This window comes from Salinimonas profundi (genome assembly GCF_014750655.1).
GTDB classification, from domain to species: Bacteria; Pseudomonadota; Gammaproteobacteria; order Enterobacterales; family Alteromonadaceae; genus Alteromonas; species Alteromonas profundi_A.
Genome location: NZ_JABBXD010000011.1, coordinates 55,468 through 109,971, shown reverse-complemented (window position 1 = coordinate 109,971; position 54,504 = coordinate 55,468). Strand labels below are relative to the sequence as shown.

Below are 54,504 nucleotides of genomic sequence, written 5' to 3'. Positions count from 1 at the left end.
AAGTTTCAACGGTTGAAAATGTGCTTAAAGTGAAGTTTCAATCGTTGAAAAAAGTATAAGCTTGCAGATTTGAAGTGCTGAGGCAGAAATTTCAACGGTTGAAAATGTGTTTTATGTGAAGTTTCAACTGGTGAAAAAAGATAAGCTTGCAGATTTGAAATGTTAAGACAGAAGTTTCAACGGTTGAAAATGTGCTTAAAGTGAAGTTTCAATCGTTGAAAAAAGTATAAGCTTGCAGATTTGAAGTGTTGAGGCAGAAATTTCAACGGTTGAAAATGTGTTTCATGTGAAGTTTCAACTGGTGAAAAATGAAACGTTCAAGGTGTTACAGGCCTGCGGCTTACAAGGTCATATCTTTTAAAATGTCATTGTTGCTTGTGAACGGCTTCACAATCATCAAGTCAGAAGCCAATCCCTTAGTGCGATAAAGGTTCTTTCAAATTAAGCTGTATCGTTTAGATACTGCGCAACATCGGTTGAGTATTCCCAGTCCGGGTCAGCAAATACAGTCTCCAGGATAAATTGGGTATCCGGTGGGTGCTTTATAAAAACTGCTAGGTCAAATAATGATGTTAGATTGTGTGTATCGCTGCACTGGCCTATAAGTTGTTGGACTCCACTAATATTGAATTGTTTATTAGGTGAATTCAGTGCCTGATAAGTAAGAAGGTCAAGCATACATCTATCTTCAATTTTCTGCTGAATGTGATTGGCAATACGGACATGGTGACCCATTATCTATCCGCAAAAAGTTTGTTCAGATAGTTCATTCAAAGGTTTTTTAAAACAAGTCATTAAGAAGGTCCATGATTTAGCTGGTGGTACTAATGTGCATTTAGCGTGATTTTTACTCATGAGGCTGAAGCGTTAGCGAGTCAACGGTACCTTTCATTTTTTAAACTTAATATACTTGTAGCCAAATTCTCTCGCTCTCCTGAATGCTGGCCTCAACAAGTCCGGTACACCAGAATGATTTTTAGCCATGCTGACAATAAGCTCATAAATATGACCCATATCATTGTTTAAATTTGCATAGCTTGATACTTGACTTATAAAACGCCACTCTTCGAAAGCTTCAGTTTCGTTGTGTATACCGAGAATATGCTGCATATCGATAGTTAAGATCTCGCCATATGTAGCTCCCGGCAACACGCTATCCATTTTACAATTCATGAAGGTTCTCCTTTCTGAGTATGAGACAAACTAAGTCAATACTTTACTGACGTGTAACCTTAACGACTTTAATGACTTTTGGTATTTCGCCATTTGTTATTATATAAAAAGTTTCAATCGAGCACTTCACCTTGAGTTTTGTTGAGCGAGACTTTATTTGACTAGAAAATTTTTTAATCGATTGACGGTAGCTACCGTCGTCGTCAGCTACTGGTAAAAAAACCCCATAGTTGCCCGGTTCGCCCCTTAATACCTCAAGCAAAGATTTTGATTCAAAAGAAATATGTTTTAGCGTTGACTGTTTCATTCGTACTCTCAGTTTGTTGGATTCTAGGTCAACGTATTGAGTTAAAGGCTTAAGTCGAATTTGAGGGAACCGCCCGTTTGAAGGAGAGAAGAGAGTCTTCTAACTCATGGATAAAGCTAAATTTAGCGTTTACTGCCGTATATTTTCAACGGTTGAAAAAGTAGGGAGTGTTGTAAAGCTGGGACATCTAAAGTGGAGTAGGGCAAACAGGTTTGCCCCGCTATTAGCAGCGTATCTCAAAGCGACCGTTAGCTACTTCTAAAAGAGGAACCGTTATACCTGATGCTAATATTGAAGCATTTTTGACGGGTACACAATTTACCATATCACCATTAGGTTCATTACATATCCTTTGCTTACACTCACAATGTGATTGAGCCCACATAAGAACCTCTTGAGGGTCATTAAATAAACACTTAATCAACGTAGCCACCTTGATAATATCGTCTGTCAGTTCTATCCCCAAAAATGTTCCGTTGATGTGATAAAGATAGTTTTTGCTTTCTACAACAAAATAAAGGCTGCTTATTTGATCACTAAAACCAGAATTCCTGATTCTGATTGGACCGCAGTTTAGTTTCACATCTAATTTTTGTTTGGAAACCTGGAATCTCATAGGGCCTTTTAAAAACATGACTTAACTCTTACCAATTAACCTCCATCAAGAATAAGCGGTCGATAACGCTAGTTATATAGACTGTATAGACTTTTGCATCATCTACGCTGCAAAGAAGTGCAATATCAGACCTTTGCGCTGCTAACAGGAAGAATTATTCTTCATACTTTTATTAGATTCAGACTAACAGTGTGTTGCCACATTATTTTGATGACCCAATTTTCAACCGTTGAAAAAAGCCAGTTATGAATTGGTTCTCCTGAATTGGACACAACGTTAGTCTCGGTCACAGTTCAACTGAAGTTATAACCCTTGAATGAAAAGAATATATAGGTGAGCTATGAAAAAAATTATTGAGTTAGTGATTGTATTAGGTATGTACTTGTACGCTAGCGGGGTGAAGGCATCTGAAAATGAGTTATTAGATTTCGGCTTTTACCAAATGGAATACAGTTGTGAACATAAGGGGTTCAATTGGATTCAGTATGAAACTGTCCCTGATAATGGCGAATTAAAGCGTTATAAAGGATTCCATCGTGAGGATAAGCTACCTGAACACTGCAGGAAGAAAAGTACCTCAACATTCAAGCGCCCGGCCGGAACCACGCAGTATCACCGCGGTCACGGTGTGCATAGTAATCTTTGGGATCATAGCGTAAAAATGATGCGCGCAACCAATACCATGGCAAATGTTGTCCCTCATGAAGCGTATCAAAATGTTCATGGACTTTGGCGTTATACTGAGAAACTTACTGAGTGTTATAGAAATTTAGGAACTGTAAATGTTTGGCTGGGTAACGTATGGGGAAATGATGAGACAAACGATCATTTCGTATTAAGCCATGGAGTCACTACGCCTGATTTCATGTGGAAAGTATTAGTTAGAAGTGATGGAGAGATTAATGCCTGGATTATTCCTAACAATAGACAAGCAACTCAATACAATGCAGCCAGATATGAGGTTTCTGTGCAGAAAATACTAGATACAGTTAACTATCAAGTGCCTGGTCTTGAGGGTCTAGCAAGTCACAAAATCTCTAAAACGTGGTGGCTTCCAAAAGGATGCTCGCTAAGATAATTTTCAACGGTTGAAAAAGTCATAGTCATGATTCCGATATGCTGTGACTTTATCACCACAAGAGGCCAATAGATTGAGCTGTAAGTTTTAATCAAAAGCGCGATCGAATGCTTGGAAATTTCCTTATAAAATTTTACGAACTAATCAGCAGTTAAATTAAACGTATCAACAAAACCCGGTTCTATCCGGTAAGGTGAAGACTCGACTACTTCGCCATTTAGCAACTTTTCTAAATCAGACTCACTAAGTTCGAAATGTCGGGTTGCTCTTATTCTAAGCTCTTGTTCAGTAATCTGTTGCTCACCGCTATGTGAGTGTAAATCACTAACACGATAGTAATCGGGTACAAGTCTCAAAATTTCACTAGCCATAATGGCTCCTCGCTATTCAGTGACCCAGATAGTACCAGAGTAAATTACAATTGCAAAAACTGCGTAACCTTTCTCTAGGCCTTGCCAGTAAAGCCAGCATGATTTTTGTGGCAATATTACGATAAATTGAATAATATTGTTGCAAGTGATTTATTTCGGATAATTATTCGATAGGTTTACGCTCAGGCAAACTTTTAAGGAATAGCAGATGTCAGACATCATTGGGGAATTGAGAGTACTTGGGGCAAAGCTCCAGGAGGATAGTGAAACACGGTTAAAAACTATTCAGGAAGAAAACATAGATCAAGATATTGATACCGTTGTTAAGAATCATAGTCTGTCATTAAGTGAATTAAGTAGGGCACTTGGCCTGCAGACCAATGTACTTAAATCATTTGTGAACGATGCTATTGAAAAAGGACTTATACCTCCCGTCCTGCAAGCAGCAAATAAACGTCATTTATTTACGTTAGAGCACTGCCATATGATTACAGATCTATTGCACAGTTCCGGCGAAATCAAAATGAAGAAAAAGCTATGGCGAGATGAGCATGAAGGTTTAGCTTCAATCATGGTTGCCTCTTTAAAAGGAGGAACCGGAAAAACGCAGACTGCAACATCACTCGCTGTAGGGTTGGCACTTAATGTATCCGAAGCAAAGAGAGTATTGCTTGTAGACCTAGATCCGCAAGGTTCTCAGCGGAATATCATGCAAATCGATGAAAACGATGAATTGATGCTCACAGCTGTAGACTTAATGCTTGGTGATAAGGAGCCTGATAGTGATTATCAAAGTCTGATCAGTGCCGGGCATAGTCATGAAGAAATAGTTAAAGCTTCACTTTTTGATACGCATATTCCAAATTTAAAACTGCTGCCTGCTCACCCTTCAGACGAACGCTTCAACGCATTTGCTTGGCAGGAAATTATAGATGGTTCCAAGCAGGGTGGGGCGGATGTTACTGAGTTACTTAAACAAAAAGTTATTGATGTTGTTAAAGATGACTTTGATATTGTAATTTTTGATTCAGCTCCAAGCATTAACCCGTTAGTTTGGTCTGGTTATGAGGCTTGTAACTTTGTTATTGTGCCCTGTGCTACACGAAGCTTAGATTGGTCTGCTGTTAAAGAGTATTTAATAGACCTCCCTGATAAGTTCGAACAACTTCCAGCTGAAGGCAAGCAGATAAAAGGTGTTCACGTTGTAGCTACAATGTTTGAAGACGATAAACCGGCCAGTGATGATGTGCTTATGAGAATGAAGCGTCACGTTGGCGATAAGATGTTTAACACCACTATTCCCAAATCTAACGCTTTTGAAGTGGCTGTTAGCATTCACCGAACCCCCCTCGATATAAGAAAATCAGAAAAGCTGGTTTCAACACGGCAGTTGGATAAATCTACAATGGCAATTAATAGCTTTGTTCGAGAGGTAAAGCTACGACTGACCAGCCATTTTGCAAGAACTAAGTAAGGTACAGGTATGAAAAGTCCATCACAGATGTATGGCGGTTCAAAGAACAAGTCAAAATTGGGGGCGATGCTCAATCAACAACCGAAGGTTAAAGCCCCTTCTGTAGTTCCCCAGCAAGCGCCTATTGAATTCGAGTATAAAGAATTATCTAAAGAAGAAGCTAAAGAATTATGCTTGCCCCATGAAGACAATCAACGCTGTTGGAATATGTTAACTATGGGGGCTGTGGCTGATATATATCCATCTATCTCTAAAGCTGGGTTTAACTCTGAGGTGGCCGAGGCTGTTGAGATTGATAGTAAGCTGCACATTATAAAAGGCTTGCGCAGGCTATATTGTGTCACACATACGCCTGGAGATTGTGTTTTCAGAGTTCTCGTTTCTAAAAACATGACCAAACAGGATCAGTTTGAACGAGCACGGACAGGAGATATTTACGATAGCCCGAATATATTAGATATCGGTTTTCGCTTAGCTGAAAGGTACCAGGGAAGAGGTGAGGGAGTCAGAATGGGCGAATTAGCTGAGCAAGAGGGGATTGCTCTCGGCAAAGTGTCCGAGGCAATAGCATTTACGAAATTCCCTCCATACATATATGGGGCTTTCCCGGGACTTCGATATATTCGCTATAAATGGCTGCGTTACCTTAAAAAAGAAGAAGATAAACTTTCAAAGCTGGAAGGTCATTTGCCCCAAGTCCAAGAAGAGGAGGCATTTGATTCTGTTCAAGATGCTGAGAAGTCTGCTGAGGTAGCGTTCTTACATATCAAGTCATTGCTTCAAGAACCTAAGGTCGAGGCCGAAAAAAATAAAGCTTGGGATAAGCTTACACCCTTAAAAGGGTTTAAAGTTGATGTGAAAGGGAATGATATATCCATCAAGTTTAATACAGAAAACGTAGACCAAGACTTGCTAGAGAAGTTAGAGGAGCTCATCAAGCGATAAAAATTTATTGGTGCTCCCAAACGTATTTTCTGGGCAAATATCAATCGCGACGACTCATAATCATACTATCTACCTGACCTTAATCCGGGAAAAGGTAGATATCGTTGTTTAATGGCTTAACATCAGAACCAAATTGGAAATGAAGTTAAGTAATGCAAAAGATCAAGAGTTTAGTCGATGATATTGGATCCCAAGTGTACCAACCACAACTTGATGATTCTCTAGGCGACCCAAAAACTAAGACGGTGGTTCATCAATATGCTACTGAAGTAACAAAAAACAGAATCGTTGTGAATTATATAGTCGTAGCACTGTTGCAAGGCAGTATTAATAATAAGGATGCGATGGCTTTAGTGGAGAGAGCCTCTACCTATGAAGGTCTGAATGATGTGTATAGTAGCTTAATTGAAAAAGTATCCCAGATAATACTTAAGCCTGATGAATGTCGCCAATTCAAGGTCACGACAATTCAATCTCATTAAAACCACAAAAGTGAAAGATTAAATTTCGATTTAATAGCACTGAAAGCTTGAAGTTTTCGAACTGAGTAAGAAAACAGCTTTTAGCAGGGTTAAATAATACTTAGGTATAGATGTTAATACCTTGATTGGCGTAATAATCTCAATTTGGTCGCCAGTTGACCTTTTTTCCCCCAAATTTTGCATATACGATCCTTCCAACGCATTCAGGTCAGAAAAAGATCATTCTTATATTGGAATATTTTCTGCCTAATTAACGGATGCTTATGCGCCAATCAGTGCGGAATTCTATAAGTAATACGTTTTCATACGTTCAATAAAGCTTTGGATGAACTTTTCAAATCACCAGTTTAGATTTCTAAGAGTTTGACTGCGGCGAGTATTGAGTCCAAAGAAATAGTATGAGTATTAAAGTTTTTGATGTCAGCTACCGACATATGTACGTCAAAAACGAAGTAATTTGAAGACTGGGGAAAATCATGGTTGATACCACAAAGAAAAATAAAGGGAATGTGCTCTGTATCGATGGGATACATATTCCTTTGCCAGACGATGCTAAATTCGTGATGCAGGAGCCAAACGGTGTATGGTACTGGACAACCCGGCGCCCCCGCTTCATTTTTGATGAATATGAAAAGACTAAAGAAATTGGCTGGATGCACAAAAAGAACCCAGTTTTTGTCGAAAGTGAATACAAACATCAAAAACCGCTTATCACTGAATTAACTGCACCCAGTTGGATGGAAACACTACAAAGAGTGGTTACTGCAGAACTGATGCCTGCACAAAGGTTCTTGGTCGGCTCAGCAAGTTAATAAGAGGAAACAGCACATATGTGCTGGTTTTTTTATTGGGTAAGTGCCCAATCCTTGTGTTTATCCCAGTTTTTGTAAAACCACGCGCTTATATTCTTGATTGGTTCCCCAACCAGCTCCTCATACATCGGTCTTGCTAAATTTAGCTCAACCTTTGTCATCTCTGGTAGCTCTTGTGTGTAGTCCCCGAGTTTTGACTTGGCCGAGCTGGCGGTTCTTAAGTGATTTATCCAAGGATTAACCCTATCAGCTTGCCTAAGAGTACTTTCAAATGTTGTAAGTGCACTGAATAGTTCCTCGTCTTTTGGGGCCCCCTCAAAAACCAAAGTGTTATACAGCATTACTGGAGAGTAATAGTGTACGGCTTCTTTTATCCGATTTTTCATTGTAGGAAGTTCTTTGGCTCTGAAAAAGGGTGGGCACAGAACCATATTCTCAGGCGCGTTTGGGAACATCGCATTAACACCGTTCATGCAGTAGATATCCCATACGTACGGCAGATTTTCTGAAGCGGGCTTTGCAGTTCTATCTTTCGTTTTTAGTAGTTTCGACAATTTGTGCAGCATAAGTCCTATCCCCCAACAATTCTCTGTTTCTTTGGCCTGATATAGACACATCAGTTTTATCTACTGATTACCTTTTGAGGTGTCTTCAAAATCACCAAAACGAATATCATCGAGAAACTGCTTTTTTGCAGGGTGGGGGAGCATGATAACGAAAATAATAGCCGCACCTAGCAAAGCCTGGAACATTGAAAATTGAAGAACTGCCAAAAAAATGAATATCGCAACATAGATAGCACCATGCCGCTCTATAGTGCCAAGTTTGTTCAGTAGTGAAGTCAGTTTGCTCATAGTCGGTCCTTTTTGATTTACCCCATGCATACTATCAATCATCAATATTCACTGATTGTTATTTCCCGATTTATCAGGCTTTTTGCGGACAATTAATAAGCTTGTTCATTCATGTTCCATCTATTTTGACGTTATAGGAAAAGCATGCACGTTGTCTTTAAATCTTAATTTTATTGGATATATAGATGACCGACAGAACTTCGAAAGACAGTATCGTGCAGCTTCAACACACGCTTTTGGACGCTAGCGCCGGAACGGGGAAAACAAGTGAGTTGGTTAAGCGCACATTGCAAGCTTATCTGGCAGTATCGACGCCTGACCAGGTACTTGATTTAACCTTTACAAACAAAGCAGCGTCAGAAATGCGTCAAAGGATTATTAGCGAACTTAAGAACGCTGATTTGGAAACCTTTGTTGAGTCGACACACGAAAAGGAAATGCGCAGCCTGGCAACAAAGGTGTTGGCTCGTGACAAGGCTTTAGGTTGGGACATCCTCAAAAACCCCAATCAGCTTGAGATCAAAACATTCGACTCACTGTGTTCCAGTATCGTGTCACAGGTCCCATTGACTTCGAAAGTTGGTGGCGCTGCAGTAGTTGCTGATAACCCTACCTCTATATATAAACTAGCCGCTGATGAATTACTTCGAGATTATAAAAAAGATTGCGCATGGAGCAGTAATGTTCGAAGGCTGTTACAGCACGTAAACCATAATTTTGAGACCGCAAGTTCTATGCTCGTAGAGCTATTAGGTTCCAGGGATCAATGGTTGCCTATAATTCTGGAAGCTAAAAACACTGCAGAACGAAGAGCTGCATTAGAAAAGAATAATCTGAAATTGCTAAATGTTATTTTCACCCCATTCATTCGAGCCTGTAAGGAAATTGAGAGTGAGATAATTCAAGTAATTGAATATGCCTATTCAAATGCAGTTGAGCCGCTTAGAGAAGCTCTCAAGCCGCTAGTTGGAGTATCAATACTGCCTGAAACGGTAAGTAATCATTCTGATTTGACCATTTACCAAAGTTTGCTTGATTACTTCGTGAGCAAATCTGGCCGGCCGAGCTTTTATAAAAAACTCAACAAGACAAAAGGGTTTCCAGCCATAACAGCATTTAAAGAGTCAGAGCAAAAATCCATAGCAGAAATGCACAATGAAAATGCAAAGGAAGTCATTCAGTATCTTCAAGATTCTAACCTGCAAATGTGGTTGCCGGCGATGTGCAAAGCAAACGACTATCGCTTTTGTGAGCAGGAGTGGGAGTTGCTTGACTCACTGATTTCTCTTCTGCCCTTACTTGCAGCGCGTCTGTTATTGGTTTTCAAAAATACTGGGCGAATAGACTTTGTTCAAATGGCCGCTTCGGCTAGTGCCGCACTGGGGGAGATAGATAGTCCAACCAATTTGGCACTTAAACTAGATAACAAGTATAAGCATATTCTAGTTGATGAGTTTCAGGACTGTAACCTCACCCAGGTTGAGTTGCTAACTAAGCTAACCTTTGGTTGGGAAAAGGGTGATGGAAGAAGCATGTTTTTAGTGGGAGATAAAAAACAAAGTATCTATATGTTTCGCGGCTCCAACGTCTCGGTATTCTCACTGGTTGCGATTAACGGGATTAACGAAATAAAGTTCAATGTCAGAAGATTAGAAAACAACTTCCGTTCACAGGCTTGCCTTGTGGGTTGGATAAACGATGTTTTCGAACCAGCTTTTGGATGTTGTGAGGATATTGTCACGGGGGCCACTAGATTTCACCCTTCTTTCGCCAGAAAAGCACCGCTTGAAGGCAGCCCTGTCGAAGTTGAATTGTTTGATGAGCGTGGCGGACTTGTAACAGAAGCAAGCTATATCTGCCAACAGATAGACCTAATCAAAGAAATGGACCCAGCGGCCAGCATCGCTGTCTTAGCTCGAACCAGAAACGACCTATCCGCAATTACTGAAGCATTTCGGGACAATGATGTTGGTCATCGTGCTGTAGACATTCATAAGTTATCTCGACAAGCATCAATTATTGACTTAACAGTGCTTACTCGCTCAGTTTCACACGTAGCGGATAGGACAGCCTGGATAGGACTTCTTCGTAGCCCTATGGTCGGATTGTCTATTGGTGAACTAGAGTTGGTAGTTAAAGGAGAGAGGGGATATGTGACGCCGGGGGAGCTAATAATCGACCTTCTTCAAAACGACACAATAATAAGCCAGTTACAAAAGGGGTCACAAACAAGAATAAAAAAACTGTTACGCGTTATTGAGCAGTCAATTGGGCAGCTTGAAAGAAAAACCCTTAGCGACATAGTTAAAGGGGCTTACTACGAACTTAATGGACTCAGCACACTTAAATCTGAAGCGGAGCTCAAAAATATCGACGCTTTCTTCAAAATGCTTAGAAAGTTTGACAGCAACGGCTTCGAGCTGGAGCTATTTGAAAATGAAATTGATCGACTATATGCCATAGACCAAAAATCAACAGGGTCCGTAAGTATAATGACCATCCATAAAGCCAAAGGCCTTGAATTTGATTATGTGTTTGTGCCTGGCTCGCATAAGTCTATTCGTGGTGATACAGCGCGCCTTATAGATAGCGATACATTACTATCTAGCAATGGACTTCCTACCCCAGTTGTTGCACCGTCTACTGAGACTGGAGTAAAGGAGTCTCGAATAAATGAGATGATCCGCGGTTTTTCTAAAGTAAAAAAATCTCTAGAGGCAGTAAGGACTGCATACGTTGCTTTAACGCGTGCTAAGAAAAAAATGTTCATCACAGGTCTCGCTGATCCCAAAAAAGAGGAACTACGTTTTGCTGGTACCTCTATTTTAGCAATAATCAATAATCGACTTCCTGAGGGCTTGACTGTAGGGCAGGGAGGGGAAATGTCTTCATCCGATACACGACCCAAACGTACAATTATAGCTAATGTGATTACACCCCCTTTACCCGAAAATAATGTGTTAGCACAATATAGAGGCCTAACAAACGTTTGCAATGAAGTGCTTCCTGAATTTGACTGGTGCCGGGACATTAACCGGTGTACAGGGGTTGTCCTTCATCAAGCTCTTGAGGATATGGCAAAGCACGGAATTGACTCGTATTTTAAAGGCGGTATCGAACACAAAAGAGCTAAATACTCATCTCAATTTAAGCAGTTAGGCTTAAACGTAAGACTCATTCATAAAGCGATTCAAAAGCTAGAACATCAACTATCTTATTTGCAAAAAGACGACACAATTTATTGGTTGTTACAACCAAGACCATCCTCAGAAACTGAAGTCGGTTTTATTTTGAAGGATGGTGGCAAACGGAAACTCAAGCGAATCGATCATACCTTTGTGGATGATGGAGTGCGTTATTTTTTTGATTTTAAGACCAGTGAGCCAAATCCAGGTGAAGGAACAAGCAAGTTCGTAGCAAGGATGCTTTCTCAATACGAGAGGAAGATGAAACAGTATCGCCAATGCTTTCCCAATGAGAAATATGTCAGAGGCGGCCTCTATTTGACTTCAATAAACCTACTTGCTTGGTATGACAGAAAAGCATTAAAAGCAGCCTAATGGGCATGAGCTCATTTAGCCTCTTAAGGGAGGTATAGTATCTTTATCGGAAAAGGAGTATTGGTAATACTTCTTTAGATGAATGGAAAAAATTTTTTTTTGCGCTAGAATCCAGCCAATGAAGGTGTTCAGAAGAATATGGCTCGTATTTTTGCAATCAAAAGTTGGGGCTTTCCTTTTAACCATATATTCAATCTGTATACTACGTTTTTTGTACACGATTATGTAGCATTCTTGATGCGGTCATTTTCAAGAATTATCTGAAGGCAGAGAAATGTTAGACCTGTTAAAAAAGGTTTCTAAAGGAATATATAAACCACAAGCTAGCGAGAAGGTACAGGCTGCCTTAGAGTCACCAGAAGGCAAGGAGTACACGCAATTCTTGATGCATGGTCTGCTGGCTCAAAACTATATTCTCAATATGAAATTTAAAGGAAAACTCTCAAATAAAGATTTTGAAGAACTGGTTAAGTTAGCCGGTACCAGGGACGGTGTAATGCAACTTTCGGCGCACATGGTATTGAGTGGTGTAGACGCTGAGAAAAGCTTTGATGGTATTAATATGGTTTCCCCCGAGGTTGTCGAAGACCCTGATAAGCTGGATCCATCGATTGAGAAACATTTGATAGAACCCGAAGATCCGACAAAAGTAGAGTCTGAACATAACCCAGCCACGATTAAAAAAATAAACTAGCTGTTTTCCTTACATAGTGCCTGTATGAAGTCAGGGCAACATATTGGCATTTGTCCATTTTTTAAATCCCTATTTATTGAACTTATTGTATATCGACGTCACCAGCATCTCCGTAAGATGACCGAACCTTAGTTGGCAAGGTCATAACCATGCAAAACATACGTTTCGTTCTTACTCTCTTTTTAGCTGTCACTGCTTTAGGCTGCGTGCCTGAAAATTCAATTTCAACTATTAGTATGTCCCCACCTTTTGGAAGCGAAGGTCCCTGGCAACTTATTACCTACGATGAAAAACGCCTCGAGAGGGAAGTGGTTAAGTTTGAAAATGGTGAAACATTTGCCATAGCAAAGGCTGTTTACATGAACCGTTATGGAAAAATAGTGTTCAAGGATGGTAGCCCTATTCTGACTATTGATGGCGATGAACTGTATTGGAATGACCAAGGCCTTTTTCTGACAAGTGCTGGCCACATTACAAAGAAAAGTAGATATTTTTCAATAGATGGCAAACCAGTGAGCGATAGTATCCCCCTAATGTTCAGAGACACGCTGCTACAAGCAAAAGCCGACCTGGCGAGTCAGAAAACTGGAGCTATTAAATGAAGCGATTAGGTTATCTTGATGGCCTGCGTGGCTTATTGGCGTTAATTGTCTTTGGCGAACACTTTTTGAAAGTCTTTTATCCAACAGCTATGACGCACGAGACTGTATGGCACAATGGCTCATACTTTGACTTAACTTTTATATTTTCTCCGCTCACATATATTTACAATGGGGCCTTCGCTGTATCTGGATTTTTTGTATTGTCAGGCTATTTGCTAATGCGATCGGTCTGGTATGCAGACAACAGAGAGAGAACCTTCCATATTCAACAGATAGGGCGAAGATATTTGCGTTTCGCAGTACCTATCACAGCTTCGTTGCTCTTCGTGCTCATATCAGGTCAATTGGGTTTACTTAATAACGATGCTTTTATTCAAGAAACAGGCTCGAAACTGAAGAACATCTATCAAAGCCAAGAACCTATGATATTTTGCGACGTGTTAGTGCAGGGGTTCGGCTCTTCTTTGTTTGCCTTTGACTATCGTCATAACCCTGTATTATGGATGATGACGCCGGAAATGTTTGCGGTGATCACGTTCGGCGTCTTTGGCTGCATCCTAAATAATTTGGCATCGAGCCAGGTTACCAGAGCCATGTGTCTGTCGGTCTTTTTGAGTATTTCCTATTTCGTTGTAAGCGGCTACCTCTTTGTAGGTATATGGATTGGAGCACTGATATTTGGCGTAGATTTACTGTGGCGCCGCTTAACTCGAAATCATCGGCTGGTAGCTTTAGGATTTTTTGCAGTAGGTGCCGCCATGCTCCTGATTAACCTGAAAGGAGGAGCATCTAATCCTTTTCTGGTTGGAAAGGGCAGTGAACACGCTTCTAATATAGCTTATACCTTGTACGGTATTGCTTGGGGTGGCTTATTACTGGGCTTATTGCATTTGCCTGTTCTGCAGAATGCGCTCAACAATAAAAGTCTACAGTCTCTAGGAAAGTCGAGTTTCGGTATTTATCTATTTCACTATCCACTTTTGGGGGTGTTAGCCGTGCCTATAGTTAATACATTTTCCTTACCATGGGGAATAGAAACACTTTTAGCCGGTGTGGCCACATTAGCGACCTCTTACCTTATTGGTTTGGTTAGCTATAGATGGATTGAAAGGCCAATCATTAAGGCTAAAAGTATTAAGTTTCAGATTAAATACGATGATTACAAGGCCCAGATTTAGAATTGATATTAAGACTGGAGCTGGGCGCCATTTTACATCGTGTTAGCTACGGCAAATGATATTTTTCTTACAATATCTACAAGCATCTGTACTAGGGGTGACCTGTGCTGCACCGGCAATAAAGCGCTTAGCTATGAGATTCAGCTGGCTCTTCCAATGGTCCAGTGCCTCTTTGAAGTCACTTGAAAGGCTTAATCTCGCTTTTTCAGTGGGTACCACCCCCTTGCCCACATCTGTGCCGTCACTCACTCCAAGCATTTTGATTGCATTCTTTTTGATACCCGCATAGGCCACTCCACAGACATCAGAGGGCTCTGAAATAGCTGCAAGCGGAAGTTGCACATCGCGTAAGGCAGTAGGTGAAATCTTCATTGATAAACTGCCAGACTTATAATCAATTGGAACTTTAGGGGTGAACTGTTTTTTTTCATCCTGTACACAGTCTATCCGGTCAAGTCGTATAGAAATTGAGATACTGCCCGAGCCAGCGCTTTCTTTATCCTCGTTGCGTAGTTTGTCGCCAAGTATGACTGTTCGGTCCTCCTCAATAGCTTCAACCATAAATGGCGGTCGTGTTTTCTCAAAATCTAGCCACTGGTTAACGATAAGATTAAAACTGGATTTTTCCATTTTTAACAAACTTTCATCAATATCATGACGGCCTCTTAAGGCTATAAAAGATTCATCTATCTTTTGTGATACAAGGAGGTGCTGTTGCTCTTCATTTAATTCGAGTAGGTCTGCCTGAGCCCTTAGAACTTTCCAGATGCGAGCCATAATGTCGTGGAGTAACTGGCCTCTTACAGAGGCGCTCAGTCCATCTCTAACCTTGGGGAAATCTTTTACGCGCAGCCTGTTGTCCATGAAGTTCATAAAAGGACATAAAGTCTCTTTCTGCAGAATTGAGACACCCCCCCGGGCCTTTCTGGAAGTATCTATTGGAGCCGGGTCATCAAATTCGGTCTGCACCGGTATTCGGTGAAGGAGGTATGACTGATAGTCAATTGAAGGCGCGTTGAACCATTCTACTGGTGCAACGTCTCCAGAAACAAAATAACTCGGCGTTAACTCAGATTCATGTTGATATTGGCAGTACGAGTAAACAATTTCTGTACAGTTTCTACTGTATCTACTCAAAATGGATTCAAAAAATGAAAGTTCACGATTAGCATCTGCATGAGGCATTTTGTGGTCAATCTGTAGCTGCAGTGGTAAAAAAGTATTTGGAGAAGCTTTAGCTGGGACGGTACCCATATTCATATCTAGCACAAGCATCTTGTCAAACCGAAGACCGGCAGCTTCGAGTAACCCCATAACCTGAATAGGCGTTTCTTTTGTTTCAGGTGAATATAAAGTGTTATTGCAAGCTGTTAGTAAATAAAACAAAGCATCATCAACTGAAATATCAGCCTCAAACGTAAAATTGCCACTGAGCTCTAAAAGCAGCTCCTTAAACTGCTTCAGCGCTTGAAACTCCTCGGAGTTAAGGTTGCGTTCCCCAGGCCAGCCGATCGCTTCAAGAGAGTCATCGAACAACGTCAACCATTGAGCTAATGAAGTAGCGCTACTCCGGTTATTCAGTGTGTTAGCAAACCTGCCAATGGCATAAGAAAGTTTTCGAGGGCAAGCTGGGTCTCCGGTCAAATTCAGCAAAGAATATGTAGTGTTTCCCCTCTCTCTAAGTTGTAAATCAAACCGGGCGCGTCTGCTTCTTTCGATTGTTGAATGAGCGATAAAAGGAGAGTTAACAATTTTAAAAATTTCTTCTGCTGCAACTTCCTCTAGTCCAGTGCGAAGAATTCTTAAGGCCGTTTTTATCAGTGGCTGACTGGAAAGAGGTGTACCAGCAGTTATGTTGTAAGGCTGGGTGTAACTGGGAACATTAGGCAATATCACCTGCGGTTCAAAAACTTCATTTAAAGCACTAACAATAGCTTCACGTTTTGCAGGTAAGTCGGGTACTACGATAGCTATTCGTGCTTTTGGATCTTTCAAATGAGAGTGATGAGCCCATTTGGCCATATTCGATAATTGTTCATCATCATCATAGTTACTCAGCGAAAAGGGTTTCGCTTGATTTATATCTGAAAAATCACTGTGAAAGACATCCGAATGTTTCGCAAAGGCCTGGAATAACTTTTCATGGAGTGGTGGCAGATCGTCAAACGAAAATACGCAAACACATTCCGGAACAGCTAAAACGCCACGTTCAATTGCCTCTATGATTATGAGCAGCGCTTCTTCAGTAGAAACTACTCCGTAAGTGGAGCGCTTTACCTCCTTCTGCCAATTCTTAAACACTTCTGATTCCGCCGAGTCAGCATCAAAGTAACCCACACACCACTGTGCCAGTCTCTTGTTGGCAGCAACAGCTTGGTTAGCAAGTTCAGTTGGATTAAGAATTGTTTCGATATTTTTATCTTTGCGAATTACATCTACCCACCGATAAAACAAAGTGGTGTCGCTCAATAATGCGCAGTTGGTAGCTTTGTGGAAATCTTGCGATTGAAGGTTTCTCCAAGCCTTTTCTATATAATCAGCCAAAGACAGCACTGAAGGGACTTTGACGGACTGTACGCTCTCTTCTAAAATTTTTGCATCAGTAGCCTTTGCAATTACAGCGTCTCTAAGCCGAGTGTTAGGCGTAATAGTCAAAAGGCCAGGTTGGTAAAAGTCAGGTGCATTCATTACGATACCTCATCTTAATACTTTGATTTAAGACGAATGTAATTGTCGTTAGATGCTGCGCAAATTAGAGGGAAGTACTCATAGACTATGCTTTCAGCTACCCAACTCTACCGGTGGGTTCACCGCATTCCAGGCGATAGTTGTTCAGTATCTTGAGGGTGTGAATAAGTATAAATGCCTTTTCCTGAGCCAATTGCCAACTCAATTACTGATTGAGTAGAGGAATCGATATTCGCTTGTTCATATAGCTCATGCCTGTTAGCCAAAGCAGTATTTACTTTGTCGAGCGCTGAATTACCAGACTCAGGCTGTAAATTCATAGATAAAGCCAAATCAACAGCAAAACTATCGTTTATATCAAAGTGCATCCGAGATACTTGATGATCGCTGAACCTTAAAGCAAACGTCGATTCCTGAAGAGGATTCGGAAGGGTATTGTAAGCTGGCGCCAGGCGCCAATGATTAGACCCCAGGTCAACTAGGTTTAAGTTGTCTAGGCCATTTGTCGTGTGATTGATGGCAGCACTGAAAAGCGCCCTTAAAAGCAACTGCTCCTTGTCTTCCTGAGGCGATACGCTATAGGTATCGACTATAGCAGCTGCATCTTTGTAACTGAAAGCAGGGGAGGGCGATAGCAAAGAGTTTTCCCCATGCAAAACATCAAAACTGACGGAATTAAATTTAAGCAATAACGCATTGTCATCAGCCATTTCAAAGTGATGTTTAAAGTTCTTTTGCAAAGCGACTTCAATACCTCCTTCATGAAGGCTAAGCATTTTTATTGGGGCAGAGTCTATTCCAGCCTTTGCTTCCATTAGATGCACGAAGTGACGAACCTGACTTTCATTGAATTGGCTAGATGCATTTGGTTTTAAAACGTATCGCTGTCCATCGTCAGTGGATGTATATTCAATTTTGCTGCGGCTCCCTGGGAGTGAACACGTCGCAGACAACTTATCTGAGCCAATGGGACTGCGTAGGTTATCAGGCTTTGATTCTTGAATAGCAAGTGTCAGCTTAGTCAGATCTGTATGGGAGTCAGCACTGAGATTACTTTGATTGTTTTGTGCATTTAGTCGTATAGCAATATGGTCACCAAACAGCTCTGCACAAATAGATAGCTTCTGGAACTGGTTTAATCGTTCGAAGTGCGAAAACTCATTTTTCAGCATTACCTGCCCGTACGCTCCCGGCAAAAATTGTTGGAAATATAATGGCAAAACCCCATTTCCAGCTGTTACGACATGCTTACCATGATTTTTATTTGTTGCCAGGTTTCTAGGCTCTAATGAAGGACCACCAGCATTGATGTAATCACGGTCATAAAAAAATGAAACAGCTCCCCCAGTAAGCTCGTTTTCATATAACAGGTGACCGACATATTGATAGTCTTGAATGCTGTTACTCCAGCGGTGAACATGTATGAAATTTTTCATTTACGCAAAGCCCTGACCAAGCGCTCTTTTTCGTCGGATCCATTTAACGAGGAGGTGGCTCTATGCTTTGACTCACTTAAAGCGTCTTTTTGTTGTTTTTGTATGAGTTGCATTATTCGTAGGGTTGGTGCCTGGCCTTGGGAAAGAACTCTTATGAGATCGGGGAAAGCACCCATTTCATAAATGTATGAAGCGACGATCCCCCAATTAGTCGCTGCAGAGCCTTGCTCGCATCTCTCAAGCGTAGTTCTGGCCGGAACAGTTCCTAAATACGGTTGAAGCACAATCTTAGCGAAGTTCTCCCGGGATCGTGTGTTTTCATCTTGCAGATTACGGTAACGCCGACAGAAATCTCCAATACATTGAAGATAATTTACGATGTGGCGAGACTCCGGAGATGGATCTTCGTTCAACAGCCCTACTGGCTTCCCGTTAGACTCTTTCATACATATCTACTGCAGATGTTCACTTTTCAAATTAGCCAAAACACTTTCTACCTGGTTCTGGTAGGCAGAATGAATATTTCCCAGGCTATGCAGATGAGTCCAAAGCAGGCTAAGAGGCTTTACTTCGGAGTTTCCTGCGCTTAGACATTGCGTGTTCAATTTGGAAGTGAACAGGGCTGTATCAACAATGTACTCTTTTATAGCGCTGATTAAGTCATCTTCAGATACGCGTAAATCGCATTTTTCCATTATTGAATTTGTGTAAAGCATGACGACGTCTTTTGACAGTAATGAGAGATTATTTGCGTCCAAGTTCAATTGAGCGACTGCAAACATTGCAGCCATATCGATAGCAGTATTTTTCATTGTAAATTCCAAGTCCGTAAGTGTAGCTGCACAACCTACCTTTTTTATTAATTTGTAAAGCGCTAGCTCAGTTTTAATCACTCGCGGTGAGTTCGTGCCGGCTGCTTGTAGGAACCAAATATCATCACGAAATGTAACACTTATGAGCCAGCCAGTATCCCGGTTCCCTATGGCTATGAGCTGGGAGACTTTTCCTTGTCCTGCAAGCTCCTTCAATTGCTTGCTATTTAATCCTGAAGAAGTGATTTTGATAACCTACTTACTCTATCTGTTCCGAGGCTGCAACAGTACTGAGCTTTGACTTAAAGTAAAACGAGATAATGTTAATAAATCGGGAAATCGCGTTACGTTCAAATTCAAACAGGGTAGGGTCTGACCCATCGAAAGTTGTAGAGCAGTTGAGTCAGATTCAAGATGTACTTAAACAAAGATATACAAAGCGCGATAACAAAGTTCTCGCTTCTTGTAATTATCCTGATTGGAGGGGGAGTTTACCTTAATTCCCCACCAGCGTTAGTGCAGCCACTTGCAACGTTGCCGTGGCTACCAGTCGCTGCAACTTTGGGAGCCGTAGCGTTATCTTTAAAGTTAAACCAGCAGCGAATCCTCAATGCGGCTCTTTACCTATTACTAAGCCAAGTCATATTGTTTATTAAGCCATCGCTTCTGTTTACAGACATATACCAAATTAGCTTGGTAACTGGGATGGTCATGGCTCTAGCAATTACTTTAAAAGGAAAGGATAGAAGTGTGACCATCAAAGGCATATTTGATGGCTTTTTATTGCTCGCTTTCATGACCGTGGTCTGGATGCTTATCGGTATGGCAATAGAACACTTCCTAAGCTCAAAAAGACAGTTAATTGAACTGGTTATCTACAGCGCAGTTATTATGTACTGCATTTATCGAATGCTGGAAAAACCTACAAACAATAATTTCATCATCTCAGTAATTGCTATTTCTCATATAATCTTAATCTACAACCACTTGGTTGCTACCAATCTAACTTTAACCTTCCTCGCATGTCTGTGCATCTGCCTGCAAATAGCAGACTCGCACAACATGGCTTACTACGATGAGCTAACAGGAATAAAAGGTCGGCGAGGTCTAAGCATGGATTCATCCAACCTTGGCACCGATTACACAGTTGCCATGGCCGATGTCGATCACTTTAAGAAATTCAATGACACTCACGGTCACGAGGTAGGTGATCAGGTGCTCAAAATGGTTGCCCAAAAATTCAATCGAATTGGCGGGGGAGGGAAGGCTTATCGGTATGGGGGCGAAGAATTTACCCTTTTGTTCCCAGGCAAATCACCTGAAGAAGCGAAGCAGTATTTAGAAGAAGTTCGTTTAGAGATAGAACAGTACCCATTCAGAATAAGAAATACCGCTCAGCGAAAAAAGAGCACTGAGGAAGATCGCAACACGACGGAATCTCCAGCACAAATAGTGCAGGTGACGGTAAGTATTGGGGCCACCTCTCCATCTTATCAGCATGAAAAATTTGAAAAAGTGCAGAGCAGAGCCGACGAACTCCTGTACGAGGCAAAACATAACGGTAGAAACAATGTCGTTGCAAAAGAAAGCAACTTTGTGAGCGAATCATGATCGAGCAGATATCCAAATTATTGGAGAATTATTCAGATTCAGGCGTGAATCATATACATATTGAAGGTTTTCTGGATATCACCGAGCTACAAAAAGCTGCACGGTCTTTACGTCCTGAAAACATTCTCTGTCAGAAAATAATAGCAGGTGAAATATCCCTTACACGATCAGAAGAATCTTATATCACAGAAGGTTTGAATGTAGATGAACCCAATGTGCTTTATATCAGATGTACACAAAAGCATATATCGGCGCGCACTGATGATGGGAATGTAATGGTTGAACCTTTGCAAAAAGATAAGCCATTCACCGTCAGGTTGAAAGAGATAGAGAACCAACTTCATTACAGCTCTGTGATATCTGAACCTATAGGAGAAAAGCTTAAAGATCTAGGATATGAAGCGGCGTTGGAGTTATATGCTATAGAAAACCCATTCACTGAAGAATCGCAAGCGCATGAACTTTTCGAAAAAGGGTATGCCCGGGGTATGAGGGAACTGCTAAATGGGGTTTAAAGAAATAGCGGCTCTTGGTGTTTTCTTAGCTACAGGCCAAGCGTGTGCCATTGATGCCGGCTGTCCCGAACTATCTGACCTAGTCAGTGAAAAGTTTAAAGGCCAGTGCGTGGGAGATTATCTTACGTTTAGAGACTTCAAAAACAGCAGTATAACTATTTCTGCTTATGAAGTTTCTCCCTTTCATACTTGGGGGAACCCAAGATACAGAGATTATGATAGCGAAGTAGGGCTTAAAAAAAATGAAGCTCTCACCCAAGCCAAGAGTCTGCATTGGGATTATGGGCATTTGGCCAATGAAAAAATAACATCTGCAGATATAAAAAGTAGGTTTTTAAGCTTCAATAGAGTACCCATGCCTCCAACATTGAATCGTTCGGGAGGTGTTTGGAATGAGCTGGAAAAGTACGAAATCAAAATGGCTAAGGAACTTGGACCTTTGAAGGTACTTGCAGGCTACTCATACAACAATGATAGTAAGCAGCATTACTATTTCAAAATATATATAAGTGAGCATCAAACAACTGCTTCCTTCCTTATCCCTGGTAACTATGGGGAAGGCAGTATCCAATCTCATATTTCGTCAATGCAATGTATTGAGCAAACAATTGATGAATCTATATTTAACGGCCAGAGTAACTTGGTCGCTGAAACATACAATGATTTTGCATTCACTCCTCACGTATGGACTGCCGGCAACAATGATAGATTAGGTTGCGAAGTGGGCGGGGGCATATAGTGAACTGCGCGAAGTTCAGCCATGGAGCTGGTCACAATACTAAGCTGGTGATGTACCTGCAGCCGCAGTTCAACCTCAAAGAGCAAAGGTTTACAGATGTTGAGCTGCTGGTTCGGTTTAAACGCGATAATGGTGAAGTTCTTACACCGGATCGCTTCTTACCAATGGTAAGGCGCTCAAATATAGGCCAGGAATTTACAAACTGGACTATAAACCAAGCATTAGAAATCTCTGCCAAACTCTGTTCTGCAGGCTTCAAAGGTAAGGTTGCGATCAATATGGATGGAGAACAACTCAATGAACAAACACTGTCCTACTTGCAAAATAGGCATTCATGTCAAAACACTTTTAAAAACATTGAGATTGAGGTCACTGAGTATCTGAGGACTACTCCAGTCAACATTACAGCCAATTTACTTAACCAAATACAGAAGTTAGGGATTTCAATATCAATTGATGACTTCGGTATCGGAAGTAATGGTTTAGAAGCTTTATTAAACTTTCCATTTGATAAGCTGAAAGCAGATAAGTCGGTTATGAGTGCAGATAGTGTCAAGCGAGAAGCAATAGTAAAAAGCCTTGTAGGTATGACCCTTGCGATGAATAAATCACTTGTAGTTGAAGGGGTAGAAGATCCTGACGACGTAATAGACCTCGAAGAATGGGGTGTGTTGAATGTTCAGGGGTTTTTATACGCCAGGCCTATGCCATTGACGGAATTCATTGGATTATTACCGGCGCCAGGGAGAGAGAAAATTGTTTAATCGGACAAAATCGATAGTGATTGCGATGTGTTTTATTCCTTTTCTCTCAGCCTATGGCAATGAGTTTTTTGGAGAACTACATGATGTGGAAAATCCAGGTGAAGTTGTACTAAAGCTGGAGAGCGGCAATCTTATGCGACTCAAATTGCTTGGTCCAGATTTTGGTAAAAGCAGAGAAGAAACGTGTGAAACGAATCGCTCAAATGAAAGCGCCTGCGAACTGTTAAGGGAGAAGTTAGCAGGAAACCAGCTTGGGATAATAGTCGAGGAAGTTGAAGGTGAGACTATGTACGGTGATATTGTAGTAAACCGTAAGGCTCTTAGCCTGTCTCTCATTCGTGAAGGGTATTATCAAGTTGATACTGATCATAATCGCTCTCATGCTTTATTAGAGGCAGAGCAAGAAGCTCGTTGCAACTACCGTGGCATGTGGGCCAAGTGGCGCGGTAATTATGAAATTGCTAAATCCTGTGCCGGGTGGTAACTAATGTTCGGTCATTTCTTAAAAAGTGCAGTTGCCTACAAATACGAACTTGGGGATGGAGAGACTATTACTGAGCACAAATTGAAACAATTCGTGCCTCTTCTAAAACATGTAGATATAAAACCTGCGCAGAAAGAATCATTCGGGTTCTCAAGTGTCGTTGGATATCATGACCCAGAACGTTTTTTTCACAAGGTGGGTACCTGGTATCTACTGAGCCTAACCGTTGAAGATAAGAAGATTAAAAAGAATAAATTAGACCGGCGTGTTGCAGAAAAGAAACGTGAACTTGCTAAAGCTAAGAGTATCGAATTAAGTGCTTTATCTAAGCAGGAATCACAGCAGGTAAGAGATAAAGTATTAGGTGAGATGCTCAGTGAGCAAGAAGCTGATGAAAACTATCTCAACATAATCATCGATACTGATAATCGCTGGCTGTTTTTTAGTGATAGCTCAACCAGAACGATTAAAAAGTTCACAGGGCTTATGCAGAAGCATTATTCCTCATTCCGTGTTAGTGAATTTTGCACACAGGGAATTGATTTGCACCTTACTAGCTGGCTTTATAATCCTGATGAGTCCTTACCAGAAGAAATCGATCTCGAAGATTCAGCTTCGTTACAGTCAGAGCAGTCAGCAAAAGCGACCTTGAAAAACAGAACTTGCAGTCAGACGAAGTTGCCACGCTCATAAATCATGGTAAGAAATGTCTCGAACTCTCTATCAGCTACTTGCAGCGAGTATCATTTAGATTAACGTCTACATGCCAACTGAAAGGTATTAAGTTGTCTGATGACCTAATTGCAGATGTTGCTGAGATAGAAGATCCCCAATCTCGTGTTGAAGAGCTTGAACCTTTTTGGGAGGTTATGTGCAGCGAACTTACCTCTATTTACCAATGGCTCGATGAACTGCAAAACAAACCAGTGTAGGTAGCTTGCTAGACAAATTAGCTTTGACAAAGATACGAATCACTTTCCTATTTAAAGTTTCCACAGAATCACTCTCAACCCCCGCAGATAAAGCATTTGTGAATAATGTCAATAAATCGGGATTCCGGTTTTGTCTAACGAATTGAGTGTTTATATTGTTTTCAAATTCGGAACAATAAGTTGTCGTTAGATGAAATTAAAATTAATAGCAATCGCAGGCGTCATAAGCTTCAGCGCATGTGCTGATGCTGGCGCTGAACAGGACTATGTTGAGCAATGCAAATCTGAAATGTATGCATCGCTTGTGAGTCAACCTTCAGATCAGGTGGTCGGGCAAAGAAATAGCCTGGTAGATCACGCATCGATTACTAACGACAAAGCGGAAGCATCAACTCAAACAAGCCTAAACAAGCAGGTCTACAAAGTTGATAACTTGAGCGCAGCTAATCATCCGGAAGCTACCTATAAACCAGATCCACAACTATGGTGTGAAAACAGAACTGAAGACGAAAGAGCCTTGGTGGATAACGAGCATCGTTTTTATGGTTTTATGCTCAAAAAGGGGACGCTGGTAGAGAATGTTGAGGCCCTCATAGACGAGTTCTATCCCAATAATCAAGGATTAGTGTCAAAAGTAGGCAGACATGTAGTGCCTGCTGATATGTGCATACTTAAATCAAATAAAAAAGCTGTTATCCAAAAGATTGTAGAGGCCTATGAGGTAGATAGACGTGCAGTAGCATATGGTCAGTTCGCCAATGATATCCACGTGTTGTTTTATGAAGGTGATGCGGAATTTCATCGGTATTTTGCAGGGGTTGGGAAATGACAAATTTTCTAAAGCCCTTATCCGCTATTGGAGTGGCGATATCCGTTTGTGCGTGTTCGGCGATTACCACTCCTACTGAAAAAGCAGAGGATACAAACCAAGAGCTACTCATCGCCAAAGGCAAAAGAGACTATGTTGATAATTTGCCTAATGTACATAGTTTTAGTGCGATGTACGTGCCTGAACTAACCGCCGAGGAAGCAAGCTTACCTAAATGGTATGACGATTTTGCTTCGGTTGCTGTGGACGGTTTGGAGCTACAACAAGTTTTGAGCATGCTTTTAGAAGGCAAAGATTTACGCGTTGAATATCGACCAGGGGTTCTTGAACAAAAGAAAGTTTCAATTGCCGGCGAGCATTCAACCATTGGTGGATATTTAGAAGCTTTGGCATCTGCAACCGGGTACCAAGTAGAGCCTAATGGTAACGCTATTATTTTTAGTAAATATGTAGAGCGCGTATTTCCAATCAGGTCTATTACCGGAAATTATGAGTTCGCAATTGGTAAAAAAGGAGAAACAAGCCTTGATTCCCAAAGCCAAAGCTCACAAAACGCTACATCAGAGGCAGTTAAGTCGCATGGAGAGGAATACGGCACTTTAACTGGCGAATTCGATCCACTGGATAGCTTCAAAAAGGGTGTTGAAATAATTTTAGGCTGTAAGGCCCAACAAAGTGCTGCCAGCGCTTTGGGCTCTTTAAGTGGTACTAGCTCAGTAGCTCAGACCTTAAATGAAGACATCGAATTTCAGCTGACTCAAAATGATCTGTGTGACAGCGGATCGAAAGTAGAAAAACTTGAAAGCGATAATTCTCTACTAGTTCGCGCTTTACCATCACAAATGCAAAAGGTTGATAAATTCATTGCAGAGAAAACAGAAAGAGAACTGCGGCAGGTAAGGCTTGATGTGACGTTAGTCGCAGTTGAATTGAAAGAAGATACTGCTCTCAGTTTAGATTTATCACTTAAAGATTCTGTCTTAGGTAATTCTGATTTTGGAATTATGACTCAGCCTAATACTGGTACTAGCCTTTTAGGCGGCATGGGTAACCTGGGCAGCGCTGTTCTTTCTCATACCTCTGGCACCAATTTGGCACTTCAGGCATTGAGTGAACAAGGCACTATTCTTGATAAAACGGTGTTGCGTGGTGTGGCGGCTAATCACAGACTGATGAAAATCACTGATGTGAAAAAAAGAAGTTATATAGCCGACAGACGGCTCGCCCAGACTGCAGACGTAGGTACAACCACATCAATCGAACAGGAAGTTGTTGAGTCTGGCAGGGTACTGTACGCAGTCCCTAATATTGGGCCCAGCGACGTACTTGTCAAACTCTCAACGAGCTTATCATCACTACTTGGACTGGATACAAAGGGTGAGGAAGGCAATCAAGTCGAAAGCCCGGAGATCAGCGATAGAGAAATTGAAGCTATCGTTCAAATGAAGCCTGGTAGACCGGTTCTTGTCGGTGGCTTCAGCGTAAAAGAAACACAGACACTCAAGTCTTTGAATGGAACCTCGGGTTTTACTCGCTCATCAAGCGGTACGGATGTTGAGCTTGTCATGGTGGTTGAGGCTGTTTATCTATGAATATGCTTAAAGCCACTAAGAATGGGCATGTTCCTGCTAATCGACGCTCTGAACTGAAAGAGGCTGTCGCTAATTTAGAAAACGAAAAATTGTTTCATGGGGCAATATACCGTACGGATGAAAACATCGTAATTTTTGGTGCTGAAGAAGGTGCCAAACTTTATGGGCCCGCGCTCTTAAGCAAAGTGCAGAGACCAACATTCGTTGTAGTGGTTTTAAAAAGTGACAGCGTTTATATCTTCGCAAAAATTCAAGGTAATTTTAGCGATGAGTTTGAATTTGGCGTCGACAGTTCTGACGACTCTACTGATGTTCAAAGGCTTATAGCCTTTTGTGCGCTACATCAAAATGAACTGCATGACGCACCATGGTATTGCAATGTTGCTATTAAGCCCAAGGGTGCTGAAAGTGTTGTTGTCGCAGATAAATTGCAACTTCCTTTAGATCCGGCAAAACAGGAAGACTTCAGTGAAATTAGGCAAATTAAGCCTATTCTAGCTGTTGAAATCGAAAAAGAATTAAATCGTACATCCAAAAAGACAAATCCTCTTGCCATAACCGGGCTAGCCGCCGCGCTTGCTGCAGCGGTGTTCTTTTATATACAGCCTGAAATCCCAGAAAAAACTGACGTCAAAAGCGCTAATAAAACTCAAAAAGTCTCCCCATATGCAGGGCTAAAGGATTTTTACGTTAAGAGAAGTGCAGCACCAAAGCCTATATTGCGAGACATCTATCGACAAGCTAACGCTGCAAAACTACTGAGAGGGTGGTCGTTAACCGAAATAAAAGTCGTCAAAAATAAAAAAGGGATAATTGAGCAGTATTTTGTATTGGATTCAGTTTATGGAGAAGTTTCTGAGTTAGCTAAATTCGCCCAAGATAATCAATACGAGATGAATGTTTCGGGCAGAACAGCTTACCTTGCGAAAAATGTTATCAAAAAAGAGCTGTACTCAGATTTTGCCCGCTTTCATGTCGGCACTTGGCACAACTGGTTAAGTCAGGGCTTAGATGACCTTTGGATTGACGTTGACTATGGCATATCAAAGAAAGAGCAGATAGGGAATGACCATTGGTTTATAAGCCAGGGTGAAATCACTTTTCCAGAAATATTTACTGATGATCTCGAATCTATCGGCTCTCTAATGAAAGGCTTTCCCTACAGTTTCGATTATTTGGAAATGAAGCTTCGTGACCGGCATGCAAAGACTTGGGAAGCAACGCTTAAAATTGAAATTGCAGGAGTAGAAAACAATGCCTAAGAAAAAATTTAATTGGAAAACTATTTATGGGGCTGCGGCAGTTTGTTGCGGCTTGAGTTTTGTCACCTACGGATACTTAACGGACAAAAAAGCCGAGCAAGCGGATATCGAATCAATCCAGAAACTATTTGCGAACAAAGATGTTCCCACTTCTAAAGTTTCTGGTGCCGAGTCTGACGTTAACCGCTTGGCACAAAAAGAAAAGAAAGAAGCTAACCCTGAATTTGTTACTGCACCTGACTATAAGACAGCTACTGCAATCGCGAAGATTTTTGAATATGCACTAAACCCAAAGCAGGAAGAAGAGTGGCTCAAAGCACGCATGGCCACGAGAGCGCAGCGGCAAATTACCACACGTGCAACACTGGCCAAGCAAGAGGCTTTAGAAAATTTAGAAAGAGAAAAATATCTTCAACAAGCGGAGGCAGTACGAAATGGTCATCAAATCGCCTCTACTCAAGAGATGCCAGGTGCAACGCGTCATCTTGATGCTAATGATGAGCTGCAAGAAATAGAAAAAGTAATAGTACAACTCAAAGGATATAAGCAAGGGTACAGAGGACGCCCCTCATCAGCGACATTAGAAATCAATGGTGAAATGTATAAGGCCGTACAGAAAGGTGTGATTGTGGCAGGCATGAGTGTGACAGGTCTGGATGACAATAGTCGGTGTGTGACATTGGTTGATACAAATAGCCGGCCTAACTCTAACTCTAAAGTCTGCATTTAAGGAATAGCATGCTTTCGTTTGTTAACAATGAGACTGAATTCTTTGAGAAAATTCCAAGTTTGAAGGGTGTACATCATTTAAATCTGGACAACAACACTGGCTTAATCGATCAGCTAAGTGAAGAGGCTGGTGGTATTAATGCGCTATATTATGAGGGCGGAACCCTTCTGATTGACGATTACTCAAGTCTGAATAAACGCGAAGAAGTTTACCGGCTTATTTCTTTGTTATCGATGAAAAACAAGCCGGTTCGTAGTGTTCAAGTTGCGAAAACTGAAGATATCGCGGAGCAGCGACGGGAAAGGACATTTAGTGATACAGATGTAAGCAGAGAGATTGATAAGGAAGAAACGTTACAGCAGTTCCAGGGGCTAGTGACGCGAGCTTTGGATGTAAATGCTGAGGACGTTTATATAACCCTGTCCCAAGCAAACGATACTGCATTTGCCAATTTTAAGGTGGACGGCCGATTAATACCAGAACAATACCCGTTGAAAAATTATAGATTTGGCCGCTCTATGTGTGCTGCAGTTTATGATGGGATTGGTGGTATAGGCATGACAGCGGGTACGTTCGATGAGGTAACTACTCCCCAAGAAAAACAGATACCCTATAAGGTTTATGATGGCCGTGGGGGAATTAGGCAGCGTTTAGACCTTCGTTTTACCAAAACTAAAACAAGTCGTCCCGGTGAACTTTACATTGATATGCGTCTGACAAAGAAGGCGAAGAAACTATCTGAACTTGGTTATCCTAAAGACCAACTTGAACTAATACACCGTAAAACCAGCAAAGCAAGAGGTGTAGTTATAACCGCCGGCCCCACAGGTAGCGGCAAGAGCACAACTAACTTCGCAATTCTCTTAGGTTTACCGAAAGATAAGAATTATCAAACTTTCGAAGATCCTATTGAAACTGAAAAACCACCTGGTTATCCCAACATTATCCAAAACAGTATGGATTTGAAAGTTGGTACAAAGTTTCAACTCAAAAGCATACTTCGACAAACACCAAATGGTGTATTCGTACAAGAATCCCGGGATGAAGAAACTGCGCGCTTCACTCTTGAAGTCGGAAATACAGGTCTTTTTGCCTTAACCAGTACCCATGCCCCTTCAGCTATAGCTATCCCGAAAAGGTTTAATGATCTTGGTGTCAGCTATTCTGACATGGCTATGCCGCAGGGATTGAGCCTATTGATGTACCAAGTCCTGATTCGCATGCTATGTAGCAAATGCAAAGTTCCACTTGATGAGTCAAAAACTCTGATTGAGGCAGAGTTTACTGATCGCCAAAGATATTTTTCTGAGGTTGGCATTACTGGCACTGAGACTGGTTTATACATTCGAAACCCAGATGGTTGCGACGAATGCTTACACACTGGTGAGAAGGGGCGTCGCCCCCTTTTGGAGTTGATTGATGTTAAGCGTAAGGACAGACAATTTATCCTGGCAGAAGATTGGAGCGGTTGGGAAGCCTATCTTTTAGAGAATGGATATATCACTGTTCAGCAACAAGCTAAACAATTGGTTAAAGCCGGTGTAATAGATATTGACCGCTGCGCCGAACTGCTAGTAGGTGAGGAGTGATGATTGCGCAAAGCGAGTTAGTCGGTCATCTGAATAGTGGATTATTTTGGCTCAAAAGAAAAAATAATTTTGGTAAAACTCAGCAGATTGAGTTTATAGAGCAGCTGAATAGCTATTTAGCCAGAGATATCGGATTAAAAGAGTCTTTGGAGTGTGTTAGTAAGCAGTACTCGTCAATTTACGGTGATAAACATGTTGTACCAGAAATAGCTAATCAATTAAGAGACGCGGTTGTTGCCGGTCAAGGTTTTGATGAATTGCTAAGAAAATACTTCAACCCGGTTATAGGGCTTGGTTTTGAGTTAGCTAAGCAAGTATCTGGTGATAAAAGCGGTGTTTTGAACGTAGTTAGACTTTTAAAAGATGAAGCTGACATAAAACTTGATGCGCTAATGAAGCTGGCCCTGCCATTGATGTTCTTTGTTTTTGGTATCGTCTCTCAGGTAGTAGCTGGTGGCTTCATCATTCCTATGATCAACCCCGAACCACCATCAACGTTCGAAATAAATTTGGCACTCAACACTTCTGAACTTTTGCAATCAAACTGGCCTTTCATTGCTTTGCTCGCTGGATTTGTAGTTCTGGTTTTTACGCATGGCCAGGCTAACTGGCGCCGAGATGGAAAATTCGGGCATAAAAAGCGGATGTTAGAGGATGTGCTTGGCGACAATGGGTTTACAAACAATATTTCCATTTTTTTGGGCCGTGCGAGAGCCAAAATCGACAATATCTGGCCCTTCGCATTATTCAGGGAATTTTGGTCAGTAAGAGTTTTAAGGCTACTGGGTCATATGAAACTGGCTCAGACCGAGGACATTGAGGCCTTAAGAGTAATTAAAGGGTATGCGCCACCAGCCATTCATTACTTTTTGGAGCACATGATTAGAGGTGCCGGAATCGGCACGGATAAGAGTGAGTACTTCGCTAAGGGGCTAATTAGTCCGGCCCTTATGGTTAGGCTTCAACGCTACTTTATCAACGTAGATAATGAAACATTCGCTCGTGGTCTTATTGAGGTAAGCGAAGACGCAGAAAAAGATATCAAAATGCAAACGCGTCAGGCGGTGACTAAAGTCTGGCTACTTCTTTTCGCATCAGGCTTTTTTCTAATCATGCTAAGCATGTCAGCCATTATTCAAATTTTTAGCAAGTCATTTTTATAAACCCGGAGAGATAGATGAAAACGTTAAAACCCAACAATAATCAAAAAGGCTTTACCCTTATTGAGGTCTTTGTAGTACTGGCAATTATCTTTATTGGCATCACCATTGTGGCTGGTAATACACAGCCGGCAATGGCTGATAGTAAAGAAAATCAATATTCAACTGCTATTTCCATCATCATAAGTAAGGCGCGTTCTAAGGCGCAAGGCGAATCAGACGGATACGCTTCTTTAACAATCCAGGAAATGGTTGATGAAGAATATCTGCCATTATCATTTGGCGATGGCTCTGGCACAAACCCAGATGGTGGCGATTGGGATTTGTCACAAAGTACTGTGAATCAACTTATTGTTCGTGCTACTGGAACGCAACAATCTGTTTGTGAGCGTGTAGCTAAAAAGTATGCACTGGAAACCACGGCCAGTTGCTCCAGTGGAACAATTTCAGTTTCTGCTAACTGATGAGATCAGTAAAAAAGCAATCGGGGATGGCTTTAATTGTCATCTTCATGCTTCTGATGTCAGCTGGTGCTTTGTTTTTTATGACCAAAGCACCTCAACTTATGCAATTGTCAGCGTCTGATAAAGAAGCTCAGGTTCTTGTTAAAGACAGAACAGAAAGACTGATCGTTGCTATAACGGCCTATCATAGGGCGACCTGCCAAATAGGCATAGTTACCCAAGACACACTTCAGGAAGGCGGGTTCCTCCAGAAACCTGTTAATTTGCCACAGTTAAACGATATTCATCTAAAAATTGAAAAAAGCGGCTACAGTGCCGCTGCTGTCATTGACGCTGAGAAACCTCAAAACCTGGCGGTTTTGTCAGAAATTATGCCATTAGGAGCGTCAGTTTCGGGTGACCGTGTAAAGTATGTGCGCTCTATCTCTGACAGAAGTACTCCTATGCAACGGATGATTATGGCGGATATCAACCTGTACTCAGCAAACCATTGTTGAGCGGAATAATTTTCAGTGAGTTGTATCTGAGAAACGGAGAAATTATGCGAAAGCACCTCAAAATGAAAGTCGCTTTACTGTTGATGACTGCTGGATTCAACACTGTAGTGTGGGCTGATGATCCTGCAAAAGTTGTCGCAGAGGGATATGACAAGCTTTACGAAAATGGCGAAATTACAGCTAATAAGCTTCTTGATCTCAAAGCCTCAGCGCTGAATTACTATTCCGAGAATGGTGCATGGCCAACTGATATTACAGACCTAGCTGTTGATGGTTTTTATTACGGTAGTTATGACACCATGTATGGCACTACCGTATCCGGTGTTGAGGACGGTAATAGTTACATTCTATCTGTTGATGTCCTAAAAGATAGCGTGGCAAATTATGTCGCATCATTTATGAACGGAACGACGACAGACAGTACTGTTAACGTTCAGTTTGGGTTACCTTCCCAGGTTCCAGTTTTACATAGCACTTTATCTCGAGTTGATGATGGTGATGTAGCTCGAAACACCATGGAAACAGACCTACACATGGGTGGCTACAGTATTACCGACATTGATACTGTTACTGCCAGAGCACTGGTAGCGCAGCGGGCAGATATTCAAAATGGTTACATTGAAAATATTTATGCGCAGCTGATAAATGCCCCACTGGCGAATTTAACGACAGTAAATTCCACTACAGTAAATTCAGACGTTGTCAATTCTGACAGAATCTACGCGAGTGTAGGTGTCTATGATAATGGTACCCGGGTATTTTCACCCGCAAATCTACCAACTAAAGCCGACGTAGGGCTGTCAAATGTGCAAAATTATGGTGCTACCAACAGCTACACCGGCAATAGCACAACGCTCTATGCAACTCAGAGTGCGGTATATAACTCTCACGTATATTTGAAGAACCTTAAGCTCGACAAAAATGCAACTGCGGTAAATGCGGACAGGCTTGATAATCTTGATTCATCATCATTTATCCGAAGTAATGCTTATGACGCGGTAAATGCAAATACCCGTTGGGAAGATAATCGAGAAATTCGCTTAGGCAGCAGCTCTGATATGAGACTGAAGCATGATGGCTCTAATTCCATCATCGACAACTACACCGGAAACTTGTATCTGCGCAACCTTTCTGGTGGGAGAGAGATCTATCTACAAGGAACCACATCAGGCGGTCAAAGGCACACTGCGGTCATGGTTGATTCAAGCTCATACGTTAGGGCCAGATTGATGTATAACGGCTCATCTAAACTTTATACCGAGTCAAATGGCGTAAGAGTTTCAGGTGATATGAACGTCACTAGTGGCGACCTTAAAGTAAATGGCCAAAAGATTAGCAAAGACTATGTAGACCTGGGCCGAGTGATGAACTTCAGTATTTCGGACAGCTACACAGGCGGAAGCTCAAACGTCTACGCCAGCCAAAGGGCTGTAACCCGGGCTTATAATGCGTTGAATAGCTCCAAACTCGGAAAAAAAGAAAAAGCAGCGGATTCTGATAAATTAGATGGCATTGATAGCTCAGGTTTTGTGAGAACCAGCCGACGTATTAACGGTAAATCTTTAACTAGCAATATAACAATCACAAAAAGTGATGTTGGATTGAGTAATGTTAGGAACTATGGTGCGACGAACAGTTATACTGGCGCTTCAACTCAGCGCTACGTTACTCAAAAGGCTCTAAATGATGCCTACCATGCAGCAGTTCGAGGAGGCACAAAGGACTACCGGGTACTGTATTCTAACATTTCCGGACTTAATTCTGGTGACTTTTACCTCAATAGTTCCTGGCGTGGTTACGATGAAATATTGGTACTAGGTGGTAATGACAAAAAAAGCTCTATTTATATGTTTAAATTTACAGAGCAAGAATATGACCTCGCCTATGATTTGTGGCGCAGTGGTGGGGGAAGGCTTTCCGACTTTAGATTTCAAATGGTCAAAGATGCAAACTATTACTGGAATGGTCATTTTGCATCCAACACTCACTTTAGTACACAACACGAGAACTCAGTACTCTACCAAGTATTTGGGCTCACTTATAAATAGGCTTCCGTGATAATTGCATTCCTTCGTATCAAAGATACAGTTAATTGAATTCAAACTTTCATAAGCTAGAAGTAGGAGATTATTTTATGAAAAAGCTTCAAAGTAAAAAAACCTTTTTAATTTTTGGTTTAAGCTCGCTTTTGACTGCATGTGGCGGGGGTGGTGATAGTGAAAGCTCCGAACCAGAGCTAGCCGAGAATGAAGTAGTAATGGTGACTGATGGCGGAAAAGAAATTATAACTGAAAAGGCTGAAGGCAATATTGTAAAAGATGGGGCTTTAAATAGCTTTAGTAAGGTATCTCTCACGGGCCAGTTTGAAGATATGGGTAGATTGGCATCTCGATGTGTTAATGAGAGCTCTCATTATTACGAGAGTGATAATGTGATGGTATTCGGTGATGCCTCCACCACAGTCGAAGACTACAGATTAGTGGCTGGATGGGTCGAGTCTGCTAAGGACGGAATTGCAGGAATTTTAGGAATAACTTGGACAGAGTATTTAGCAAAAAGAAGAAATATAGCGAAATTTGCTATAGATGCTTATATTGAAAACTATGCCGATTTAGCATCAATTAAGGATTCATTAGGCGTCGAATTCACTGACCTAAGTGAAATAGAAAAAAAATCTGTAGCATGGAAAACATACATTGAAAGCGACAAGGCTGAGCGTTTGAGTTTAATTCTCGAGACATCCGAATACGCTGGATATGGCTGGACCGCAGAAGATGTTTCTCATAACGATAAAATTAAGATTTGTTTACATGATGAAGGTGCTAACAGTGACTATTTCAGCTCTTATTATACTGGCGTAGCGATCGCTAAGCCAAGTGCAACTATACCGGATGATTATTTCCTATATTTGCGAGCAGGCCTTATTAGAATGGCCCAAGAAGCTTTGACGCATTCAGTTCACGGTAACCCCTTACCTGTGTGGTTCTCAAAAGGTCAATCACTTTATAGGGCAGGTAAAAACTCTGCACTAAGAAGCGAGCATGATGCAATTGATGCTACAATGTACGTGGAAGAACAGGATGAATACGGTTTTGACGACCAGTTATTGAAATCACATTATGCGCTGGCCTATCAATATATTGAGGAAGCTTTGCGCGTAGCTAATCGTGATCGAGTTTTTGCAATCTTAGATGTCATTGCTAACGATCCAGCAGTTTATACTCAAGAACAGCTGCCGGAAAGTTACGACTTTACGCCAGGAGAGACTGGGGGTCTGGAGAATGCAGCGTTTATAAAAGCTTGGGATGAAGAAATATTCATTGATGAAGCTGGCGACGACTTAAGTTACTCTCGATACAAAAATGATTACCATTCTCTAATGAGCAAAAGTAATTAAGACAGTTATGCTTAAAAGCCCGCATTACGCGGGCTTTTTTGTATCGAAAATCCATTGCTATCAGCTTTGAAACCGAGTTCCCGTCGTGTTTACAAATCTTCCCTTTCTCATTGAATATATAGCTTCAGCCGAGTCTGTCAGTTCGAACTTTCGTATGTGACGCTTTAAACGCAGATTTTCATGCAGCTCATTAATCACATGTTCAGTTTGCTTGGTGAAATAGCCAACGGATAGGTATGTACTAAATACAAAGTGCATATCGAGAGACTGTTCTTTCTTCAGGTAGACCACAGTTCCTGAAGAGCCAGGTCCATTACACTTATAGATAATTAGCGTAAAATGAGGCTGTAGCTCCTCTGAACAGCTATCTATCCACGACTCAATAGCACTTAAATCCGACAGATCATTAATATCCCGCACCAGATAAGGGGTATTTCGAGTTCCGTCCACGTAGGGCCGGGTGATACAAAAAAAATCAGCCAACTTATATGCGTCATCATTTGAGCAATGTTCTGCAAATAAATCCGGACTAGACAGCGCACCCAGTTGTGCCTTCGGGATACCAATTTTTTCCATAACCTTGTTTATATGTACTCCTGGGATGCCGTGCTGAGCAAACAGCCCAAGTAAACGAGCCCTTCCTAAAGGAACTTCTGGGAACGGATGCATAGAAAAGTGCGCGACGGTGTCGATAATTATGCTTACAGCGTCATTAAATGAAGCTGTGCCAGGCAAGCTTGCTTGTACCGCTTGAACGAATGCGGTTGTGGGATAGTAATAAAGTCTCATACACAGTATTAAAGTGTCATACTTGGTAATATAGTTTCATACCGCATTGATCAATTTGAACCAACACCACCGCGAAGGCGGTGGTGTCCTTTGAGCGGACTTCGGCGTTCAGAGATAATAGTGGTCTGTAGTGGTCAAGTCATTTTGGCCACACCGTTGTAGCTATTCCAGTAACGTTTCTCCGATTCATTCGGCGTTAAACCACCGTTGTATGAATGCGGTCTAAGTCGCAAAATTGAAGTTTAAAAATCACACAGGTGGTGCAGCGGTTTAATTCAGCGCTAAAATGCGAGACTTATTCGTGCCTTCCTTAGCGGTAGCAAAGGCCAGTAATAGAAATACTGTAGTGGCAGACTAAACCCGAACACCGTTTTAAGTGGTAGCATTACACTTAATAACGAGGTGTTCAATGAGAAGACAAAGACGGTCATTCAGTCCGGAATTCAAACTTTATGCGGCCAGCCTGGTGCTCGATTAGGGATATAGCTTACCCGAAGCAAGTCGCGCTGTAGACGTTCATGAAAATACCCTGCGCAAATGGGTTCAGCAACTTAAGTCTGAACGCGGCGGTAGCACACCGAAGTCCAAAGCTCTGTCGCAAGAGCAGCAGCGTATTCAGGACCTGGAGGCTCGCGTGAACCGTCTGGAACGAGAAAAGACCATTCTAAAAAAGGCTACCGCACTCTTAATGTCCGACGACCTGAAGTCCACGCGCTGATAGACCGGTTGAGGGTCATGAATCAACAGAATTGGTCTGTTCAGCTTTAGGTTTTGGTGTCAGTAGTTATTACGAACGACGAAAGCGACAGCGGCTGATTGGTGCTAAACGGCGTATTCTGCGCGCCAGAGTGAAGCGTCTGTTCGATAAGAGTCGTCAGTCTGCTGGCACACGAACGCTTGTTGATATGCTTCGCGATGAAGGCATCGTCATGGGCCGATTCAAAGTAGGTCGGCTGATGAAAGAGCAAGGGCTGATGAGCAAGCAGCCGGGTAAGCACGCTTATAAAAACGTGCAGGTTGAGCGGCCAGATATCCCTAATTTACTGGACAGGAAGTTCAATGTGGAGCAACCCAACCAGGCCTGGTGCGGCGATATCACCTACATCTGGACAGGCTCAGCATGGTATTACGCAGCCGTCGTGATTGACCTGCATACCCGCAGAGTTATCGGCTGGAGTATGTCACACCGACCGGACGCGGAGCTTGCCGCAAGAGCTTTAGATATGGCGTACGAGCTGAGAGGTAAGCCAAAAGGCGTGATGTTCCACAGCGATCAGGGCTCTCAGTACGGCGCTCGTAAATTCAGACAAAGGCTGTGGCGTTACAAGATGAGCCAGAGCATGAGTCGCCGAGGGAACTGCTGGGACAATAGCCCAATGGAACGCGTGTTCAGAAGTCTGAAATCAGAATGGATGCCATCAACCGGCTACTGTTCGCCTAATGAAGCAAAACGAGATGTGGGATATTACCTGATGAATTATTACAACTGGGAAAGACCGCATCAATTTAACGATGGGCTACCACCGGCAAAAGCGGAAGAATTAGCTAAAAAGGTGTCCGGGTTTTATTGACCACTACAAACAGATTCTGTGTAACTGCCAGTGTTAAATGATCGGTGAGCCGTTCTTCAAATTCAATCATAAAACGGCTCATCGCTTGTCGCTAGTTCCGTATTGGCATTGTCCACTTCCCGTTAACGACTTAATGGCAATATGGCTGTGAAGGTCGTCTTCTGCTCGCTTGACTCCACTCGTATACGGCCTCTGTTCACTTCCAATACCGAGCGGGCGATGGTTAATCCTAATCCAGCACCTTGCCCGTCACGTTTTCGAGATGGATCCGCGCGGTAGAAACGATCGAAAAGGCGAGAAAGTTGAATGTCAGGGATCTTATTACCTGGGTTTGAAATCGATATCAATGCTTCGTTATCCTGTATTTGAGTAGATACGGTTACTTCTGCATTATCGGGAGTGTACCGAATGGCATTAGACAACAAGTTGCTCAGTGCTTGTCGAAACATCGATTTGTCGCACATTAACGTTATTTTGTGACCAATAAGTTGAATGCTGATGTGCTTCTCTTCGGCCAAGAGCTCAAAGTATTCGATTAATTCACCGATTTCTTTATGACAGTCTATACGCTCAGCGTTGGGTTTGATCAAGCCATGCTCCGTTTGTGCTAGTAACAACATGTCACTGACCATTTTCGACATTCGCTCGTACTCTTCTAAGTTAGAATATAAGATGTTAGTATATTCACTCGTCGATCGTGGTTGATTGAGTATGACTTGGGTCTGTGTAGTCAGGTTGGTGATAGGCGTTCTTAGTTCATGAGCTATGTCAGCGGAAAAATGGGACAGCTGCTCAAACCCGCTTTCAAGTCTCTCAATCATCGCATTAAAGGACTCCACCAGATTAGCAAGCTCCACTGGGACTTCGGTGGGTTCCAACCTGATATCCAATTTATCCGCGGTGATGGAACCGATTTTGCGACTGAGACGTCGTAAGGGGGAGTGACCACGATAAACAGCAAACCGCGCGGCTAAGATCGTAATAGCCCCAGACAATACAATGATCCCCCACAATGTTGTCTCGAAGTCTTCCATATAGTTCATATGAAATTCCATGTTCGAGGCAACGATGACTTGATAATGTGTTTGGCTGTTGCCGTCTTCAATACGCACGGTTATTTCCGTTGCCCGTAACATATGTTCGCCGTCGAAAAAGAGGCTTAACATGGATGGCGTTATTTGTTCTAGTTCATACGTATCCCCAGGGTATTTTTCTAGCACCGCGCTCTCACTGCTAAAAATAACTTCGTTGTCTTTATTTTTAACTAAATAATAGACACCGTGATGCCCAGAGATAGCTTGGAATAATATGCTAGACGGTGCGACCCCTTCATTATACGCTGTATTAAGCTTGCGTTTCACGGCTAGAAACACCTCATTCAGCTCATCTGCATCCTGCTCTTCAAAATGCTGAGCAATCGATTGCTGCACCATAAGACTTATAAACGTTAGGCACACAAAGATAGTGAGCCCAACAAGTATAGTGACCCGAAAGGCGAGAGAGCTTGGTCGCTTTGATAGATCCTTAAGATTCATTACTGCACATTTTATATCCCATCCCTCGCACAGTCTGAATGAGCTTTAGTGAAAAGTCATCATCGATTTTTGCTCGAAGACGGCGAATGGCGACATCAATCACATTGGTATCGCTATCAAAATTCATATCCCATACTTGCGAAGCAATAAGAGAACGCGGCAATATTTCGCCTTGGCGTCTCACCATTAATTCTAATAAGGTGAACTCTTTAGTTGTCAGGTTTATTGTGCGCCCACTTCGCGTGGCAATACGCGAAGGAATGTCGAGCTCCAAATCGGCTATGTGTAAAATATTATTGGGCACGGACGTGCCGCGGCGGATCAACGTACGCACACGCGCTAGCAGCTCAGCAAATGCAAACGGCTTCACTAAGTAATCATCTGCGCCGAGCTCTAAACCTTTAACACGGTCATTCACATGATCACGAGCAGTAAGAAAAAGAACCGGTGTATGATTGTTAGACTCTCGTAACGATGACAATATTTTCCAACCATCGATATCAGGCAGCATGACGTCTAAGATGATCAACTCATATTCACCGAGCATGGCTTTGTGATGGCCATCGAGGCCGGTCCGAACTAACTCAACAACAAAGCCCGATTCGGCAAGGCCTTGTTTGATGTAGTCTCCAGTTTTTGTTTCGTCTTCAACGACTAATATTTTCATGCGATGTTCCGCCCGTGTTACTTATGATAAGCCCGCTTACAATATTAATGTACGTAACGAAACCGTGAAACGAAACACCTACTATGTAGCTTTGTAATTTCGCTAATGTCTCGTAATCTTAATGCTGAGTGCTATCAAGATGTTAGCCCTTAGGTCGCTGATTATGCAACGAAATCCTTGCCTTTGATCTAGGATAATCCGTCTAATTGCATTTATTACTGAATTGTAATGTAGAGGTAATCTGGTTGTCAGGCGAGGGTGCTAACATCAGCAACAATTAATAAACAGTCATTGACTGCTGTTTGTCAAACACCAAGGAACGACGAGAACGTGAAAAGCGCCTTCATTCACTTAATTATTGTTATTGCATTGCTCAGTGTGCAAATGAGTGAGTCATTTGCATTCGCGCAAATGCCATGCAGTGACGAAATGGCAGCGGAGATGGATCTCGGATTTCACGATTTGCACAGCGTTCATGACATGATGAAACACTCGCAAAGCGATGATATGAATGATTGTTGTCAGCAAGATTGCTGTTGTCCAATGGCGATGTTTCATATTGGTCTTCTCTCTAGTCAAACTCATTCGTCACCCGAAGGCGTGTCGCTGAGTATTCAGTCTCTTAATTCAAACCTAAACCAAATCTTTTTAGGTGGATTGCAGCGCCCTCCGAAACACTCTCTCATTTCAGCAGGATAAGTCCGTCTAGAATCCGGGCAATGATATCGCTTGTTGGTCGAATGATCATAGCAAGCCATTTATTTAAACAATAGAAATGAGAAAGTAATTATGTCAATTATTACGCATCGCTCGATGTGGATAGCGTTGGTGTTTGCACTGTTTTTATCAGCATGTACCGACTCAATACAGATAAATAATGATTCGGATGCAGTTGCTGAATCCCCGGTAGCTTCCTTAACAGTCTACAAAAGCCGTTCTTGTAAGTGTTGCCAAAAGTGGGTGAACCACATTGAAGAGCACGGGTTCGACACGGACGTATCCAATGTTACATTAATGTCTCGAATTAAAGACAAATATGGTGTTGCGCCTAATTACCGTTCGTGTCATACGGCATTGTCCCCAGACGGTTTTGTTTTTGAAGGTCACATTCCAGCAAAATTCATTCAGCAATTTTTAGACAATATACCTGAAGGCGCCATCGGACTCAGTGTGCCGGCTATGCCAATTGGGTCACCTGGTATGGAAGTCGGTGATCAATTTCGTCCTTATCTTATTCTGCAACTCAATGACGATGGCAGCGCAACCACTTATGCCGAAGTTAACTCGTATGAAGAGCAATTCTAATGAGACGCTTTTCATTTTATGTCATTACACTGATGACACTTTTGAATACTGGACTTGCCCAAAGTCAAACAAACCCCGTGTTGACATTGGAGCAGGCTGTTGAAATCGCGATTAACAACGACCCTTGGCTTGTAGGCAGTGAGTATCGCGAGCAAGCCATTGTTTCAAGTAGCGTGGCAGCCGCTAGTTTGCCGGACCCGGTAGTTAATATTGGTTTAGCGAACTTACCAACGGATGGATTTGCATTCGATCAAGAACCCATGACGCAACTTAAGGCAGGGGTTTCACAGATGTTCCCCAGAGGGGATTCGTTAGATATTCGATCTCGTCAACTAAGAGAGCAAGCCGCCGAGCACCCAATAATGCGTGCTGATCGCATCGCCCGCACACGTGTGCAGGTCTCTGATATTTGGCTTGAAATTTATCGCGCGCAGCAGAGTATTAAGCTAATCCATCAAGATAGGGCATTGTTTGAGCAACTCAGTGACATTGCCAAAGCGAATTATGCGACCGCCATTGGGCGCGTGCGCCAGGAAGACATCATTAGGGCAAAGCTCGAATTGACGCGGTTAGAAGACAGATTAATAAAACTACAAGCACTGGAAGAACGCTCAACAGGTAAGTTATTGGAATGGATCCTAAAAAACCAGCAATCTGCACGCCAACTTGGCTTTGATGCGTTTAGCGCGTTGCAGTTGCCTAATACATTACCTGCCATTGCAAAAATCACTGACAACACGTTGTTAATTGTAGAAAGAAAAAATCAACAACAGCTCGCGGAACTACTCGCAGATCACCCTTATATTTTATCCATTAATCAACGTATCAGAGCGAGTCAAACCGGGGTTGAGTTAGCTAAAGAAAAATACAAACCCCAATGGGGCGTAAATGCCAGTTATGCTTTTCGCGATGATACACTAGCAGGTGCAAGTCGGGCTGATTTCTTGTCAGTCGGTGTTAGTTTTGATTTACCTATTTTTACTGAAAACCGTCAAGACAAAGAAGTCTCTGCAGCCGTAAGCCAATCAGAAGCCATAAAGACTGACAAGTTACTCGCACTGCGCGAAATGATGTCTGCGATCCAGTCGTTATACGCTGAGCGAGAACGTTTAACTGACAGGCAATCGTTATACAACGACGAGTTATTAGCGCAAATGCAAGAACAAGCTGACGCGTCCTTGAATGCCTACACCAATGATGATGGCGATTTCGCCGAAGTTGTTCGCGCGCGTATCGCGATTTTGAATGCGCGTATTGATGCATTGGATATCAATGTGGATTTCGTCAAAACAAACATTCGACTTAATTATTACTTTAATACCACCGCAGGTATTTCCATGACTCAATTCGGAGAACAATAATGCATAACACGAAAGCCATTATTTTAGGATGTGTTATCGGCGGTGCAATGACTGCGTTGGCATATACATTCCTTCTTCCTTCTGATGCAACACCTACAGAAGCAGAGCAAAGCGCTGAACCGCAGCCACTTTATTGGGTCGCACCGATGGATCCCAATTACCGTCGTGATGAACCGGGTAAATCTCCGATGGGAATGGATCTTGTTCCTGTTTATGAAGAGAGCACGGGAGGCAATGAAGGTCCTGGAACCATTAGCATATCACCCAATGTAGTCAATAATTTAGGGGTAAGAACAGCATCGGCTCAACGCCGATCTCTGCATGTCCCTATTCGTACGGTTGGCTATGTGCAATACAATGAAGACACCTTGATACATATACACCCACGCGTTGAAGGCTGGGTAGATACACTGCATGTGAAAGCCTCGGGTGAGTATGTAAAAAAAGGCGAACCTTTGTATTCGCTCTATTCCCCTGAGTTGGTCAATGCGCAAGAAGAGCTGCTGATCGCGATGCGCCGCGGGAGTGACGATTTGATCAATGCTGCTCGGTCGCGATTAGATGCGTTGCAAATGCCTAATGAAGCGATTCAGTCCTTAATGTCGAGCCAAAAAGTCCGTCAATCGATCACATTTTCGGCACCGCAAACCGGGTTTGTTGACAATTTAAATATCCGCGAAGGATTCTTTATCAAGCCAGGCAATACCCTCCTGTCCATTGGGGCGTTGGATGAGGTGTGGGTTGATGCTGAAATCTTTGAACGACAATCCGCGCAAGTCACCGTTGGACTTCCCGTCACAATGACGTTGGATTTTTTACCCGGCAAAACATGGGAGGGTGAGGTTGATTACGTCTACCCCACACTTGAACAGAGCACTCGAACGCTGCGGGTTCGCTTACGATTTAAAAATGCAGATTACGCGCTTAAACCGAACATGTTTGCCCAGATTACGATACATTCAGACTTTGACTCTGACAGCGTTCTTGTGCCATCGGAAGCGGTTATCAGAACCGGTACGCAAGATCGTGTTGTCTTGGCGTTCGGTGACGGGCAATTCAAGTCCATAGCCGTAGATGTAGGTCGAGTGGTAGAGGACTACACTGAGATTACAGCAGGTCTCATCGAAGGGGATCAGATTGTCACCTCTGCACACTTTTTGCTCGATTCAGAAAGCAGTATAAGTTCAGATTTTAAACGGATGGAAGCACCTGATGCACTCCCGTCGTCGGTTTTTACCGAAGCCACCATCACCGATGTTATGGCCTCACATAACATGATAACAGTGAACCATGGCGCCATCAGTGAATGGGATTGGCCAGAAATGACAATGGATTTTACTGTCGCCAACCAAGTAGAACTAACGAGTTTGCGGCAAGGTATGCGTGCGCATATTGAAATTAGTAAAGAAAACGATGGTCAGTATGTGGTAACGACGGTGCATATCATTGACGACAATGCTGATACACAGACGATAAATGGACGCAGCATATGGACTGAAGCAACGATTAATTCGGTTATGTCCTCACACAAAATGTTAAATCTTGACCACGGAGCAATTGAAGCGTGGGATTGGCCCGCGATGACAATGGATTTCTTTGTTGCTGACACTATCGATTTATCGCAGTTGGAAGCTGGTATGGATTTGCATATTGAAATCACCAAAACCGGTGATAGCGACTATCTGGTAACAACCATCCATGTCAAACCAGCAGAGCCAGGTTCAGCGCAAAGGGCAATGGTGACAGGCACCATTAATGCCATCAATACTCAGTCACGTGTAGTCAATATTTCACGTGAAGCGATCCCAAAGTGGGATAGGCCTGCGGCAACTCTTGACTTTACCATGAGCGACGCTATCGATATCAGCCAATTTACGGTCGGTGCTGACATTACATTTACGTTTGAAATCACTGATGGCAACTTTAGGATCCTCAGTATTGAGTCCGAAAGCCAAGATACTTCGATAGATCATAGTAACCATGGAGGAGTATACGAATGATCGCTGCTATTATTCGCTGGTCAGTTGCCAACCGCTTCTTCGTATTGCTGATGACCTTAATTATTATCGGGGGCGGTTTATTTACGGTGAAGAATACACCAATTGACGCATTGCCCGACCTGTCTGATGTTCAGGTCATCATTAAGACCAGTTATCCTGGACAAGCACCTCAGGTGGTTGAAGATCAGGTGACTTACCCGCTTACAACGGCGATGTTGTCGGTGCCAGGTGCTAAAACGGTCAGGGGCTTCTCTTTCTTTGGCGACTCATATGTCTACATCATTTTTGATGACAGCACAGATCTCTATTGGGCTCGTAGCCGTGTACTGGAATATCTGTCTCAAGTTGCTCCCAATTTACCTGAAAATGCTCGGCCACAATTAGGTCCAGATGCAACCGGAGTGGGTTGGGTTTACTTGTATGCATTGGTTGACCGCACCGGCAAAAATGACATATCACAATTACGCAGTCTCCAAGATTGGTTTCTTAAATACGAATTGCAAACCGTTCCTGGTGTGTCCGAAGTGTCTGCTTTAGGCGGTATGGTCAAGCAATATCAAGTTAAAGTTGATCCTGAAAAACTGCGTGCCTATGGGATCCCGCTATCACATATTCAAATGGCCATCAAAAGAGGCAACCAAGAAGTTGGCGCATCTGTTATTGAAATGGCTGAGGCTGAATATATGGTCAGGGCGACAGGGTATATTTCAAGCAAACAAGATATCGAAACGATTCCACTCGGAGTTAATGAAAATGGCACGCCGCTGTTGGTAAGGGATATCGCGGATGTGCAGTTAGGTCCTCAAATGCGCAGAGGGGTGGCCGAGCTTAATGGCGAAGGGGAAACCGTAGGCGGCATCGTTGTCATGCGATTTGGTGAAAATGCTCAAACAACCATTAACGGAGTCAAAGCTAAACTCGAAGATCTCAAAAAAGGATTGCCGGATGGCGTCGAAATTGTCACGGTTTACGATCGTTCCGCATTGATTGAACGTGCGGTAGATAACTTGGCCTCTAAATTGGTAGAAGAATTTATCGTCGTTGCCCTAGTGTGTATCGCGTTCTTATTCCATGTGCGTTCCTCGCTGGTTGCAATTATAAGTATTCCTGTCGGGATCATCACGGCAATTATCGTGATGTATATGCAAGGTATCAATGCGAACATCATGTCCTTGGGGGGGATAGCAATTGCTATTGGTGCAATGAGCGATGGGGCCATTGTCATGATCGAAAATATGCATAAGCATATGGAGCGAACCCCGCTGACAAAAGAAAATCGATGGCGGGTAGTGATAGATTCAGCGTCTGAAGTCGGTCCTGCGCTGTTTTTCAGTTTGTTGATTATCACAGTTAGTTTTGTACCTGTCTTTACGCTAGAAGCGCAAGAAGGCCGGATGTTCTCGCCGCTTGCATTCACCAAAACATATGCGATGGCCGCTTCTGCAGCGCTCGCGATCACACTAGTGCCAGTTTTGATGGGGTACTTTGTACGCGGTAAGGTACTTGCGGAGCATAAGAATCCTGTTAATCGGTTCCTGACGTTTTTATACATGCCAACACTTAAAGCGGTATTACGTTTTCCCAAGTTGACCATGCTGGTCGCCGTAATTGTATTGGGTATTGGCCTTTGGCCAATTGATAAGATCGGTAGCGAATTTATCCCGCCGCTTGATGAAGGTGACTTGATGTACATGCCGACGACTTATGCCGGTATTTCGATAGGTAAAGCTCGCGAGTTATTACAACAAACCAATAAACTGATCAAGACTGTTCCTGAGGTCGAAACGGTGTTTGGCAAGGTCGGGCGAGCTGATACGGCAACCGATCCTGCACCATTGACAATGATAGAAACGTTTATTCAATTAAAACCTCAAGATCAATGGCGTGAAGGCATGACGACCCAGGATCTGATCAAAGAATTTGATGCTGTGGTTAATTTACCGGGGTTAACGAATGCATGGGTTATGCCGATTAAAACGCGGATTGATATGTTGGCTACCGGTATTAAGACACCTGTGGGCATCAAGATTGGAGGTCCAGATCTCATGGAAATTCAAAAGATTGGTCAACAAATTGAAACGATACTTTCAGATGTTGAGGGCACGGCATCCGTTTATTCGGAGCGTGTTGCTGGTGGGCGTTATGTCAAAGTCGATATCCAACGTGAAAGGGCCGCTCGCTATGGTCTTAACATAGCAGACGTTCAACAAGTTGTTTCTAGTGCGATTGGAGGAATGAATGTTACACAAAGCGTCGAAGGATTAGAGCGCTACCCAGTGAATATTCGATATCCACAATCATATCGCTCATCACCTGAATCATTGTCATTGTTGCCTATTGTCACACCACAAGGCAAACGCATTGCGTTGGCTGATGTCGCGGATGTGTATATTGAAGATGGTCCCCCAGGCATTAAAAGTGAAAATGCACGCCTTAATGGCTGGGTGTATGTGGATATTGATGGTGTAGACATTGGCTCTTATGTCGTCGCAGCGCAGCAGGTCGTCAGTGAGGAGCTGGTATTGCCTGCAGGATACTCCATAACGTGGTCGGGACAATATGAATATATGTTGCGGGCAAAAGAAAAATTAACCTATGTAGTGCCATTGACTTTAGCCATTATCGTGATCTTGTTATACCTCAACTTCCGCAATTTTATTGAAGTAGCGATCATCATGGGAACGTTGCCTTTATCGATGGTCGGTAGTATTTGGCTTATGTACTTAGAAGGGTTTAACTTTTCAGTGGCAGTGGGCGTTGGCTTCATTGCATTGGCCGGGGTCGCTGTCGAGATTGGCGTCATTATGCTGGTGTACTTGAATCATGAGTACCAGGCGTTAATCGACAAATGCAAAATGGACGGTATTAAACCCACCGTAGGAATGCTAACCGAAGCCGTATTGCATGGCGCGGGTTTGCGTGTCCGGCCAGTCATGATGACGACCGCAACCATTATATTCGGACTATTACCGGTACTTTATGGCTCAGGTACGGGGTCTGAAGTGATGAGTCGTATCGCTGCGCCCATGGTGGGCGGGATGGTCAGTGCGATTTTATTGACGCTACTTATTTTACCAGCCATTTATTTAATATGGCGAAAACAGCAGCTCAAAACGATGAGTAATTGGTAGTTATGCGTCGCCTTGCTCGTCGGTTACACCGATACCTACTGTTGATTGTCGGTGTGCAGATGCTCCTCTGGTCAGTGAGTGGACTCTACATGGTCTGGTTTGATATCCACTATATTCATGGCGATCATTTCATGAAAAGCTCGCCCGCGCTTTCATCATTGTCAACGGTAAACGTTGGCTTTGATGAGATAGTCGCTCGCTACCCTGATGCTAAGTCAATCGTTTTGGGCAGTGTGGGGGAGATGCCGGTTTACCGATTAACCCTCACCAGTAAGACGCACCTGATCAGCGGCTTATCTGGAGACATCATCCAACCGTTGTCAGACAAACAAGCCGCCGCCATCGCAATGTCCAGGTCAAGTCGGTCGTATGAGGTCGACAATGTGACCTTGCTGGGTGAAAACGAAGAGGATAGTGCGGTTGGGCAACGAGGACGTCCATTATGGCGAGTTGAATTTAAAGGCGCACTTGCGCCAACATTTTACGTCAGTCAAGACACAGGTACGGTTGAATATATTCGACATGCCCCTTGGCAAGTATTTGATTGGTTATGGCGCCTCCATATTATGGATTACCAAGACGGTGAAGACGTTAGTAATACACTATTAGTGAGCATGACTATCATAGGGCTGTTGGCCGCATTAGCAGGCTTGCTATTGCTGCCTTATTCCTTTTCGTCATCGCGAAAGGCAGCTGACTGAAATGTTCTGGCGGATCATTCACAAATACCTTGCATTGATTGTGTTTTCACAATTAATGGTTTGGCTCGCTACGGGTTTTTTACTCGGACAGGCTGAGCACAGTAAACCGCTCTCCAGAATCGCAAGTGACGCTATTGCAGGAAGTGTATTAACGCAAAACCTAATATCCGTCGAGAACGTCCTTATACGCTCACCCAATGCGCTCTCTATTGAGCTGCTTAGCTTATTGGGAAACCCGACCTATAAGGTTATGACGCACTATGCAAGACATGCCCATGAAAGAGAGTATGAGTTAATAGACGCGATAAAGGGAAATAAAATAGAACTAACAGCGAACGATATCCGTGATCTGGTCAACAATCAGTTCCGGTTAACTTCGCCTATTCAAGATTTGCGCCGTGTTGATCCGCCGATAGAGCATCTACCCAGAGAGCGACAATCGGTTTGGCATGTTCGTTTATCAGACAGAGAAACGACACACATTTATGTCCGAGCATCAACAGGGGAATTAGCCGGCGTCGTCGATAGCAACAGGGAATGGACAAACTTGTTGATGCTATTGCACTTTATGGATTATCAGAACACCGGCTCATTTAATCACTGGTGGATCAAGGCTCTCGCGTTACTGACTGTGCTGTTGAGTATTTCAGGAATTACGTGGCTGGTTAGCCTCGTTAAAAATAAGCAAGTATTCATTGGGTGGTGGTATAGAAAGCAAGACTTAGTGGTACGAGATCAGCAAGGTTACCTCCAAAACGTCGTTGCTAAGGACAATGAATCACTTCTGGATTGCCTACAGCATAACGCCCTTTCTATTGAGTCAGTATGTGGGGGAGGGGGAACATGCGGCCAATGTATTGTGCGTCTTGATCCATCGGCTGCCATTTCAGTTGCAGAACGATACCGCTTATCTCAAGACAGGTTGTTGTCCGGTTATCGTTTAGCTTGTCAGCAAAACACTGATTTGAAAGGCAACGTTCAGCTTGTAGAGTCTCCAAACCCCAAAACAGTATCATGCGAGTTGCTCTCAAACACATTCATTACACCCTTTATCAAAGAATTAAGATTTAAATATCAAGGCAGTGTTCCACTGGATTTTAAGCCTGGCAGTTTTGTTCAATTCACGATTAAAGAAGGTCAATCTTTAGCGTTTCCGAAAGACTTACCGAGACGCTATCAGCCTTATTGGCCGCGTTTTGAATCAGCTACATTTTCCCATCCAAACACTGTCAGGCATTATTCAGTTGCAAACCGAAATGATGGTAGTGGCGTGCTTACATTCAATATAAAAATGCAACCGGCACAATCTAACAACCAAAGACCTGGCATCGGTTCTTTTCACCTTGGTAATTTAAGCATCGGCACGGTGGTTGATATAGTTGCGCCTCGAGGGGGGGTTAACTTACTTGATGACCTTGGTGTACGAGAAATTGTGTTGGTCGGTGGGGGCTCGGGTATAGCACCTCTAAAAGCTCTAATCGATGAACTAATATTTGGCTTGCATTCGACACTGCCTATAACCCTCTTTTATGGCGCCAAACACCCTGTTGAATTGGCAAATCATTGCTGGTTAAAAGCGGTTGAAACACAGCATTCCAATTTCTCCTATCAACCTATCGTGTCTAACGCGTCTTCTGTTTGGTATGGACAGGTGGGCCGCGTACAAACGCCGTTGAATGCATTTGTGTCTGCGCACCGTAGCCTCCATCGATGTTTGTTTTTCCTCTGCGGTCCTCCGGCAATGATGAACGATGTAACCCAATTACTATTACGCTACTCCGTCAATGAAAATGCTATACAAATCGATTCATTTTCACCATTTACTACTACTTAAAACTACCGAGGTTTATTTATGAAAACACTATTGTCAACGTTCTTACTGACCGCTCTTTTCTTGAGCACAAGCAGTTATGCTCACACATCGTTGAAAACGTCCATGCCAAAAAACAATGCGATGTTAATGTCATCGCCTCCACAATTGTCCGTTGTTTTTACTGAGCCAGTTCGTTTGGCCAAATTGACGTTAAATTCTCAAAACGGCGAGCCTGTCGACTTTAATTTTTCTCCATCGATGGAGTCTAGCACTTTCTTTAATTACGACTTACCGACGTTATCGCCGGGTAACTATACCGCACAGTGGATGTTACTTGGTGAGGATGGGCACAAAATGGACGGTTCATTTGACTTCATGGTTCACGGAAGCAAGTCCATGCAAGATGACAAAAAAGCCCATAGTCAACACAAAGACCATTAAAGAGGAAGATTAAAATGGCAATTTGGGAAGTATTGATCCTATCCACCAAGCTTACTGTCTATCTAGGACTGTCGGCGCTTTTGGGCGGATTTCTTATCCTTCTTTTAGTGCCATTTAGCCTGGAAAAACAATCTCACGCTCGTCTGCTTCTGCAAGCTCATATTATTAAGTATATGGCTATGTTTGCTTTAGTTGGTGTTTTCGCGACTACGTTGGATTTCTTTTTCCAAGTGGGGTCGCTGTCTCAAACGGGTTTCACAGGCATGTTTGATCCGGTCATGCAACGTATGGTTGCACAATCTACTTTAGGGACTATTGCAATAAGTCGGCTGTGCATATTCATCGTCGGCATTGCTCTTTGTGGATTGTTTTATTGGCAACTCGCTCGCAAAAAAACGCCTCATTTTATCGTGACTCTTCTTGGTGCAATAATTCTTTGGGGGAGCGTTGGATATGTATTCATGCTTTCCGGGCATACCGTGCAACTGGAACGTTCATATGGTTATGCATTAGCTGTGCATGTGATCATCGCGCTAAGCTGGATGGGCGCTCTTTGGCCGTTGTCAGCAGCATGCCTACACCTATCGCCTACACCGCTTTACACTCTGATGCGGCAATTTGGTCATCTTGCTATAGGACTGGTGAGCCTGCTGATCCTTGCCGGCACTCTGCTAGCATGGGAGCTAGTTGGTTCTGTAGGTAATTTATTCAATCAAATCTATGGACAAAGCCTGCTGTTAAAGCTGGGCTTTGTCAATGCGATCCTGCTGCTTGCCGCATGGCATAAATTAAAATTAACGCCCAAGCTTTTAACGCACAGTAACGCAGCGATAGACATGCGCCGTTCGATTCAAATTGAAATGCTCATTGGACTATGCATTTTTCTGATCACCGTTGCTTTGACTACTGTTCTTGGTCCTCAATCTTAACTTTGGATTTATATGAAAATTAATTACGTTTTAACGACTGTTTTATCTATTGCGCTGCTTTCATTTAGTACGTTTGCCCATGAGCCACCCAAATCAATAGAGCGCTCTGCAACTCACTTCAGTGGTTTGGATACTGCAGCGGGTCGCAGTGTGCTCGCTTATCACGAAGCATTATCTAATGGCCAAGCGGATGACGTCATGAGTGCATTGACATCCGAAGTCATTATTTTAGAGGGATCGCGAATAGAACGCAGTGCCGAAGAATATCGGCAACATCATTTACACGCTGATATGCGATTTTCTGCGGCTGTCAAAACCACAACAATTGAACATCATGTTCGCGTTTATGGGGATACGGCGGTCTCAATTGCCAGAAGCCACACCCTTGGCACATACAAAGGTAAACAAATTGATAAGCAAGGAAATGAAACACTGGTACTTAACCTTATCAATGGTCATTGGAAAATAAGTCATATCCATTGGTCCCATTAACACTTTAATTTATAGGAAAACTTTAAATGACGTTACTTATACGAATCTCACTCGTCCTGATGTTAAGCACAACTACACTGGGCGTCTTTGCATCACAGGCAGATGAAGACAAAGCGACGATTGAAGAAATTATCATTGCTATTGAAAACGGTTGGGAGTCGGGCCAAGGACGGCCTTTTTATGAACACTATCTCGACCATAAAGGTGCTCGATACATTGAATCAGGCGGCCAAAACACAGGATTAAGTGATCTCGTCGAAAATCATGTGGAGCCAGAGAAAGAAGTACTCAAACGCCTCACCATCGATATATTGGATATGGATATTACAATTGATGACGATATGGCATGGGCGATTACGACCGTAAATGTGTCTGGTGAAGTAAGAAAAACTGGCTCAACATTTGACAAAAAGGGCTACCAAACGTACTTGTTTAAACGAACGAGTAATGGATGGAAAGTCATACATTCACATTCGTCTACCCGCGATAAAAAGCCCCACAAGCATCATTAAGCGACGTCAGTATGCCCATCACTCGCAACGTTACCCTAGACATCATGCGCACGGTCGCCATTGTATTAATGGTGATCTTTCACTTCGCGTATGACTTGCGGTTCTTTGGCTGGGTAGATTGGAGTGTGCCAAATGGTCCTGGCTGGAAACAATTTCGGTATGTCATTTTATCACTCTTTTTCTTAAGTGTGGGTGCATCATTGGTGTTCGCTCATCACCAACGCGTGGATTTGAAATCCTTTGCGAAGCGAATAATGTGGATAGTGGTATGGGCATGCGTTATATCACTATTTACTTATTGGTTTTTCAATAGTCATTGGATATTTTTTGGTGTTTTACACTTTATCGCCGTGGCCAGTGTACTATGCCTTCCCTTCGCACGTTATCCAGTCATGGCTTGTTTTATTGGGATAGGGATTATTACACTGTTCTTAACGAATGTGGTTACAAGTAAATGGCCGTTTAACTTATGGGAATTGGGGCTGCCGTCATCACCCAACGATTATGTTGCACTATTTCCTTGGGTTGGCGTTGTATTGCTGGGCATTGGCGTTGGCCATATGTTTATTAAGGGTATAGATCCCTGTGCTTCACTGAAATTATCAACTAAAATCACGTTTTTAGGACGTCACAGTCTTGCTGTGTATGTGTTACATCAACCTCTGTTTTTTGTAACATTAGGCAGCGTGTATTGGCTTTCGCATTCGGTTATGTGAGTCTAAGTTGAAGATGAGACAATGATAATAAGGGACCTTTGACAAAAGTAGAGCGTTGTTTGTTTTACAAGTAGTCTCGGCGTTTCTAGCACTTGTATATCAGTAATAGTGTGGGTTCATCCAAGCAATAACCGCAGAAATAACGGCAACTAGGATGGCTGTTAATGTTAATACTGTGTTGGCCAAATTGCGTGTCGCTTCATTATATAACGTTTTCACCGCATCAATATCTTGTTCAATACGCGCAAGTCGACGATTAACTTCTGCATTGGAAAGCGTAGCATTTTCCAATAGTCGTAAATCTCGATTAATCTCATCAACCTGTTTTTTAAGGCCAACTAATCCGCGATAGAAGTCTGCGTGAACATAGTCATCGGTATCGGCAAAGCAAATGGTGGGAAGAAGTAGAGTAAAAACTAACATCCATTTAAACACTGTATATATCCTAATTACTGCAACTGACGGTTGATCGCCATAGCGCTTGAGTAAGTATTACACCAGCTTAACGGTTTATTGTAAATCCCGCTGCAAAGAGCCTGCAAACCTAAGTTGAGGGTCGTATTTCTTTTTTAAAGCAATCAAACGCTCTACATGGTGACCGAAATAACTGGTCAATGGACAGTCGTTGCCCATGTCATAATTTTGGTAGGCATGGCCATTAAAAAATGGGGATAATCGTTCATAGGTTTGATTAACCCAGTCTATAACCTTGGTATTGTCTTGATCGGGCAGAGTCACACCCGTGATGCTACATACAAATGAGGCATCGCGATGAATAAATGCGGTTTCATGGGTCTCGATATCCTGGATCGCGCCACATAACGGATCGAGCATAATGCCCGCTGCGTTGTCTGGGCAAGACTGATAGCATTGCAAAAGCGCATCAATAAACTG

At 42.6% G+C, this 54,504-nt stretch carries 52 protein-coding genes and 2 pseudogenes (1 of these 54 only partly in view); 38 read left to right on the top strand and 16 right to left on the bottom strand.

Annotation, left to right across the window (positions count from 1 at the left end; genetic code table 11):
- Positions 1-441 precede the first annotated feature (441 nt).
- From HHX48_RS16005 to HHX48_RS15990, 4 genes are all read right to left on the bottom strand, one after another.
- Positions 442-735 (bottom strand): hypothetical protein, encoded by a 294-nt coding sequence (locus tag HHX48_RS16005; RefSeq protein WP_191026348.1) that lies wholly within the window; start codon positions 733-735, stop codon positions 442-444.
- A gap of 153 nt (positions 736-888) precedes the next feature.
- Complete coding sequence (locus tag HHX48_RS16000) at positions 889-1,173, bottom strand: hypothetical protein (protein WP_191026347.1); 285 nt, start codon at positions 1,171-1,173, stop codon at positions 889-891.
- Between the two features lie 43 nt (positions 1,174-1,216).
- On the bottom strand, positions 1,217-1,480 hold the full coding sequence (locus HHX48_RS15995) for a hypothetical protein (RefSeq protein WP_191026346.1): 264 nt from the start codon (positions 1,478-1,480) through the stop codon (positions 1,217-1,219).
- 223 nt (positions 1,481-1,703) lie between these two features.
- The gene (locus HHX48_RS15990) at positions 1,704-2,114 is read right to left on the bottom strand and encodes a hypothetical protein (protein ID WP_191026345.1); all 411 of its coding nucleotides are present in this window, start codon (positions 2,112-2,114) and stop codon (positions 1,704-1,706) included.
- Positions 2,115-2,436: 322 nt separating this feature from the next.
- Here HHX48_RS15990 and HHX48_RS15985 point away from each other — a divergent pair, with 322 nt between their 5' ends.
- Positions 2,437-3,174, top strand: a complete 738-nt coding sequence (locus tag HHX48_RS15985; protein WP_191026344.1) for a DNA/RNA non-specific endonuclease — start codon at positions 2,437-2,439, stop codon at positions 3,172-3,174.
- Positions 3,175-3,314: 140 nt separating this feature from the next.
- Here HHX48_RS15985 and HHX48_RS15980 read toward each other — a convergent pair whose 3' ends face one another.
- A complete protein-coding gene (locus HHX48_RS15980) occupies positions 3,315-3,545 on the bottom strand; it encodes a hypothetical protein (RefSeq protein WP_191026343.1) in 231 nt (76 codons plus the stop codon).
- A gap of 208 nt (positions 3,546-3,753) precedes the next feature.
- On the opposite strand from HHX48_RS15980, the gene HHX48_RS15975 reads away from it, so the two are divergent.
- The 4 genes from HHX48_RS15975 (at position 3,754) to HHX48_RS15960 (ending at position 7,258) form a co-directional block, all read left to right on the top strand.
- Positions 3,754-5,019: a ParA family protein gene (locus HHX48_RS15975; protein WP_139758019.1), complete on the top strand. Its 1,266-nt coding sequence runs from the start codon at positions 3,754-3,756 to the stop codon at positions 5,017-5,019.
- A 9-nt stretch (positions 5,020-5,028) separates the two neighbouring features.
- Positions 5,029-5,964 (top strand): ParB N-terminal domain-containing protein, encoded by a 936-nt coding sequence (locus HHX48_RS15970; RefSeq protein ID WP_139758020.1) that lies wholly within the window; start codon positions 5,029-5,031, stop codon positions 5,962-5,964.
- A 152-nt stretch (positions 5,965-6,116) separates the two neighbouring features.
- Positions 6,117-6,446, top strand: coding sequence for a hypothetical protein (locus tag HHX48_RS15965; RefSeq protein ID WP_139758021.1), 330 nt, complete (start codon positions 6,117-6,119; stop codon positions 6,444-6,446).
- Between the two features lie 476 nt (positions 6,447-6,922).
- On the top strand, positions 6,923-7,258 hold the full coding sequence (locus HHX48_RS15960; protein WP_139758022.1) for a hypothetical protein: 336 nt from the start codon (positions 6,923-6,925) through the stop codon (positions 7,256-7,258).
- 32 nt (positions 7,259-7,290) lie between these two features.
- Here the strand turns inward: HHX48_RS15960 and HHX48_RS15955 are convergent, their stop codons facing one another.
- Both HHX48_RS15955 and HHX48_RS15950 read right to left on the bottom strand, forming a co-directional pair.
- The gene (locus tag HHX48_RS15955; protein ID WP_191026342.1) at positions 7,291-7,824 is read right to left on the bottom strand and encodes a hypothetical protein; all 534 of its coding nucleotides are present in this window, start codon (positions 7,822-7,824) and stop codon (positions 7,291-7,293) included.
- 60 nt (positions 7,825-7,884) lie between these two features.
- Positions 7,885-8,112 (bottom strand): hypothetical protein, encoded by a 228-nt coding sequence (locus HHX48_RS15950; protein ID WP_139758024.1) that lies wholly within the window; start codon positions 8,110-8,112, stop codon positions 7,885-7,887.
- A 185-nt stretch (positions 8,113-8,297) separates the two neighbouring features.
- Here HHX48_RS15950 and HHX48_RS15945 point away from each other — a divergent pair, with 185 nt between their 5' ends.
- The 4 genes from HHX48_RS15945 (at position 8,298) to HHX48_RS15930 (ending at position 14,146) form a co-directional block, all read left to right on the top strand.
- On the top strand, positions 8,298-11,672 hold the full coding sequence (locus HHX48_RS15945; protein WP_191026341.1) for a UvrD-helicase domain-containing protein: 3,375 nt from the start codon (positions 8,298-8,300) through the stop codon (positions 11,670-11,672).
- A gap of 274 nt (positions 11,673-11,946) precedes the next feature.
- Positions 11,947-12,366, top strand: coding sequence for a hypothetical protein (locus HHX48_RS15940; protein WP_139758026.1), 420 nt, complete (start codon positions 11,947-11,949; stop codon positions 12,364-12,366).
- A 149-nt stretch (positions 12,367-12,515) separates the two neighbouring features.
- Positions 12,516-12,968: a hypothetical protein gene (locus HHX48_RS15935; protein WP_191026340.1), complete on the top strand. Its 453-nt coding sequence runs from the start codon at positions 12,516-12,518 to the stop codon at positions 12,966-12,968.
- Complete coding sequence (locus HHX48_RS15930) at positions 12,965-14,146, top strand: acyltransferase family protein (protein WP_191026339.1); 1,182 nt, start codon at positions 12,965-12,967, stop codon at positions 14,144-14,146. The genes HHX48_RS15935 and HHX48_RS15930 overlap by 4 nt, the downstream gene beginning before the upstream one ends.
- Before the next feature lie 42 nt (positions 14,147-14,188).
- Here HHX48_RS15930 and HHX48_RS15925 read toward each other — a convergent pair whose 3' ends face one another.
- The 4 genes from HHX48_RS15925 to HHX48_RS15910 form a co-directional block, all read right to left on the bottom strand.
- Positions 14,189-16,834, bottom strand: a complete 2,646-nt coding sequence (locus HHX48_RS15925) for a PD-(D/E)XK nuclease family protein (protein WP_191026338.1) — start codon at positions 16,832-16,834, stop codon at positions 14,189-14,191.
- A 119-nt stretch (positions 16,835-16,953) separates the two neighbouring features.
- Positions 16,954-18,270: a HipA domain-containing protein gene (locus tag HHX48_RS15920; RefSeq protein WP_191026337.1), complete on the bottom strand. Its 1,317-nt coding sequence runs from the start codon at positions 18,268-18,270 to the stop codon at positions 16,954-16,956.
- Positions 18,267-18,716 (bottom strand): hypothetical protein, encoded by a 450-nt coding sequence (locus HHX48_RS15915; RefSeq protein ID WP_191026336.1) that lies wholly within the window; start codon positions 18,714-18,716, stop codon positions 18,267-18,269. Before HHX48_RS15915 ends, HHX48_RS15920 begins: the two co-directional genes overlap by 4 nt.
- Positions 18,717-18,722: 6 nt before the next feature.
- Entirely contained in the window at positions 18,723-19,298 is a 576-nt protein-coding gene (locus HHX48_RS15910) for a hypothetical protein (protein WP_018984086.1), read from the bottom strand.
- A 198-nt stretch (positions 19,299-19,496) separates the two neighbouring features.
- On the opposite strand from HHX48_RS15910, the gene HHX48_RS15905 reads away from it, so the two are divergent.
- The 16 genes and pseudogenes from HHX48_RS15905 (at position 19,497) to HHX48_RS15825 (ending at position 35,647) form a co-directional block, all read left to right on the top strand.
- Positions 19,497-20,693 carry a GGDEF domain-containing protein gene (locus HHX48_RS15905; protein ID WP_191026335.1) on the top strand — a complete coding sequence of 399 codons (1,197 nt, stop codon included), beginning with the start codon at positions 19,497-19,499 and terminating at the stop codon, positions 20,691-20,693.
- Positions 20,690-21,208 carry a hypothetical protein gene (locus HHX48_RS15900; RefSeq protein WP_191026334.1) on the top strand — a complete coding sequence of 173 codons (519 nt, stop codon included), beginning with the start codon at positions 20,690-20,692 and terminating at the stop codon, positions 21,206-21,208. Before HHX48_RS15905 ends, HHX48_RS15900 begins: the two co-directional genes overlap by 4 nt.
- Entirely contained in the window at positions 21,198-21,947 is a 750-nt protein-coding gene (locus tag HHX48_RS15895; RefSeq protein ID WP_191026333.1) for a DNA/RNA non-specific endonuclease, read from the top strand. Before HHX48_RS15900 ends, HHX48_RS15895 begins: the two co-directional genes overlap by 11 nt.
- Entirely contained in the window at positions 21,947-22,711 is a 765-nt protein-coding gene (locus HHX48_RS15890; protein WP_191026332.1) for an EAL domain-containing protein, read from the top strand. Before HHX48_RS15895 ends, HHX48_RS15890 begins: the two co-directional genes overlap by 1 nt.
- Positions 22,704-23,195, top strand: coding sequence for a thermonuclease family protein (locus tag HHX48_RS15885; protein ID WP_139758037.1), 492 nt, complete (start codon positions 22,704-22,706; stop codon positions 23,193-23,195). Before HHX48_RS15890 ends, HHX48_RS15885 begins: the two co-directional genes overlap by 8 nt.
- 3 nt (positions 23,196-23,198) lie before the next feature.
- Positions 23,199-24,127, top strand: a pseudogene (gene rdgC, locus HHX48_RS15880) (recombination-associated protein RdgC).
- A 190-nt stretch (positions 24,128-24,317) separates the two neighbouring features.
- Complete coding sequence (locus tag HHX48_RS15870; protein ID WP_191026329.1) at positions 24,318-24,956, top strand: hypothetical protein; 639 nt, start codon at positions 24,318-24,320, stop codon at positions 24,954-24,956.
- A complete protein-coding gene (locus tag HHX48_RS15865; RefSeq protein ID WP_139758040.1) occupies positions 24,953-26,548 on the top strand; it encodes a hypothetical protein in 1,596 nt (531 codons plus the stop codon). Before HHX48_RS15870 ends, HHX48_RS15865 begins: the two co-directional genes overlap by 4 nt.
- Positions 26,545-27,810 carry a hypothetical protein gene (locus HHX48_RS15860; protein WP_191026328.1) on the top strand — a complete coding sequence of 422 codons (1,266 nt, stop codon included), beginning with the start codon at positions 26,545-26,547 and terminating at the stop codon, positions 27,808-27,810. The genes HHX48_RS15865 and HHX48_RS15860 overlap by 4 nt, the downstream gene beginning before the upstream one ends.
- The gene (locus HHX48_RS15855; RefSeq protein WP_191026327.1) at positions 27,803-28,540 is read left to right on the top strand and encodes a hypothetical protein; all 738 of its coding nucleotides are present in this window, start codon (positions 27,803-27,805) and stop codon (positions 28,538-28,540) included. The genes HHX48_RS15860 and HHX48_RS15855 overlap by 8 nt, the downstream gene beginning before the upstream one ends.
- Before the next feature lie 8 nt (positions 28,541-28,548).
- Positions 28,549-30,129, top strand: coding sequence for an ATPase, T2SS/T4P/T4SS family (locus tag HHX48_RS15850; RefSeq protein ID WP_139758043.1), 1,581 nt, complete (start codon positions 28,549-28,551; stop codon positions 30,127-30,129).
- On the top strand, positions 30,126-31,292 hold the full coding sequence (locus HHX48_RS15845) for a type II secretion system F family protein (RefSeq protein ID WP_191026326.1): 1,167 nt from the start codon (positions 30,126-30,128) through the stop codon (positions 31,290-31,292). Before HHX48_RS15850 ends, HHX48_RS15845 begins: the two co-directional genes overlap by 4 nt.
- A 14-nt stretch (positions 31,293-31,306) precedes the next feature.
- Positions 31,307-31,753, top strand: a complete 447-nt coding sequence (locus tag HHX48_RS15840; protein WP_139758045.1) for a type II secretion system protein — start codon at positions 31,307-31,309, stop codon at positions 31,751-31,753.
- A gap of 26 nt (positions 31,754-31,779) precedes the next feature.
- Positions 31,780-32,250 (top strand): hypothetical protein, encoded by a 471-nt coding sequence (locus tag HHX48_RS15835; RefSeq protein WP_191026325.1) that lies wholly within the window; start codon positions 31,780-31,782, stop codon positions 32,248-32,250.
- Positions 32,251-32,294: 44 nt separating this feature from the next.
- Entirely contained in the window at positions 32,295-34,298 is a 2,004-nt protein-coding gene (locus HHX48_RS15830) for a hypothetical protein (protein ID WP_139758047.1), read from the top strand.
- An 86-nt stretch (positions 34,299-34,384) separates the two neighbouring features.
- Positions 34,385-35,647 (top strand): hypothetical protein, encoded by a 1,263-nt coding sequence (locus HHX48_RS15825; protein WP_139758048.1) that lies wholly within the window; start codon positions 34,385-34,387, stop codon positions 35,645-35,647.
- Between the two features lie 60 nt (positions 35,648-35,707).
- Here HHX48_RS15825 and HHX48_RS15820 read toward each other — a convergent pair whose 3' ends face one another.
- On the bottom strand, positions 35,708-36,436 hold the full coding sequence (locus HHX48_RS15820) for a hypothetical protein (RefSeq protein ID WP_139758049.1): 729 nt from the start codon (positions 36,434-36,436) through the stop codon (positions 35,708-35,710).
- A 409-nt stretch (positions 36,437-36,845) separates the two neighbouring features.
- Here HHX48_RS15820 and HHX48_RS15815 point away from each other — a divergent pair.
- A pseudogene (locus HHX48_RS15815) lies at positions 36,846-38,007 on the top strand (IS3 family transposase).
- Between the two features lie 122 nt (positions 38,008-38,129).
- Here HHX48_RS15815 and HHX48_RS15810 read toward each other — a convergent pair.
- On the bottom strand, positions 38,130-39,542 hold the full coding sequence (locus tag HHX48_RS15810) for a heavy metal sensor histidine kinase (RefSeq protein ID WP_139758050.1): 1,413 nt from the start codon (positions 39,540-39,542) through the stop codon (positions 38,130-38,132).
- On the bottom strand, positions 39,532-40,209 hold the full coding sequence (locus HHX48_RS15805) for a heavy metal response regulator transcription factor (protein ID WP_139758051.1): 678 nt from the start codon (positions 40,207-40,209) through the stop codon (positions 39,532-39,534). The genes HHX48_RS15810 and HHX48_RS15805 overlap by 11 nt, the downstream gene beginning before the upstream one ends.
- A 330-nt stretch (positions 40,210-40,539) precedes the next feature.
- Between HHX48_RS15805 and HHX48_RS15800 the strand changes: the two genes are divergently transcribed.
- From HHX48_RS15800 to HHX48_RS15745, 12 genes are all read left to right on the top strand, one after another.
- Positions 40,540-40,908, top strand: a complete 369-nt coding sequence (locus tag HHX48_RS15800; protein WP_139758052.1) for a hypothetical protein — start codon at positions 40,540-40,542, stop codon at positions 40,906-40,908.
- A 90-nt stretch (positions 40,909-40,998) separates the two neighbouring features.
- A complete protein-coding gene (locus tag HHX48_RS15795) occupies positions 40,999-41,514 on the top strand; it encodes a DUF411 domain-containing protein (RefSeq protein WP_139758053.1) in 516 nt (171 codons plus the stop codon).
- Positions 41,514-42,875 (top strand): TolC family protein, encoded by a 1,362-nt coding sequence (locus HHX48_RS15790; protein ID WP_139758054.1) that lies wholly within the window; start codon positions 41,514-41,516, stop codon positions 42,873-42,875. The genes HHX48_RS15795 and HHX48_RS15790 overlap by 1 nt, the downstream gene beginning before the upstream one ends.
- A complete protein-coding gene (locus tag HHX48_RS15785) occupies positions 42,875-44,875 on the top strand; it encodes an efflux RND transporter periplasmic adaptor subunit (protein WP_139758055.1) in 2,001 nt (666 codons plus the stop codon). Before HHX48_RS15790 ends, HHX48_RS15785 begins: the two co-directional genes overlap by 1 nt.
- Complete coding sequence (locus tag HHX48_RS15780; protein ID WP_139758056.1) at positions 44,872-48,006, top strand: efflux RND transporter permease subunit; 3,135 nt, start codon at positions 44,872-44,874, stop codon at positions 48,004-48,006. Before HHX48_RS15785 ends, HHX48_RS15780 begins: the two co-directional genes overlap by 4 nt.
- 2 nt (positions 48,007-48,008) lie before the next feature.
- Positions 48,009-48,707, top strand: coding sequence for a peptidase (locus HHX48_RS15775; protein ID WP_044447426.1), 699 nt, complete (start codon positions 48,009-48,011; stop codon positions 48,705-48,707).
- 1 nt (position 48,708) lies between these two features.
- Complete coding sequence (locus HHX48_RS15770; protein WP_139758057.1) at positions 48,709-50,541, top strand: 2Fe-2S iron-sulfur cluster-binding protein; 1,833 nt, start codon at positions 48,709-48,711, stop codon at positions 50,539-50,541.
- A gap of 18 nt (positions 50,542-50,559) precedes the next feature.
- Positions 50,560-50,961, top strand: coding sequence for a copper resistance CopC family protein (locus tag HHX48_RS15765; protein ID WP_071978933.1), 402 nt, complete (start codon positions 50,560-50,562; stop codon positions 50,959-50,961).
- A gap of 14 nt (positions 50,962-50,975) precedes the next feature.
- Positions 50,976-51,890, top strand: a complete 915-nt coding sequence (locus HHX48_RS15760) for a copper resistance D family protein (RefSeq protein ID WP_139758058.1) — start codon at positions 50,976-50,978, stop codon at positions 51,888-51,890.
- 12 nt (positions 51,891-51,902) lie between these two features.
- The gene (locus HHX48_RS15755) at positions 51,903-52,382 is read left to right on the top strand and encodes a YybH family protein (RefSeq protein WP_117316848.1); all 480 of its coding nucleotides are present in this window, start codon (positions 51,903-51,905) and stop codon (positions 52,380-52,382) included.
- A gap of 26 nt (positions 52,383-52,408) precedes the next feature.
- Positions 52,409-52,894 carry a nuclear transport factor 2 family protein gene (locus tag HHX48_RS15750; RefSeq protein ID WP_117316847.1) on the top strand — a complete coding sequence of 162 codons (486 nt, stop codon included), beginning with the start codon at positions 52,409-52,411 and terminating at the stop codon, positions 52,892-52,894.
- An 11-nt stretch (positions 52,895-52,905) separates the two neighbouring features.
- On the top strand, positions 52,906-53,610 hold the full coding sequence (locus tag HHX48_RS15745; RefSeq protein WP_117316845.1) for a DUF1624 domain-containing protein: 705 nt from the start codon (positions 52,906-52,908) through the stop codon (positions 53,608-53,610).
- Between the two features lie 99 nt (positions 53,611-53,709).
- Here HHX48_RS15745 and HHX48_RS15740 read toward each other — a convergent pair whose 3' ends face one another.
- Together HHX48_RS15740 and HHX48_RS15735 are read right to left on the bottom strand one after the other, a co-directional pair.
- Entirely contained in the window at positions 53,710-54,045 is a 336-nt protein-coding gene (locus tag HHX48_RS15740) for a hypothetical protein (RefSeq protein WP_232366234.1), read from the bottom strand.
- Between the two features lie 75 nt (positions 54,046-54,120).
- A protein-coding gene (locus HHX48_RS15735; RefSeq protein ID WP_117316843.1) for an SDR family NAD(P)-dependent oxidoreductase crosses the window boundary here: on the bottom strand, positions 54,121-54,504 show its end. It continues 1,737 nt past the right edge of the window; the window shows 384 of its 2,121 coding nt (coding positions 1,738-2,121); the start codon falls outside the window, past its right edge; the stop codon is at positions 54,121-54,123.

Coding starts and splice junctions, on each gene's coding strand:
- HHX48_RS16005 (WP_191026348.1), bottom strand. CDS start 735: ATGGGTCACCATGTCCGTATTGCCAATCACATTCAGCAGAAAATTGAA.
- HHX48_RS16000 (WP_191026347.1), bottom strand. CDS start 1,173: ATGAATTGTAAAATGGATAGCGTGTTGCCGGGAGCTACATATGGCGAG.
- HHX48_RS15995 (WP_191026346.1), bottom strand. CDS start 1,480: ATGAAACAGTCAACGCTAAAACATATTTCTTTTGAATCAAAATCTTTG.
- HHX48_RS15990 (WP_191026345.1), bottom strand. CDS start 2,114: ATGTTTTTAAAAGGCCCTATGAGATTCCAGGTTTCCAAACAAAAATTA.
- HHX48_RS15985 (WP_191026344.1), top strand. CDS start 2,437: ATGAAAAAAATTATTGAGTTAGTGATTGTATTAGGTATGTACTTGTAC.
- HHX48_RS15980 (WP_191026343.1), bottom strand. CDS start 3,545: ATGGCTAGTGAAATTTTGAGACTTGTACCCGATTACTATCGTGTTAGT.
- HHX48_RS15975 (WP_139758019.1), top strand. CDS start 3,754: ATGTCAGACATCATTGGGGAATTGAGAGTACTTGGGGCAAAGCTCCAG.
- HHX48_RS15970 (WP_139758020.1), top strand. CDS start 5,029: ATGAAAAGTCCATCACAGATGTATGGCGGTTCAAAGAACAAGTCAAAA.
- HHX48_RS15965 (WP_139758021.1), top strand. CDS start 6,117: ATGCAAAAGATCAAGAGTTTAGTCGATGATATTGGATCCCAAGTGTAC.
- HHX48_RS15960 (WP_139758022.1), top strand. CDS start 6,923: ATGGTTGATACCACAAAGAAAAATAAAGGGAATGTGCTCTGTATCGAT.
- HHX48_RS15955 (WP_191026342.1), bottom strand. CDS start 7,824: ATGCTGCACAAATTGTCGAAACTACTAAAAACGAAAGATAGAACTGCA.
- HHX48_RS15950 (WP_139758024.1), bottom strand. CDS start 8,112: ATGAGCAAACTGACTTCACTACTGAACAAACTTGGCACTATAGAGCGG.
- HHX48_RS15945 (WP_191026341.1), top strand. CDS start 8,298: ATGACCGACAGAACTTCGAAAGACAGTATCGTGCAGCTTCAACACACG.
- HHX48_RS15940 (WP_139758026.1), top strand. CDS start 11,947: ATGTTAGACCTGTTAAAAAAGGTTTCTAAAGGAATATATAAACCACAA.
- HHX48_RS15935 (WP_191026340.1), top strand. CDS start 12,516: ATGCAAAACATACGTTTCGTTCTTACTCTCTTTTTAGCTGTCACTGCT.
- HHX48_RS15930 (WP_191026339.1), top strand. CDS start 12,965: ATGAAGCGATTAGGTTATCTTGATGGCCTGCGTGGCTTATTGGCGTTA.
- HHX48_RS15925 (WP_191026338.1), bottom strand. CDS start 16,834: ATGAATGCACCTGACTTTTACCAACCTGGCCTTTTGACTATTACGCCT.
- HHX48_RS15920 (WP_191026337.1), bottom strand. CDS start 18,270: ATGAAAAATTTCATACATGTTCACCGCTGGAGTAACAGCATTCAAGAC.
- HHX48_RS15915 (WP_191026336.1), bottom strand. CDS start 18,716: ATGAAAGAGTCTAACGGGAAGCCAGTAGGGCTGTTGAACGAAGATCCA.
- HHX48_RS15905 (WP_191026335.1), top strand. CDS start 19,497: ATGTACTTAAACAAAGATATACAAAGCGCGATAACAAAGTTCTCGCTT.
- HHX48_RS15900 (WP_191026334.1), top strand. CDS start 20,690: ATGATCGAGCAGATATCCAAATTATTGGAGAATTATTCAGATTCAGGC.
- HHX48_RS15895 (WP_191026333.1), top strand. CDS start 21,198: ATGGGGTTTAAAGAAATAGCGGCTCTTGGTGTTTTCTTAGCTACAGGC.
- HHX48_RS15870 (WP_191026329.1), top strand. CDS start 24,318: ATGAAATTAAAATTAATAGCAATCGCAGGCGTCATAAGCTTCAGCGCA.
- HHX48_RS15865 (WP_139758040.1), top strand. CDS start 24,953: ATGACAAATTTTCTAAAGCCCTTATCCGCTATTGGAGTGGCGATATCC.
- HHX48_RS15860 (WP_191026328.1), top strand. CDS start 26,545: ATGAATATGCTTAAAGCCACTAAGAATGGGCATGTTCCTGCTAATCGA.
- HHX48_RS15855 (WP_191026327.1), top strand. CDS start 27,803: ATGCCTAAGAAAAAATTTAATTGGAAAACTATTTATGGGGCTGCGGCA.
- HHX48_RS15850 (WP_139758043.1), top strand. CDS start 28,549: ATGCTTTCGTTTGTTAACAATGAGACTGAATTCTTTGAGAAAATTCCA.
- HHX48_RS15840 (WP_139758045.1), top strand. CDS start 31,307: ATGAAAACGTTAAAACCCAACAATAATCAAAAAGGCTTTACCCTTATT.
- HHX48_RS15835 (WP_191026325.1), top strand. CDS start 31,780: ATGGCTTTAATTGTCATCTTCATGCTTCTGATGTCAGCTGGTGCTTTG.
- HHX48_RS15830 (WP_139758047.1), top strand. CDS start 32,295: ATGCGAAAGCACCTCAAAATGAAAGTCGCTTTACTGTTGATGACTGCT.
- HHX48_RS15825 (WP_139758048.1), top strand. CDS start 34,385: ATGAAAAAGCTTCAAAGTAAAAAAACCTTTTTAATTTTTGGTTTAAGC.
- HHX48_RS15820 (WP_139758049.1), bottom strand. CDS start 36,436: ATGAGACTTTATTACTATCCCACAACCGCATTCGTTCAAGCGGTACAA.
- HHX48_RS15810 (WP_139758050.1), bottom strand. CDS start 39,542: ATGAATCTTAAGGATCTATCAAAGCGACCAAGCTCTCTCGCCTTTCGG.
- HHX48_RS15805 (WP_139758051.1), bottom strand. CDS start 40,209: ATGAAAATATTAGTCGTTGAAGACGAAACAAAAACTGGAGACTACATC.
- HHX48_RS15795 (WP_139758053.1), top strand. CDS start 40,999: ATGTCAATTATTACGCATCGCTCGATGTGGATAGCGTTGGTGTTTGCA.
- HHX48_RS15790 (WP_139758054.1), top strand. CDS start 41,514: ATGAGACGCTTTTCATTTTATGTCATTACACTGATGACACTTTTGAAT.
- HHX48_RS15785 (WP_139758055.1), top strand. CDS start 42,875: ATGCATAACACGAAAGCCATTATTTTAGGATGTGTTATCGGCGGTGCA.
- HHX48_RS15780 (WP_139758056.1), top strand. CDS start 44,872: ATGATCGCTGCTATTATTCGCTGGTCAGTTGCCAACCGCTTCTTCGTA.
- HHX48_RS15775 (WP_044447426.1), top strand. CDS start 48,009: ATGCGTCGCCTTGCTCGTCGGTTACACCGATACCTACTGTTGATTGTC.
- HHX48_RS15770 (WP_139758057.1), top strand. CDS start 48,709: ATGTTCTGGCGGATCATTCACAAATACCTTGCATTGATTGTGTTTTCA.
- HHX48_RS15765 (WP_071978933.1), top strand. CDS start 50,560: ATGAAAACACTATTGTCAACGTTCTTACTGACCGCTCTTTTCTTGAGC.
- HHX48_RS15760 (WP_139758058.1), top strand. CDS start 50,976: ATGGCAATTTGGGAAGTATTGATCCTATCCACCAAGCTTACTGTCTAT.
- HHX48_RS15755 (WP_117316848.1), top strand. CDS start 51,903: ATGAAAATTAATTACGTTTTAACGACTGTTTTATCTATTGCGCTGCTT.
- HHX48_RS15750 (WP_117316847.1), top strand. CDS start 52,409: ATGACGTTACTTATACGAATCTCACTCGTCCTGATGTTAAGCACAACT.
- HHX48_RS15745 (WP_117316845.1), top strand. CDS start 52,906: ATGCCCATCACTCGCAACGTTACCCTAGACATCATGCGCACGGTCGCC.